This window comes from Paenibacillus sp. M-152 (genome assembly GCF_003856555.1).
GTDB classification, from domain to species: Bacteria; Bacillota; Bacilli; order Paenibacillales; family Paenibacillaceae; genus Paenibacillus; species Paenibacillus polymyxa_C.
On sequence record NZ_CP034141.1, the window covers coordinates 5280172 to 5337842 of the forward strand.

Consider the following 57671-nt stretch of genomic DNA (forward strand, 5'->3'; position numbering starts at 1 on the left):
CTCCTGCGTAAACACACCGGTCCCTGCCCCATATTCAATAATGCATGAGGCTTTATCAAAGTAAATCGGTGTGGCAATTTGCTTGGCCAGCTGTCTTGAACTGGGTATAACAGCGCCTACGCTGCGTGGGTGCCTGATGTACTCTCGAATAAAGTGAATCGCGTTCATCTTTTCCTCTCCCTGCTTGACACACATGATAGGCATTCGGTTCATCAAAGGTTTCCATTACATATTCATTGTATACCGATGAGAATATTGATTTCAAGCAGGCTACTGTCGCCATATACAAAAGAGGATAGCCTTATTCGATTCTAATCAAATAATGACTACCCTCTTGTTGTAATATCTATTGGTCCATGGTGTCCAAATGCGTACTCTCTGCCTTGGATGCTTGTTCCGCTTTACGTCGTCGTGCGCCTATGTGCATGGCCACAATTCGGTAGATGGAGGCCGGTTGTATGGATACGGCCCAGCCTGCATGTTCATCCGGTGCAAGCACGACCCCTAGCTGGTGATGATCGCCATCGTACATGCCTCGCTGTACAAACTTGCTCTCACCTTGCAGATTGCGTACCTCCAGCTTACAAAAAGCAGAGTTGATCCGCAAGGCCTGGTGCAGCTCGGCACGGCTGTTCACAACCATGCCATTCACACGATAAATGGCCTCGCCTGGTAGTATGCCCATGGCTGTCGCCGGGCTATCTGGCAGCACAGCGAGAACACGCATCCCTTGCTCTGGATGTACAAACATCGGGCTAAGACGGCTTTCCTCTATATTTCCGTACCAAATCAGCGTCTCATGGGCCAGGAAGGAAAATAACGCTGCCAGCAAGATTAGCGGACTCCACCAGGCCGCTAACAGGCTTAGCAGAAGCAAAGCCACACTGTACAGGAGCAATCGGTTCGAAGTGAGTACTGCCTTCTGTCGTGGTAGCTGGCCGAGCGTCACACTGCTAAAGCCCATCAGGACTGGCAGAGCTACTAGCATATACCCCGTTCCGGCATCGCCGCCGAACAAAGGTGTCCAGGGAAGCATGAATCCTCCCTGAGCGGGTACCAGCAACAGCAACGGAATGGGCCATAGATCTTCCATACGATAGCCACCGACCAATCTTCCCCGTTTGCCCTCAACAAACAGTGGCGTAGCTGCCTTTCCTCCTTGCCAGCGAACCAACAGCGCTTCAGCCACATGCAGCACAGCAACGAGCACTAAGAGTGCTGGAATATCCAATCCGCGGATAGCTGCTACCGATGTCCCGAGCGCTCCCCCAGGCTGCCAGCCACTGGCTACGTTTAGAAAAAATTGAACTACACCTAGCAGACCTACCGAATAAGCAAGACACAGGTAACGGACGCGTACCAGCATAAGCAATAATGTGGCTATCCACAGGCACACGATGGAAGTCGGGTTCAGATGCATGCTGACGAACATTCCTAGAGCGGATAGTGCCATCCCGGCAAGCAAGCCGCTCCATACGACACGCCAGGTCTCTGCAGCCCAGCTATGAATTCTAGTATGAAATAGCTTGCGCTCTAGTAGCATTTGCCGACGATAGCCAAGCGCGACAATGAGTATCGAGATATAATAAAACGGCTGCAAAAGCAGATACAAGCAAGCATTCAAGACGCTCCATCCCCATTGTAATGCCCATTCCAAGTCCATTCACACTCCTTATGCCCCTGGCCCGCTATATAGCGGATCACGTACATTTCATATCCATTTATTCTATATGAAATTGCCAACGTAGGGAAGACAAACCGACAGACTGCAAATAAATCCCAATAACAAAGGAGGCTGTTTCCAGCCCCCTTGTTGTAGCCTCACTATTATTTCGCTGCGCTTGTCTTCATTTCCTTCCGAATCTCTTCAATCCCCTGCTTGAGTTGATTATCATTTTTCGGATCGCGAATTTTTTCAATCAGCTTGGCTTCCATTGCTGCTGCTGTCTTGGCATCAATGATGCCGTTAGTCGTCAGCTTCGCCTCTTTTTGGAAAGCCATAACAGAACTTTCAGTCACTTTGTCAAAATAGCCGTCCTCACGACCTGGTTTGTAGCCCAAGCCTTGCAGAATGATTTGTGCATTTTTTACATCACTGCTATTCATATTGTATTTCAAGGATTTTTCCTTGTTCAGCGGCGCTGCCGTGAAGTATTCAGGCTGATCCACCGCGATATCCGGCTTAATCCCTTTTTTATGAATCCATGTTCCGTTTGGCGTTAGCCACTTGGCAATCGTGATTTTGAGCAGGCTACCGTCACCCATTTGCTTGTCATAGCTGGTTTGTACAGTACCTTTACCAAAGGAGTTTTCCCCGATCAACACTGCGCCAGCGGATTGCTGGAGAGCACCTGCCAGAATTTCGGACGCACTTGCGCTACCTTTGTTCATGAGCAAAGTCACCGGATAATTTTTGCGCGAACCTTTGGATTTTTCTTCCTCACGTTTCTGATTTTTATCTTCAACTTGTACAATCGTTTTGCCGGAAGGTACAAATTGCTCTGCAATATTAATAACGACAGAAAGCACTCCACCCGGGTTATTACGCACGTCAATGACGAGTCCTTTAAGCCCTTGTTTTTCCAGCTTGGCTAACTCTTCCTTGAAGCGTTCTGCCGTATTTAAGGAGAACTGGGTGATCGTAATGACACCTACACCGTCGTTTTCCATATGAGCCGTTACAGTTTCCATATCAATGTTGTCACGGGTAATCGTGTATTCAAGTGGATCCGGAGAACCGTTACGCTGAATTTTGACTTTTGCCTGACTGCCCTTTGGTCCACGAATTTTGGAAACGGCCTTGTTCAGATCCAATCCGTCCAGGGTTTCACCGTTAACAGACAATATAATATCCTTAGCGCGTAGACCCGCCTTTTCAGCCGGAGAGCCTTTAATTGGTGTGACTACGACTACTTTCCCATTTTCAGCTGCTACTTCGGCTCCAATCCCGGTAAAGGAGCCTTCTATGGATTGCTCGAACTGCTGTGCAGTTTCTTTACCCATATAAGAGGAATACGGGTCGCCAAGCGACTCCATCATCCCATTGATGGCGCCATCCACCAGCTTGGTGCGGTCCACATCCTGATAGTATTGTCCCTGAATTAAGTCCATCGCTGTCTCAATTTTGCGAATATCACTTCTGGAGGAGGAACTACTCCCTGTTACACTCGCCAGCAGTCCTTCGCCCAGAGCGCTGTTCCCAACTGTGGTTGTTCCAGTATAAGCAAAAGTGAGCAGACTGCCGCCAAGCAGCCCGATCACCATCAAGAGTACCGCTGTACTTTTTTTCAACATCTAATCGTCCACCGCCTTCTCTTTATCTTGTATCCTATTTCCTCACAACGCATCCATTCACGAAGTATACGTCTAGCTTGTACGGAATATGTTAATTGTATCCTACTCTGTGTTTCAATGCACATGTTCTTCATTGGATATGAACCATTAAAGCAAAACCCTATCTACAACCGGATTGGTTACAAATAGGGCTTACCTTATCTATTATAAATAGTTCATCGGATTTACAGGTTTGTTATTCTCGCGCACTTCAAAATGACAGTGAGGTCCAGTGGAATTCCCCGTCGAACCCACTTCCGCAATTTTTTGACCGCGTTTCACCGTTTGCCCCGTATGAACCACCGTACCACCGTTGCGAATATGTCCGTATAGAGTCCATAGTCCGTCTCCGTGATCAATGACAACCGTGTTCCCATACCCGCTCCACCATTCAGCAACAATGACAACACCGTCTTCGGCTGCATGAATATCGGTTCCCTGCGGAGCCGCCAGATCAATACCTGTGTGGCCTTTAAGCTTGCCGGTTATCGGATGTACCCGCATGCCAAAAGTAGATGAGAGTCGGTAATGGGCTACAGGCGTAGCCAAAGTACCTGATCCGCCTGTATACGTACTGGCTGCCGTATGACTGGAATTCGAGGCGGCGCCTGAGGATGAAGATGCATATCGCTTAGCTGCAGCTGCACGTGCAGCCGCTCTAGCGCGTGCTGCTTTGGCAGCCTGCTCCGCTCTGAGCTTGTTCTTCTCCTGCACCAGCGCCACACGTTTGTTCGCGAGGGCTACCAGCATATCGTTTTGCTCTTCACTGATTTCATCGGATTCAGCAATATCATGATCGTAGTTGGCAATCAGTCTTTGCTTCTCTTTTTCCTTCGAATTCAATTGAGCTTTGGCGTCCTGCTTGAGTGCATACAACTTCTTAGCATTTTTATATTCCGTGTCGAGCTGCTTCTTCTTGCTAACGACCAGAGCCTTGTCCTTTTTATGCTCGTCCAACAGAATTTGATCCTGCTCCACGATCGTTTTCAGAGAATCCACCCGGCTGAGAAAATCACTAAAGCTGGTTGAGGACATAAGCACGTCCATATAGGATACCGTTCCATCCGTATACATGAGACGCACACGAGTTTCCAGCATTTTTTCCCGCGAATTGATGCGATCAATCGCTTCGGCTAAATCTTTTTTAGTCGCACGCAGATTATCTTCCGTTTGATCGATCTGAACCGCTACACGAGTCAGCTGATCACTGACGCTATTAATTTGAGCAAGTACCGTTTTCAGGTTTTGCACGGTTTTATTTTTATAATGCTGAGCATACTGTTTATCTTGAGCAGCCTTTTGCTGCTGTTGCTTCGCAGATTTGGCTTGCTTTTCTAATTGGTTCAGTTGCGAATTGATTTCACTTACGCTTTTGGCATATCCGTCAGAAGGCTGGATTAGCAATGCAGCTACCAACGTAGCAGCCAACACAGATCCTATTTTTTTCAACTTGCACTCCCCATCCTTTATCGCAAAATAACACCGGGCTTCCCCGTTCTATTAAATCGACCACGACGTTCCACCAAATGCTTCTTAGACTTTCAAGAACTTGCGCATGGACAGGGTACTGCCAATAATTCCGACCAGCATCCCCAAAATAACCAGCAGTGCACTCAGCTGAATCCAAATGCCTTCAAGCGGCATAAGCTTCAACATATTGAGAGCGATATCTCCTTGAACGGCTGTCAGCAAACGCTGATAGCCTGTAAATAAAATTCCTACAGTAATAAGAGAACCAATAAGACCAATAAGCGCGCCTTCGATAAAAAACGGCCATCGTATGAAAAAGTTGGTCGCACCGACCAGCTTCATAATGCTGATTTCTCTGCGTCGTGCCAATATCGTTACTCGAATGGTATTCGAGATTAAGAACATAGACATGATCGCCAGTCCGGCGACAAATATAAAACCAACATTGCGGATCAGCTTGGTAATGGTAAAGAGCGTCTCTACAGTGCCTTTTCCGTAACGAACCTTTAAGATCGGTTTTTCAGGATGCAATGTATTCAGCTTCTCAATTTTCTCAGCCACAAATGGAACCGTCGTTGGTTCAATAACCTCTACCACGATTTTGTCCGGCAGTGGATTGCTGTCCTTGTCAAAGCCCTCTAGCAGATCCTTGCCACTGTCTCCCAAATCTTTGCGCAGCTCCTCCAAACCTTGAGCTTTCGTCACAAAGGTAGTTTTGCTGATTTCCGGCATTGCCGCGATTTCTTTTTGCAGCGTTTCACGCATGCTCTGATCGACATTGAGCTCCAGAAACACGTTAACTTCCACCTGACTATCTGCTTGATCAGCCAAGGAGTTGACGTTAAGCACCAGCATGATAAAAACGCCCAATATGAGCAGTGACACAATAATTGAGGTGACGGATGCTACGGACATCCAGCCATTGCGGAATATGTTTTTGAAACCTTCCCGCATATGACGCAAGAAGGTATTAAAAGTCATATCCGTACTCCCCTCTTACCTGGTCTCTTACGATATTGCCATTTTCGATCGCAATGACGCGTTTACGCATGGAGTTCACGATGTCCTTATTGTGTGTCGCCATCACAATGGTCGTGCCCCGAAAATTAATTTCATCCAGCAGTTGCATGATCTCCCACGATGTTTCGGGGTCCAGATTCCCCGTCGGTTCATCAGCAATGATGACCGAGGGATTGTTCACGATGGCCCGTGCAATCGCTACACGCTGTTGCTCCCCACCAGAAAGCTGGGCAGGCTCACGATTCATTTTTTCTTTCAAGCCAACCAATTCGAGCACTTCTGGAACCCGCTTGCGGATCAGCTTCTTGGGAGCCTCTATAACTTCCATAGCAAATGCCACATTCTCATAGGCTGTCAAACGCGGCAAAAGCCGGAAATCCTGAAAAATGACTCCGATGTTACGACGAACGTAGGGAATTTTGCGCTGCTTGAGCTTCCCGATATTAAAACCATTGACTGAAATTTGTCCCTTGGTCGGTACTTCTTCTCTATAAATAAGCTTCATAAAAGTCGATTTACCCGCTCCAGACGGGCCGACTACGTATACGAATTCATTACGGTCAATTCTGACCGATACTCCTTGAAGTGCGTGGGTCCCGTTCGTATAGGTCTTCCACACATCCTGCATTTCAATCACTCGATCACTTCCCGCTGCTTAATCATATTACGTATAACCTAGTATCCATTCGACATATTCCATGCATTTCCTTTAAAAACTTCTGTATTTCATCATACCGTTTATCATTGTAACAAATTTGTTACCTAAATAGTACCGAAAGTTTTCTGCTTTTGGCACATATATATGAATATTGTGGCACACGAAACGCTATCAAGCTTATCAGACAGGAGACATCTGCATTATGAAAAAAATTCATTTATCTGTCATTTGGATATGGTCCGGTGTTCTGGCGCTGGCCGTGCTGTGGGGAGGACTTCATCTGTACGCCGACAGACAAACGCTACCAGAGGGAGTGCGAGTCGGAGGAGTCAACGTAGGCGGTATGTATAAAGCGGATGCTCTTCGGCTGGTGGAGAAAAAACTGGATGCATTGAAGCAACGTCCTCTGCTCCTCACGGACAGTGACAGCAGTGCACAGGATATAAAGCTAACACTCGCGGAAGCAGGGATTAGTTATAAAGCGGACGCATTCCGAAATGCGGTGAAGGCACTAAGCGCGAAGCATCTATGGACTCGCGTACAGACACGTTTTAGCTTTGAGAAGGAGTGGTCTATCACACCTTTCCAGCAAGAGAAGATCTTGAAATCCAAATTTGGAGCTGATTGGGAGGAGCAACGATACGGCATGCCTGTCAATGCGGTGCGTCAGATCGATGCAAACGATCAGGTTCGTTATATTCCGGAGCGCTCTGCCCGGCGCCTGGATTGGCCCAAACTGGACGTCGTAATGAACCAGGCACTCCCCAAGGATTTTACGGCTTCTGAGGAGCCGATCCGGGTGGAATTACCGTTCTACCAGCTGGAGCCGAAAATTACAGTCGACAGTCTGCGCAGCGAAGGTATAGAGCGAAAAATCACCCAGTTTTCCACCAGTCTCGGCAGCAGTTCGGAAGGACGTGTGTATAACGTTAATTCAGCGGCAAGCACCGTCGATGGTTTAATTCTCAAACCGGGTGACATATTCGACTACGGCCAGGTGATTGCCAAGGCTGAACGCACCCATGGCTTTCGTGAGGCTCCCGTGATCGTAAATGGACGGCTGGAGTCCGGCATTGGCGGTGGGATTTGTCAGGTATCCAGCACGGTGTATAATGCAGCGCTACGAGTCGGCTTGGACATTGTCGAACGCCGCAACCATTCCTTGCCAGTCAGCTACTTACCCAAAGGTCAGGATGCGACTTTTGCTACAGGGTCCATTAATTTTCGTTTTAGAAATAATACCGGCAAACATTTACTCCTTCGCGCTGTGGTCCAAAATCGAACGCTTACTATCAAAATTTTTGGTACATTCCCATCCAATATTTCATATGAACTTGAATCTCACACCGTTCGCGTACTGCCTATACCGGTAAAAAGAATACGTAATGACTCCCTATCTCCCGGCTTCTATCAAGTCATTCGACAGGGCAAAGAAGGGTATGTGGTAGAAACATTTCGAATAAAAAAGGTAGATGGAAAACCCGTCGAGCGCACCCGAATCAGCCGCGATACGTACCGAGCCCAGCAGCGCATTATAGCTAGTTATGGCGGTAGCACATCGTCTGAGCCACAAACACGCGAACTGGAGAAACCTATTGTGGAAGATGGCATAAGCGAATAAACGAAAAAATCCCCCTTCACTACTGGCTGGATTGGTTCCAGACAGAGTGAAAGGGGTTTTTTTTATTTCTAAATTACTCGCTGCGTTTACTCAAAACCGAAATTTCTACAGGCTCACTTTCATGGCCGTCTGTATCTTTAGCTTTGATCACCAGTCTAACTGTCGCTTTTTGAGTAAGCACACTGATGCTAAATGTGCCGTCATCTTTGGCTACTGCACTGCCGATAGGCAGATCGTTGGAATAGGCAGTTACTGTGGAACCAGCTTTAGCTGTCCCTGTAATTGTACCTTCACCATCATGCACATCGTTGACTTTCAGTGTACTCGAAGCAGCATTCGAAGTAGCATCCGCGTCAGCGGAAGTGTCAGCATTGCTGTCTGTAGTCGTATCCGTAGTTGTGTTGGTATCAGTGCTTGTATCTGTTGTTGTAGAGTTGTCTGTAGTAGTCGCAGACGTGCTATCTGTGCTAGTACTTGTGCTGCTATCTTCTGTTTCAGTTCCAGAAGTAGTCGACGTATTACCGTAAGTGGAATCTGTCACGTTACCGTACGTGGAATTCGTTACCGTTCCACCAGGAGTCGTCGTCAGATTATCGACAGAGCTCAGGTTGTACCCGGATGCAGCATCCAGAATAGCAACCGCCTCTGCACGAGTCAGCGGCTTCAGCGGCTGGAATTTACCATCCGGATAACCGTTGATGATTTTTTGCTCCGCAGCTGCCGCTACACTTTTCTTCGCCCAAGATCCGATTTTGTCGGAGTCAATGAATTTAGTAACATCTGCTGCGTTACCCGCAGTCAGTCCAATAGCTTTGCCAATGATCGCAGCTGCTTCCTGACGAGTTACCTTACCATTTGGTTTGAGCTTGTTATCTGCATAGCCGCTTATGTAGCCTGCATTCACGGCACTTGTCAGTTCGTTGTATGCCCAGTGGGATGCCGGAACATCTGTGAACGTTCTGCTTCCATTACCGTTTACCTTCACACCGCCTGCATACGTTACGTCTGTCACTGCTGGAAGTTCCTGCGTGAACGTTCCCAAGCTGCGGTTCAGAAGAACGATAAATTCTGCGCGTGTGATCGCCGCATCCGGTTTTACCGCTCCATTCAATTGCCCTGTAGCTGACCAGCGTTGCACCTGATCTCCTGCCCAATGGCCACTTGTAGTTTGAGGAGCAGCTGCCGCTGCGCTGAATGCGCTAAGAATAAGACCTGTGCTCAGTACACCTGTAATTGTGTTCCTTAACTTTTTCCCCATGCTATAAATTCCTCCCTCAGATTGGATTCATCAATCTTTTTTAAACACTTTACCAGAAATCAAACCCAAATAACCCCTAAATTAAAAAAATCGTCCCATATAACCATACCCCCTCCTAATGTAGGATAAAAAAGAAACAGGACTTAATACCTAGCCATTCACTTGGATATGTATATTTGGACAGGTCACAATATACTGGATGAATAATCAGTTGTATGCTGGAAAAGGTCAATGAGGTCACATCCCCTTAGGAAAAGAGGTTTTCTTATGGCTCTTATTCAATGTCAGTTTTATTCGGAAGTTCTTGGTCTGAGCACATCCATGAATGTTATTCTTCCGCAGGCAACCCGATCACAGATTGGAATGGAGGGCAAGCAAGGAGTAGGGCCACATCCGACACTGTATTTATTGCATGGCCTGTCAGACGATGATTCAACCTGGCTGCGTCGAACCTCCATTGAGCGCTATGTCGCCTCCATGGGCCTAGCGGTCGTCATGCCTCAGGTACATCGGAGTTTCTATACGAATATGGAGCAAGGAGCAGCTTATTGGACTTTTATCAGTGAAGAATTGCCAGCTTTGGCACGTTCATTTTTCCCTCTGTCCGACAAGCGTGAAGACAATTTTGTAGCCGGGCTTTCTATGGGTGGTTACGGCGCCTTCAAACTGGCACTTCAGCATCCAGAGCGCTTTGCAGCCGCTGCCAGTCTTTCGGGGGTTATGGATTTACACGCATCACGCACCGATCCTAAGCAAAGTGCTATGAGTCCAGCGGAATGGCTTAACATTTTCGGGCCAGATGAAATACGCGGAACAGATCACGACTTGCTGGAGCTGCTACAACGTCATACCACCGCGGGGACCTCACTCCCCCGACTCTACCAATGCTGCGGTACGGAAGATTTCTTATATAAGGGAAATCAGACTTTTCGTGAAACATGCACCTCTCTTGGAGTTCCGCTGACCTACGAAGAAGGTCCTGGAGCTCATGAATGGGGATATTGGGACGCTAAAATCCAGGACGTACTGGCGTGGCTACCGCTTAAAGGACACTAAAACAGGCAAAAAAATCCCCGGAGCCTTCCTCCTCGCACCATACGAAGGGAATAGGCTCCGGGGATTGTTGTTATGCCCATCAGGGATTTGTCGTTGTCTCCGTCGTTGGAGATCCATTAGTTAGTGCCTTAGGCAGTACTTTATACAAGCGCCACTCGCCGTTAAACTCACGTTCAAGCTGAACCCATGGGGCACCATGCTCATATAAATTCGGATATACCATATTAATCTTACTCAGCGGCATGCCTGACATAATCTTAGGTACAAGGATATAGTCCACATGATTCTCCTGCGGATAACTTAATGCCTTATTGAACGCATAATCACTGGTGATCAGAAAACGTTTGGAATATTGGCTGTAGACGATCATTGTGTAGGCTGAAGCTGAATCAGTCATAATGGTAGACTTCGGCAGATGCTCATCCAGCCAAACGGCAATCTTACGATCTGATTCCTGTCTCACATAGTTCACATTCCCTGTACGTGTGAGAAAGCTATTCTCATCCGGTGCAATATCCGGGCGAGTCAACGCATAGGAGAGTAATCCAGCGGTAAGTAGCAGACTGACGGACACTAGACCAAAGGCCGCCCTCCGCCATCGTCCCTGAAGCTGGCTCAACTCATAAGGCAACCAGGCTACGGTAATTGGGAATACATACATAAAGTAACGAAACCACCCGTACGAGGATTGTCTCATCATAAGTAAAAATTGCAAGCCGGGCACAGACAGGAACAATAACAAAATAATCAGGGTTCCCCACCGGAATAAGCGTCCACTCAACAGACGGATGAACAGAATAGAAAACAATGGTACAGAGTACCAGATGGTTTTGGAAGCAATAAACTTCAAGGCTACCAGTGGATTGGAGAAAATTTCTACAAATTTATCATCATTCAGCAACTCTGCCGATTGGGCCGTGTTCGAATACTCTGAATTCAGGAAATAAAAGGCATTCCCCATAATGAGATAGTTAAAGAAAATCCACAACAGCCCGGAAAAGACCACAGGAAGCAAAAGAAGTAACCAGGTTGCCTCGACTTTATGCAGCTTTTCCCGCAGGGCCAGCTCGCGTCTACCCAAGTTGCGATGAAGAAATAAGATCGCCAAGACTACGCCAACAGCCATTGCCACGCCTAGAGGCACCGCTTCATAACGAGTCCAGAACGCCATGGCAAGCGCTAATCCAGAAACAATCAGACTTGCCGTCATGCGGTCCTTGAGCCACAGCGCAAATTCAATCACTGTCATCATAATAAAATATATGTATAACGAATCGCTCAGACCGTTGGCACCAAACAGTAAAATAAACGGATTCAGTGCATACAACAAAGCCAGCAGCAAGCTCATCCTAGAGCTAAGCCCTGTTCTGACACCTGCCCGATATAGCAGCATTGCGGTCAAAGCAGAAAAGGTAGCACTCAGAATAACAGCAGCCAATCCATAGGAGGCTAATGCCGGAAAGATTGGATACAGCAATAGAATTACCATTTCCAGAAGACTGGGTAGTGGATTCCAGATAAATCCGATGGCGCCCAAATGCGGGTCGCGGCTGTACAGCACATAAAATGCGTTAGCTACGCGACTGAGCGCGTCTGTGTGCATATATCCCAGAACATAGCTAAAATAGATGCCAGCAGACAGCTCCAATGCAAGTATAAACACAAACAGACCTATAGCCATCCATCTGCTTGCAGACATTTTTCGAAAGGACATTCCTCTCGTTCCCCCTCAAACTTCTTGCGGCGGTGCAGCTGTAGGGAAATTACGCCCGACAGCTGTATCCTTTCCTCCGCTACGATGCACTAACATACAATAAAATTATTGCAGTTCTTCATGCTCTATCTTGTACAATCGCCACTCCCCGTCAAAGTCATGCACCAACGAGGCCCATGGCGCCCCCTTTTCAAACAAATCAGGATAGTTCCGGTTCACCTGATCCAGCGGTACCCCTTCTACCAAGCGCGTAACCAAAACATAATCCACCTTGGAGGCGGGCAGATCCGTTAAAGATTTTCCAAAATCATAATCACTCGTGATCATAAACTTCTTCGGAATTTTACTGCTCAAAATGATCGGATAGGCCGTATAAGAATCAGTCAAAATGAGAGATGAGCCATAATGTTCATCCAGCCATGACCCTATTTTCCGTTCAACAATTTGCCGAGTATAGCTTTCATTACCACTATGCGTCAGATAGCTATGCTCATCCGCCGCAATTGCGGGGTTCGTCAGTGCGTAGGATAACAAGCCTACTGTTACCAACATTCCTGCCGTTACCAGTGAGATTCCGATCCCCCGCATTTTCCCCTTCAACAGACTAAGCTCATACGGCAGCCAAGCAACCGTAATTGGGAATACATACATAAAATATCGGAACCAGCCAAACGAAGAATGCTTAAGCATCAGTAAAAGCTGAAGCCCGGGTACCGATAAAAAGATAGCCAGCAGCGTTAACGTGCTCCAACTCCACAGACGTTTGTCCAATAGGCGTATAAGCAAAATGGCAATTAACGGAGCCGCATACCATAAGGTTCGTTGCCCGACAAACTTTAGCATCAGTACAGGATGAGCAAACATTTCCACAAAGCGTTGATCCTCCAGCAAAGCCGCTGATTGTGTGGAATTGGAATACTGCGAACGTAAAAAGTAAAGCGGGTCGCCCATGATAATCCAGTTAAAAAAGAGCCACAGTAAACCCGAAAAGACAAGCGGCAGCAACAATAGAAGCCATGTCGCTTCTACCTTGTACAGGCGCTCTTTTAAAGACAATTGCGTTCTAACGCTCTCTCTGTTTGTACGCCACCGATGCAGAGAAAAAATCGTCAGTAATACGCCCAAAGCCAGCGCAACCCCCAGGGGAACTGCTTCATAGCGAACCCAAAATGCCAATGCAAGCGCAAAACCGGATACGATCAAATTCGCCGCCTTGCGATCCTTAAGCCACATACAGAATCGACTCACTGTCAGCAGTATAAAAAAGATATATGGCGAGTCACTCAAGCCGTTGAAGCCAAACAGAAACATAAACGGATTCAGTGAAAATAACAGCGCAATCAGCAAACTGGTTGCACCGTGAAGCCCTAGTTCTTTTCCCGTCCCGTACAATAATGCTGCACTCGCCCCAGCAAACAGGCTGCTCACAATCACTGCTGCCAGCCCATGGGAAGCGAGTGCGGGAAACAAAGGATAGAACAACAGCACAATGAGTTCCATCAAACTCGGTAGCGGATTCCACACAAACCCAATAGCACCCAAATGTGGGTCACGACTATAGAGTACATAAAATGCATTAGCTACTCGACTGAGCGCATCGGTATGCATATAGCCAAGATGCCATGCAAAATAAACACCCACGGCTAATTCTAGAGCAGCAATACAAGCAAACAATGACAACAACTTTCCATGTTTCCTTACGATCATGAAACCTCTTTCTGACGCTGTTGCGGAACGGAGAAGATCCAATAGCGGTTCCAGATATAATTATGAACTGGCACGATGATGGTAGTTAAGACTTCACCGATCAGATATGACCAACCAATCCAGTGAATGGTTACGTACATCAGAGCGGCATTCAGGAGCAAGCCGCAGGTACAGACCAATAAATATTTAAGAAACTGAGTGCGGCTTCCTTCGCCGGTAGGCTCGAACGTCCAGTTACGATTCAGCACATACGAAACGAGCAGCGTAACGATAAAACCTATGGTAGTAGCCGTTACTGCAGGTATTGCAAACAACTCCACCAGCAGCACAAGCACACCGACGTGAATGCCTGTACCCAGCAGTCCGACAATACCGTATTTAATGATTGGATACTTTAGATACGAACGTCTGATCATGTTGATTAAACTCCCTATCCACCCACAATCGGTCAGCATTCGCCCGTTTGTCTGCAATTAGATAACGGGGTCTGGCTTTGACTTCGTGATATATGGCGGCAATATATTCTCCTACCACTCCAATCGACAGCATGAGTACACTACCGATAATCAAAAGCAGTAAAATGACAGTGGTAAACCCGGTCACAGCATCACCCGTTATTTTGTGCATTAAGGTTTGAATCCCCAACACGACCGAAATCAGCATGAAAATGAGACCCATTAAACTCACTACCCGCAAAGGTACCGTCGAGAACGAAACGATCGCTTCCGCGGCCAATCGAAGCAGCCCTAACGGACTCCAGCGGCTTGGACCCTCTTCTCGTGGAGCCACCCGGAATGTAATCTGGGTTTTACGAAAACCGAGCCAGGCGGTCATCCCGCGAAAAAACGGCATACGCTCTGGCATCGCCATCCAGGCATCCACCACTCGTCGATCCAGCAGCTTATAATCGGAGGCATCTTTGAGATTAAAGCCCGTCAAGCGATTCAAAGTCGCGTAGAACAAAGAAGCTCCGAGCTTTTTGCCTACAGACTCTTCTCCCCGAAATTCTTTCACACATTCAACTAAATCATAACCTTCGTTCTGCCACAAACGCACCATTTCCCCGATCATTTCAGGAGGATGCTGCAAATCACCGTCCATGACAATGATCGCATCGCCAGAAGCATTTTCCAAACCTGCGCACAACGCCAGCTCCTTACCAAAATTCCGACTCAGCCGGAGTGCGAGCAAAGAGGGCATACGACGGGACAATTCGGACAACTTGAGCCACGTATCATCTTTGGAACCATCATCTACAATAATGAGCTCATAACGTGAGGTGACAACAGACAGCACCCCATCAATCACCTTAAGAGAACGTTCGAGGTGTGAGCCTTCATTGTACATAGGAATGACGACGGATAAAAAAGGGTTTTTTGTCTCCATTCTTGCTCCTTCTTTCTTCATATTCAGGAGGACTGTGCCGGGGCATCATCCAAGTCATGCATATCGGTCAGACCATGCGTTGTTTTCTCCCAATAGAACGGCTTGGTTATAAGCTGCCAAGCTGCTTTTATCGCAGCTATACTCATAAGTACCCAATATAACGGTGAGAGTAGCCCATATTTGACCATCGCGTATGAAAATGTTCGTTCACCGCGCTCTTCCAGCTCACCGATGACCCAATACATGCCAGCCACATTACTGAATACGAACAGAAAGTTACCGATATAAAATTCCGCGCTGGCTAGGTAGTACACATAACCCGGGAACAGCTTGGGAATAAAGGACAACTCCCAGCCAAACCATAAAATAAGCAAGCCCCAAAAAATCGGGTTCAGCAACGGCAACATCGGAGTCGCCAGAATCATTACCTGAAAACCGAAAAAGCCCTTCCAGCCCACTTCGCGCACCAGCTTAACCGGATTACGCATATGAACCAGCCATGTCTGCATATATCCCTTGATCCAACGTGAACGCTGACGAATCCAGTTGCCCACGCGGCTGTTCGCTTCCTCCCATGTGCGGGAATCAACAATGGCCGTTTTGTAACCACCTTTATACAGACGAATGCCCAGATCGGCATCCTCGGTTACATTGTAGGGGTCCCACGCATTAATATCTTTTAATACAGATACCCGAAAATGATTGGACGTACCGCCCAACGGAATAGGGGTATCTAACTGCATAATTCCTGGCAGCAGCAATTCGAACCACATACTGTATTCTTGTGTGAACCAGCGGGTCAGCAAATTTTGTGTACTGTTAAAATAATTGAGCTTCGCTTGAATACACGCATAATTCTCAGGGAGTGAATCAAACGCTGCAATGACTTTTTTAAGTTGGTCAGCATCGGGACGATCCTCAGCATCGTAAATGACGACAAACTCGCCGCGGGCGCGAATAAGTCCATAATTACATGCCTTCGGCTTGGTTTTCGGCAAGCCATCAGGCACGACCAGTGTCGTGTAATAGGCAGGCAGCTTCATTTCACGCAGCAGCTCAATCGTCTCAATGTCGTCCTCTTCAATCAGCAGCCGTACATCCAGCTTGGACTTTGGATAATCCAGCTGCTCCAAATTCCGCAACAACATCGGAAGCACGCCCGCTTCCTTATACATCGGGACAAGAATCGTATAGATCGGCAGTCTTTTTTCATCCATGGCGTCTACCTCTTCCTTCGTGAAGCGAAGCTGCGCCCCACGCCGGGAACCGAGATAGATAATTCCAAATTTGAAAAGCGTCATCGCAAAATAAAAAAGCTGGATCATCATATTAATGATCAGCACTGTCTTCCAGCTGTTCCAGAAGAGGCCGAGCAATGTGATCATTCCCATGGCTGCAAACACCCAGAGCTGTCCCTTGGTAAAGGTGGTCCGCGCCGAATTGTGCGGTTCTTTTTCCAACAACCCGGTTGTGCTTTCCTGCATCATTTCCTCGCCGTAGATTTTACCCCAGAGCTGCTCCATCTCTTCCTTTGTTGCAAGCACTTGCTCTACCGGCATACCCAGAATTTCCTCCAGCTTCAAGCGTCGCTCTTCTGGTAATGGATCACTGACCGCTACAATATAGCGGTTCATATATTGATGGATGACGACCACGCCATAAGCCATTGCCACTTGCTCGGGTAGCTTGTACGCCGCATCCAGCGCCAGCTCCTCACCAATACGCCCGATTCGGTTCTGGGTAGCAATCGCGCGGTACAAATCCGCAGGCTCCAGCATTTGCAATGATAGCAAGATGTCGCCGAGCAGCCCGCCGCTCTTCGCCTGGAACTCGAGCGCTCGCTCTAGCTGCTCTGGTGTAATATAGCCGGAACGAACCAGCATGTCGCCCAGTCTCTCCTTGGATTCATCACCGTCAATTTGCTCTTGTAGCTGCTCAGCTGTAATGAAACCCATCTCTACAAGAATATCGCCCAGTCTACCACCGTAACGCTTCTGGTTGCGGATAGCATCTGTCAGCTGATCCCGGGTAATCATCCCGTTCTCCACCAGCTGATCTCCCAGACGGGCCTTGCCGTTTCGTCCGGTCTGCGTTCCTGCTGCCGCCTCTCCGCCTTCTGCACCAGGAATACTGGAAGCAAGACCCATGGCTGCTCCTGCCGCTGCCTGTTCCTGTCCAGATGCATACTGGACTTGCGCCTCCTGCATCTGTCCATCCTGTATTCCTTCATCCAGCAATTGTTCCACAGCTGCTGCTGTATCATTGGCATTCTGTATAGCCTGAATACGAAGTTCTGTATCCCGAAGTCGTCGTTCCAACTCTTCGATGTGAAAATCAAGCTTGTACAGTATCGGGGCCTGCTCTGCACGCTGAGCCTCTAGCTGTTGTTGCAGTTGTTCGATTCGCTGACGCTCTTCTTTTATTCTTCTCTTGGTTTGGCGAATTGAAACTCCTCCAACCTGCCACCTAAGCTTGTCACCCATGAATTCCCGCCCTTTCAATCCAGCGCCGCTCTTCCGCAAGCGCATCTGCAAGCAGCTGCTTTAACTCGGTATCCCGCTGCTTTTTCCGCTCCAGCGCCGCATGGAAAAGCTCCCGCTCCTCACGTAGCAACCTCTCTGCCTGGATTCGCTCCTCATGCAATGAGGATACCAATCCATCGGCGTCAGAAGCGCGATAACCGATCCAAGCGCTCTTTAGCTGACGCGTCGTTCGTTTAGTTCTCATAATACCTCCCTGGATCGTCCCGACTCTGCCTTTGCTATGTCGCTACTTCAATATTTTTACTGGCTTTCTTCCAAAACCAGGACACACCTGCTTTCTCATTCAAGCCCTTCATTTACACATTTATGCAATTTCTCTGGTCAAAAAAACCAATAAAAACTTGAAAATGGTTTATCGCATATGCTTCTTGTTCTATCGAATTGGTAATTCAATGAAAAACTTAGTGCTATTCTACCATAATCCTAGTAGGTGTAGTATACAAAAATGTAAATTCTAGAAACTTTCACACTAATGTATAGATAGGTATATAGAACTAGATATTAAACATCTTGGGCGATATTCTTCCAATAAATCTATGTAGTTTATGATTATTCTGATCATAAATCATTCAAATACCTCAGAAAACACAAAAGACACCGCGAACGGTGCCTTTGAAAACATAGATGGCAAATATTCTTAAAATCTGATTTTACACAGCATCCCGTTGCTGTGCAAGAGAATAATTCTTTCTGTATGGATTATTTTTTTGGCTTATGATTTTCATACCATGTTGACGTGTTCACTAGAAGCTGTTCACTGCGTCCAATGGCTGCCTGCACCTGACCGGTGGCGGTTCCGCCATACACATTCCGAGCATTGACTACCGCTTCTGGTTGAAGCACCTCATAAATGCGCTCGTCGAACAGATCCGAAAACTGCTGGAATTCATCCAGTTTCAAATCAAGCAGATATTTGCCCTGCTGGATGCAATACAGCACCGTTTTGCCGATAACCTCATGGGCCTGACGGAACGGAAGCCCCTTGCCGACCAGGAAGTCCGCAATATCCGTTGCGTTGGAGAAATCCTGATTGACCGCTTGACGCATCCGGTCCTTGTTCACCTTCATCGTGGCGATCATTGGAGCGAACAATTGCAAGGCTCCCTCCAGCGTAGCAACCGTATCGAACATCCCTTCCTTGTCCTCCTGCATGTCCTTGTTGTATGCCAGCGGCAAGGACTTCAGTACGGTCAGCAGACCGACGAGGTTTCCATAGACACGCCCGGTTTTGCCACGTACTAGCTCCGGTACATCCGGATTTTTCTTCTGTGGCATAATGCTGCTGCCTGTACAGAAAGCATCATCCAGTTCGACAAAACCAAATTCTGTGCTGCTCCATAGCACCAGTTCTTCGCTTAGACGGGACAAATGCGTCATAATCAGCGAGGCCCCGGCCAGAAACTCTACGATAAAGTCCCGATCACTGACAGCGTCCAGGCTATTTTCATAGACGCCATCAAACCCAAGCTGCTCAGCTACAAAATGACGATCGATCGGGAAAGTGGTTCCAGCCAGAGCGCCAGCGCCCAGCGGCAACACATTGATGCGTTTGTAGCTGTCCTTGAGTCGGTCAATATCACGCTCCAGCATAGACACATACGCCAGCAAATGATGCGCGAACAAAATAGGCTGCGCACGCTGCAAGTGTGTGTATCCAGGTACAATTGTGTCCAGATTGTCCTTGGCCTGCCCAATTAATGCAACTTGTACATCATGCAGCATACCCACCAGTGATACGACACGTCCGCGCAAATACAAGTGCATATCTGTTGCTACCTGATCGTTACGACTGCGTCCAGTGTGCAGCTTACCGCCGACCGGGCCAATGACTTCGATCAGTTTTTTTTCGATATTCATGTGAATATCCTCATCCGAAACGGAAAATTCAATTTCCCCACGGCGGATACGCTCCAGAACGGTGTGCAGTCCTCCCTTGATCGTGTTCGCATCCTCCTGCGGAATAATACCGCATTTGCCCAGCATGGCCACATGAGCCAAACTGCCTTGAATATCTTCTTCCGCCAACGCCTGATCAAACCCAATAGAAGCCGTATATTCCTCTACCAGCTTGTTCGTTTGCTTTGTAAACCGTCCGCCCCATAGCTTACTCATTGCATGATCCCCTCTCTGCAATAACAAGCCGCCCTCGTCGTTTGGACAAGAACGGCCCGCATTCCGTACATTTTTTTAGATTACATCTTATTTATGATTTTGTGTTACGCCCGCGTTGACCTTCAAACGCAAAGCATTCAAGCGGATAAAGCCTGTAGCATCGCCTTGATCGTAGGCTTGTGTCGGATCAGCTTCCATGGTCGCAATGTCTGGGTTGTACAAGCTAACCGGACTTTTAACGCCTGCACCAATAATATTGCCCTTATACAGCTTCACGCGCACCGTACCACTGACATTTTTCTGGCTCTCATGAACCAGAGCCTGTAAAGCGACACGTTCCGGCGCGAACCAGAATCCATTGTACACCAAGGTAGCATAACGGGTAATCAGGCTATCACGCAGATTCATAACCTCGCGATCCATGGTGATCGATTCCATTTTGCGATGAGCAGTGAACAGGATTGTACCGCCTGGCGTCTCATAGACTCCGCGGCTCTTCATACCCACAAAACGGTTCTCAACCATATCTACACGTCCGATCCCGTGCTTGCCGCCCAGTTCATTCAGTTTTTCCATCACTTGCAGCGGAGTTAACTGTTCACCGTTCAAAGCAACGCAGTTGCCTGCTTTAAATTCCAGCTCCAAGTATTCTGCTTCATCAGGCGCGTCCTCAGGCGCGTTGCTGAGCAAGAACATTTCTTTATTTTCAGGAGCGCTCGGATCAAACCAAGGGTCCTCCAGCACGCCGCTTTCATAACTGATATGCAGCAGGTTGCGGTCCATGGAGTACGGTTTGGCTGCAGAAGCGGTTACCGGAATACCGTGTTTTTCTGCATAGGCAATCATTTCTGCCCGACCCGGGAACTGATTGCGGAACTCTTCCAGCCGCCAAGGTGCAATGACTTGGATGTCCGGCGTTAACGCCGCCGCGTTCAGCTCGAAGCGCACCTGATCGTTACCTTTGCCTGTTGCCCCGTGAGCAATGGCTGTTGCTCCCTCGGCAATCGCAATATCGACCATCCGCTTAGCGATCAATGGACGTGCAATACTCGTACCGAGCAAATATTGCCCTTCATATAAAGCACCTGCCTGAAACATCGGATAAATAAAATCCTTGGCGAATTCATCACGCAGATCATCGATGTACACTTTGGAAGCTCCCGTAGCGAGTGCCTTTTCCTCCAAACCGTCCAGTTCTTCCTTTTGTCCGATATCTGCAGTGAATGCGATAATTTCAGCATCATATGTTTCCTTGAGCCATTTCAGAATGACCGACGTATCCAGACCGCCGGAATATGCGAGTACGATTTTTTCTTTTGCCATTATTGAAGTCCTCCCCGAATGCTTATACCTCTATCTTCTTTACGATCAACCTTATCCCATTAAAGCAACTAGCAACGCTTTTTGTGCATGCAGACGATTTTCCGCTTCATCAAAAATGACCGAATTGGGACCATCGATTACTCCCGCACTCACTTCTTCCCCACGATGTGCAGGTAGACAGTGCAAGAATAAATAATCTGGCTTAGCGAGCTTAACCAGCTCCTCATTCACCTGGAAGTCGGCAAAAGCAAGCTCACGCTCCTTTTGCTCTTCCTCAAAACCCATGCTTGCCCACACATCTGTGTAGATCGCATCAGCATCTTTTACTGCTTCCTGCGGACTTTGAGTGATCACAATTTCACTACCTGTCTGCTTGGCAATCTCCCGGGAAACTGCGATCACACTCGGGTCAGGCTCGTATCCAGCTGGACTTGCAATGGAGACATGCACTCCGAGCTTGGCTCCACCAATCAAGAGGGAATGCGCCATATTGTTGCCGTCTCCGATATAAGCCAGTTTGAGCCCTTTTAGCTTACCCTTTTGCTCATACAAGGTTTGATAATCAGCCAGTACCTGACACGGATGCGCCAAATCGCTCAAGCCATTGATTACCGGAACGGATGCATAACGGGCCAACTCTACGACATTATCGTGCCCGAAGGTACGAATCATAATGCCATCCAGATAACGTGACATGACTTGGGCCATGTCGCTAATCGGTTCACCGCGTCCCAGTTGAATATCATTTTTGCTGAGGAAAAGGGCATGCCCACCCAATTGATACATTCCGACTTCAAAGGATACCCGTGTGCGTGTGGAAGACTTTTCGAAAATCAGTCCAAGTGTTTTCCCCTTCAGCGGCTGATAAGCTTCTCCGTTTTTGTGTTTACGCTTAATTTCAATGGCGAGATCAATTAAATACTGGATTTCCTCTGGCGAGTAGTCGTCCAGTTCTAGAAAGTCCCGTCCTTTCAAATTCACCTGTTGCAATGCGCCGCCCTGACTCATGCGTTCCTCTCCTTTTACACTCTAATCTCGGATGCTTCTGGCTCTACACTAAGCTACGTGCTCCCGAATCAATTCAGCAATCCATGTTACAGCCTGATCTATTTCGTCTTGCGTTACATACAGGTTAGGCAACAGGCGAATCACGTTCGGTCCTGCTGTAATGAACAGAATGCCCTTCTTCTGTCCTGCCAAAACAAGCTCTGCTACCGGCTCCGCACACTCAATCCCGACCATCAGACCTTTTCCGCGGATATCCTGGACAAAAGGAATATCTTTAAGCTGTTTTTGCAGACTATGAAAGAGATAATCTCCCATTTCGGCAGCGCGTTCTGGCAGCTTGTCATCAATAATCGTTTCAATGGTTGCTTGAACTGCTGCCATGGCAAGCGGTGTACCCCCGAAGGTAGAACCATGACTGCCCGCTGTGAACGCTTCACGCAAATATTCTTTGCCTAGCATTGCACCGACCGAAAAGCCACTGCCCAATCCTTTCGCCAATGTAAAAATATCCGGTTCTATTCCATAATGCTCAAAGGCAAACAGCTTACCTGTCCGTCCCATACCTGTTTGCACCTCGTCAATGATCAGCAGCAATCCATGCTCGTGGCACAGCTTGGTAATCACGTCTACGAAAGCAGGGTCTACCGGATACATGCCACCTTCGGCCTGCACCATTTCCAGCATAATTGCCGCTGTATTCTCATTGATAGCTGCTTCGAGCGCAGCCTGATCATGAAGCGGAACGCTTTTGAATCCGGCGGGAAGCGGTAAAAAACCTTCTTTCACTTTGTCCTGACCCGTAGCAGTCAAGGTTGCCAGCGTCCGTCCGTGAAAGGATTGCGTGAACGTAATGATTTCATAGCGACCGGTCTGCTTCACCTTCTGGTGGTAACGACGCGCCAGCTTAATGGCAGCTTCGTTCGCTTCAGCTCCGCTGTTGCAGAAGAACACGGCATCTGCGCTGCTATTGGCTGTCAGCAAGGCCGCGGCCCGTTCCTGCCCGGGAATATGAAACAGATTGGATACATGCCACAGTTCATCGATCTGTTTTTTCAAACGCTCCGCTACAGCTTGAGGCGCATGGCCTAGATTGGTAACGGCAATACCTGACATGAAATCCAGATAACGTTTGCCCTGATCATCCCACAGCCAGCTTCCTTGTCCTTTCACCAGTGTAAGCGGGTATCTTGCGTAGTTTGGAAAAAGAGAGCTATCTGCCTGCACTTTTGCCGCCCCCTTTTCCGCTTGCGCTCCGCTTCCATTCGTACTTGGCATTTCCTCGCTCACCAGCGTATTCGGTTCCTTACTCATATCGTTCACGCCCCTTTATCGTTTGGTTATATAGGTTGAGCATATATCGCAATTACTGCATACGCACAATGCGTGTTCCAATCGATTCTCCACCCAGCACACGGCTGAGTACCTGCGGTTCGCTGCCGTCCACAATGACGACTTCCTTCACTTTACCGTGAATGCAGGCAATAGCCGCTCTCACTTTCGGAATCATACCACCGTAGATTTCACCTGTACTGATCATATCTTCAATTTCCTGTATGGTAATTGACTCCATAACCTTCTTTTCTACACCATTCTTTTTCAATATACCGGGTACATCCGTCACAACAATCATTCGACTGACGCCGAGATGAGAAGCCACCGCGCCCGCCGCTGTATCGGCATTAATGTTGTAACGCTGACCGGATCGATCAATGCCAATAGGCGCAATAACTGGCATATAGTCCATATCCAGCACACCGGTAATAATCGAAGCTTGAACATGTGTTACCTCTCCAACCCAGCCGACCTCTGCGGCATTCGTCACAGGCTTCGCTTCAATTAAATAGCCATCACTGCCTGACAAACCCAGCGCTCGCCCTCCGTGCATCCCTATTCTGCGAACAATCTGCTTGTTAATGCTGCCTGCCAGCACCATTTCCACGACATCCAGCACGGGTTCAGTCGTTTTACGCAATCCATGAATGAACTCCGTTTCGATTCCCAGCTTCGCCAAATTGTCAGAGATCGCAGGCCCACCGCCATGTACAATGACTGGTTGAAGGCCTTCCGACTGCAGACGGGCCAAGTCGTCAAAAAAGGAATCAGGCAACGCAGCCAGCGTACTTCCTCCGCATTTCATCACAAAATTACGACGTGCCACTCCCGCATGTTTCGCTTGATCCGCGTGTCCCACTGCCGATTGCATATCATCTCTCCTTTTCTCCTCTGCACAATTTTGTGCGATTTTCAAATGATGCCGAAGCTATATTCGCTCGCTTCTTCTATTAACTATTAAATATCCATCCGTAATTAAATCGGGTATCTATGTCCGATAAGCCGCATTAATCCGCACATAATCATAGGTTAGGTCACAGCCCCATGCTGTAGCGGTCCCATTCCCGTGATGCAAATCAACAATAATTTGCACCGTATCTCCACGTAAATAGGAAAGCGCCTCGGCTTCATCAAAAGCTACTGGACTTGATTGGCTTAGCACGATAATATCCCCCAGGCGAATGTCTACCGTATCCGGATTCACCGGTTCTCCGGCACGTCCGACGGCTGCAATAATCCGTCCCCAGTTGGCGTCTGCGCCAAAAACGGCTGACTTCACCAGACTGGACCCGATCACAGTCTTGGCTATCGCCTGGGCAGATGCATCGCTTATCGCTCCGCTTACAGACACCTCTACCAGCTTCGTAGCACCTTCTCCATCACGGGCAATCGCCTTCGCCAGCTCACGGCAGATATAAGTGAATGCCTCGGCAAAAGCCTCCCAATCGGGATGGTCTGTGTGCAACTCGCTGTTGCCTGCCAGCCCGCTCGCCATAGCGATCAGCATATCGTTCGTGCTTGTATCCCCATCGACTGTGATCATATTAAAGCTGGTATCCGTGGCCTGCTTTAATAGTTGATGAAGGGCCGTCTGTCCGATGACTGCATCACAAGTTATGAAAGCGAGCATGGTTGCCATATTCGGATGAATCATACCCGATCCCTTTGCTGCCCCGGCGATGTGCACAGTCACACCATCCACTTCAACTGACACGCACGCTTCCTTTTTAACCAAATCCGTTGTCAGAATGGCTTGGCTAAATTGCTCCGCCCCATCGCTTGCCTCGCTCATCCGCTCAGGTAGTGACGATATACCGCCAAGCACACGATCCATTTTCAGATGCTCGCCAATTACACCAGTCGAGGCAACGGCTACATCGCTCTCCGCCACACCCAGCTGATGAGCAGCGGCCGAACGCATAGCGTAAGCATCCTGCTCCCCTTGCTGTCCCGTACAGGCATTGGCGTTCCCGCTGTTCACTACTATCGCCTGCAATCGACCGTCTGTCAGGCTCTCGCGAGTCACCTTCAGCGGTGCAGCCTGAAACACATTGGTGGTATACACCGCAGCAGCTGTCGCCTCTACCTCACAGCGAATCGCGCCGATATCGTTGCGATTCGTATTTTTTAATCCACAGTGCAATCCCCCAGCTGTAAAGCCACGGGGAGTTACGATGTTGCCCTCATGTACTACTGTAAAGCCTACTTTGCCCATAATTATGTGCCCTCGTTCGCAACATATAGGAGGCATGACAGCTGGACGCTTGCGTTCTCCAACTCGCTGTCGTCCCCGTAGCCTGTTGCGTTTACGTGCTACTTACGGATATACCGGTATGAAGCCCAGTCCGAGGTTCTCCTCCCATCCCATCATCAAATTTAAATTCTGAATCGCCTGTCCGGCGGCACCCTTCACAACATTATCAATGACAGAAATAATGGTAAGACGCCCGGTACGAGCATCTGCTGCAAAACCGATGTCGCAGTAGTTTGAACCAAATACTTCTTTCGTTGCCGGCCATATACCTTCGCCACGTACACGGACAAAAGGATGACCTTTATAATAATCCCGGTATAACCCGATGAGATCCTGATCCGTATGATCACCTTTCAACGTGACATAGATTGTACTCATAATTCCTCGCGTCATAGGCACAAGCTGTGTCGTAAACGTAATCGTAACATCCTCGCCCGCAACATCACCCAGTACCTGCTCGATCTCTGGGATATGCTGGTGCTTATTGACCTTATAAGCCTTAAAGTTTTCATTCATCTCCGCATAATGCGAAACAAGACTTGTTCCCCGACCGGAGCCAGATACCCCGGATTTGGCATCCACAATCAGTGACCGATGGTCGATCCACCCCGCCTCCAAGGCAGGAATAATTCCTAATAGTGTTGCCGTTGGATAGCAGCCTGGATTCGAAATGAAAGAAACTCCAGCAAGCTTTTCTGCATACACCTCGCTGAGTCCGTATACTGCTTGCTTGAGATACTCAGGTGAAGCCGCAGGCTTTTTATACCAAGCTTCATACACTTCCCCGCTTCGGAGCCTAAAGTCCCCGGAAAGGTCAATCACCTTCAGTCCGGCATCCAGAAGCTGTGGCACTAACTGGGTACTAACGCCTGATGGCGTAGCTGTGAAAACCAGATCAGCCTTGGCAGCAATTTCATGGATATCGACACCGTCCAAATCCTGCATTACAATATCCGTCAGATGTGGAAACCCATCACTAATCGGGACACCCGCGCTGGACGAAGAAATAACAGATACAATCTCCACCTGCGGATGATGAACCAAAAATCGAATCAGCTCCACCCCACCATATCCAGTGGAACCGACAATTGCCACTTTTAGCTTACTGCTCACAGACCTTCCTCCATTCCGTCCCTATGAAATATGTATTATTATACGACTCTATTCATATAAATACAACACCTCATGTCATGTTATTCTTCCAAATTTAAAATATGCATTCTTGCCCATTCTTTTGACCGACAAGCTGTACAGGCTATTAACTGAGGAAACCAAAAAAGACAGCCCCCCTTGTGAATCCAGTCTGCTATTTTGCATAAAAAAAAACATCGTTCCTTTTATATATTATCTTGTATATTGGTATTCATCCGGATTATCCATTTGCTGCACTTATGTATTCGTTGAACATTGAATAGGGTAAAAAGAGTGAGTATGTACAAAAATAAACCTATACGTTAGGAGTGTTACACATCGAAACCTATACAGCGAATATAGTGATAGATGCTAAAGCCAAATTAGGCGAGGGTCCTAGTTGGGATCACCAGTCTCAACGTTTATTTTGGGTCGATATTGAAGGCTTTCAATTGCACATCTACGATCCATCTACAGGCACAGATCGTACCATAGATGTAGGCGAACATATTAGTGCAGTTGTACCTTATCTTAAAAATAAAGTAATCGTAGCCATGATCAGCGGTCTATACTGTTTGGATATAGAGACAGGGACCAAAGTATTGATCCACGATCCTGAGGAAGGTCGGCCAGGAAATCGATTTAATGATGGTAAATGCGATCCTGCAGGACGGTTTTTGGCTGGAACAATGAGTTTAAATGGCGAACGCGCGCAAGGAGCATTGTATAGTCTGAGCACAAAAGGAAATGTCTCCTTACTGATTGATAATGCTTCCACATCTAATGGCTTAGCCTGGAGCTCAGATTACCGTACCATGTATTATATTGATACTCCGACCTTAGAAGTGGTCTCCTTCGATTACGATGTGACACAAGGTACTATTAGGAATAAGCAATTGGTAGCTAGATTGGATGAAAGTGAAGGATATCCCGATGGCATGACCATCGATGCAGAGGGCATGTTGTGGATCGCGCGTTGGGGCGGTAAACGTGTATCTCGTATCCATCCTGTTCAGGGAGAAGTGATTGCTGAGGTGTTACTTCCAGTCAATCGTGTGACTTCGTGCGCTTTTGGTGGTGAACATCTGGATGAGTTGTATATCACAACTGCTCAAGATGACGATAATACCAGCCAACCACTAGCAGGTGGTTTATTTATGGTCAAAACCGGGGTAAAAGGAGTACCCACCTCATATTTTAATCAAGGACAACCGGCAAATTGGCTTGATCTATTACTAAAAAGGAATTGATAAAGCGGTTCTGAAAAGAGAAGAGCCCACTACATCAGTGAGCTCTTCTATATTGATTCAGTTAAGAGCAAGCGTTCAGAAGGTCACATTAAGTTAGCCTTCCCTTTTGAACCCTTCACCCAATACTTCACGTGTGTTACTAATAATCACAAAAGCTTCCGGGTCTACCAAGCGGACGAGCGTTTTGAGGCGGGTTACCTCATTTTGCCCGACTACAACCATAAGTACAGGACGTTCTTCGTTCGTGTAACCCCCCCGTCCTGCAAGCTCTGTCAAACCCCGATCCAAATCCTGTAAAATCGTTTGCGTAATTTTTTCCTTTTGATTAGATATGATATAAGCTACTTTGGAGTAGCCCAGCCCCATTTCTACAGCATCAATGACTTTGCCGGTTACAAACAAGCCAATCAATGCATACAGGGCCCGCTCCGGCGATAGGGCGAAACCAGCTAGCGTGATTACCGTGCCATCCATGAGCATGACACAAAGAGAAAGGCTAAAACCGGTATACTTTTGAATAATCTGCGCCAAAATAGCCAGTCCACCCGTCGAGCCTCTGCCCCGAAACACAGTGCCCAAACCCAATCCTACTCCGATTCCACCATACAGCGAAGCCAGCAACGGATTGGTTGTCGGTACTGCCCAATCCTTCGTCACATAAACGAATAGTGGCAGCATGATGCTTCCCAGCAGGGAACGCAAGCCATACTTTTTTCCTAACAGCAGTACTCCTGCTATAAATAACGGAATATTCATTCCCCACTGCGTATAGGCCGGTTCCAGGCCAAACAGGTCCTCACCCAAGATAGACAAGCCAGATACACCCCCGGATGCAATCCGGTTGGGCAGCAAGAACATGTTAAAGGTCAGCGCTGTAATAAAGGAGCCGAGTATAATCAGCAGGACATCGGTCACGTTACGCGCTGGTCCACTGGCGGCAATCAGAGGCTTACGCCTTCTTCGGCGGGCAGCGGGAGGATTCAATTGAGACATCATTCATGTTCTCCTTTAATAAAAAATACCGTCACACAAAAATTCCTACAGGCCGCAGGCACATGGACTGCGGTTCTGTAGGAAAACGTACAGGCAATTATTCTGCGTCCAGCTTAATTTGGCTGCGCAGGTAACCATCGATGAACGGATCGAGATCGCCATCCATAACAGCCCCTACATTGCCAGTTTCCACACTGGTACGATGATCCTTAACCATGCTGTATGGATGGAACACGTAGGAGCGAATTTGGCTACCCCATGCAATGTCGGACTGTTCACCACGGATTTCGTCCAATTGCTGCTGTTGTTCTTCAATCTTGCGCTCGTAGAGCTTGGAACGAAGCATAGTCATCGCACGTTCACGGTTTTTGATCTGGGAACGTTCATTTTGACAAGTCACGACAATACCAGTAGGCAAATGCGTAATCCGAACAGCTGAGTCGGTCGTATTAATATGCTGACCACCTGCACCGCTGGCCCGGTACGTATCAATTTTAAGATCTTCCGTGCGGATTTCAATATCCACATCATCCGCAATTTCCGGTACCACATCACAAGACACGAACGATGTATGTCGACGACCAGAGGAATCAAATGGAGAAATGCGAACAAGCCGATGTACGCCTTTCTCCGCCTTGAGATAACCGTAGGCATTGTAGCCTTTGATCAACAGGGTTACGCTCTTAATTCCCGCTTCATCACCTGCCAGATAATCCAGGGTCTCCACCTTGAAGCCTCGTTTTTCTCCCCAGCGTGTATACATACGCAGCAGCATTTGACCCCAGTCCTGGGACTCGGTACCGCCTGCCCCCGGGTGCAGCTCCAGAATAGCATTAAGTTTGTCATAGGGCTGATTTAAAAGCAATTGCAGCTCAAATTCCTCCAGCTTGCTCAGCAGGGATTTGATACTGTTTTCAACTTCTCCAACCAGCGCTTCATCGCCTTCCTCTTCAGCCAGTTCAACCATCATACCTGCGTCTTCATATTCCTGACGCAACTGTTCATAGCTGTCCACAGAAGACTTCACAGCATTCATTTCAGCAATTACGCCTTGGGCCTTTTCGTTATCGTCCCAAAAATCAGGCGCTGCCATCTTTTCCTCAAAGTTCGCGATCATTTCCTGTTTGAGATCTAAGTCAAAGAGACCCCCTAAGGTTTGTTAGTTTCTTGCCTATTTCTCGTAAATCATGTTTTACACTTGGATCAATCATGATGTCATTCTCCTTTTAATATAGGGTTAGGGGGAATAAAAGCGTTGTGAGTTACGGCTGGTGGGTAGGCGCTGCGCGAATGATTTGATCTTACGATCGCTGTTGCAGCGAGATGCCCTGATTAAAATAACACATTCAAAGGTTGGCATCTCACTGCAAAGGCGAACGCTGGCGCTTCTCCAGATTCAAATCCTCCGCTTCGCTCCCAACCGCCGTAAAGTCAAACCACTTTTAAATAACAGGCTCTGGTATGTGAGCCAGATCAACTGCGGAATTGACTGACAAGCAAGCAGGGAACTGCTTACTTGTCATAATTGTTTTAAAAGTACTAGGAGAGCACAGTCATCGCCATATTCAACCTGACCATAACCTGACCATCTCACAGAAGAGCTATATTGAATACATCAGCATCGTCCCCTGATGGCACAAAATGGCCGACGGTCAGTGGTTGAACTGCCGCCTGCCATTATATGCATTGCAGGGGATAGTGTATATCAAGATCTATCCCTTAATTTCAATCCGTTATTTTCTACGCGGACGCGAAGGAGCGGATTTCTTTTTAGGAGCCGCAGGTTCGCCACTCGTAGAGATTTTATCTTCATCAACGACAGCCTGACGCTCTTGGTTGGATTCGATTTGTGCTTTCATGATGTATGTCGCAACTTCCTCTTGGATGCTGGCGATCATAGCATGGAACATTTCGAAACCTTCAAATTGGTATTCACGCAATGGATCAGTACCACCATAAGCACGCAAGTGAATACCTTGACGCAATTGATCCATAGCATCAATATGATCCATCCATTTGCTGTCAACTGCACGCAGTACGATAACCTTCTCGAACTCACGTACCATTTCTTCGCCGATCATCTCTTCACGGCTGTGGTATCTGTTGGTAACTTTCTCGAAGATCATATCGACCATCTCTTCTTTTTCCTTACCCCACAGATCGTCGCGCGAAAGTGTGTTTTCCTCAAGCAGATTGTTGTTCACATACTCTGCTACTTCATCCAGTTCCCAGTTTTCAGGGATATCATCACCACAGTGAGCTTCCACTACACGCTCAATGACAGGCTTGATCATGTCGAACACAATTTCCTTGATGTTCTCTGATTCCAGCACCTCACGGCGTTGTTTGTAAATAATAGCACGTTGCTGATTCATCACGTCATCATATTGGAGAACGACTTTACGCTGATCAAAGTTATTCCCTTCGACACGTTTTTGAGCTGATTCGATAGCACGTGAAATCATACGGCTCTCGATAGGTTGATCTTCCTCAAAGCCCAAGCGCTCCATCATATTCAGTACGTTGTCTGCACCAAAACGCTTCATTAACTCATCGCCCAGCGATAAGTAAAATTGCGTGGAGCCTGGATCGCCCTGACGTCCTGCACGTCCGCGAAGCTGATTATCAATACGACGGGATTCATGACGTTCTGTACCGATGATGTGCAAACCACCGAGTTCTGCAACGCCTTCGCCCAGTACGATGTCAGTACCACGTCCAGCCATGTTAGTAGCGATGGTAACCGCGCCAGCTTCACCTGCACGAGAAATAATCTCAGCTTCTTCGGCATGATACTTGGCGTTAAGCACTTTATGACGAACGCCTTTGCGTTTCAACATTTCAGAAAGAAGCTCGGAGTTTTCAATAGAAACCGTACCTACCAATATCGGTTGGTTCTTTTTGTTACGCTCCAGGATTTCGTCTACCACAGCATGGAATTTACCTTTCACGCTCTTGTATACTACGTCAGGCATATCTACACGCTGGTTAGGCTTATTCGTCGGAATTTGGAGCACTTCCAGACCGTAGATTTTTTTGAATTCTTCTTCTTCTGTTTTCGCTGTACCCGTCATCCCCGCCAATTTGCGGTACATACGGAAATAGTTTTGGAATGTAATTGTCGCCAGTGTCATGCTTTCGTTTTGGACAATGATGTTTTCCTTCGCTTCAATAGCTTGGTGCAAACCATCACTGTAACGACGTCCAGCCATCAGACGACCTGTAAACTCATCGACAATCAGAACCTCACCATCAGCCACGACATAGTCCACATCCAAACGCATAATAGCGTTAGCTTTCAAGGCTTGTACGATGTGGTGATTGATTGTAACACTTTCCTGATCGTACAGGTTTTCAAGACCAAAGAAATTTTCAGCCTTGGATACGCCGTTTTCGGTCAAAGCAACTGACTTCACCTTAATATCCAGCGTGTAATCTTCTTCAACGTTCAGGCTCTTTACAAAACGATCAGCGGCAAAATACAGCTCGGTCGATTTTTGAGCTTGTCCTGAAATGATCAATGGTGTACGAGCTTCATCGACGAGAATGGAATCCACTTCATCAATGATACAGAAGTACAACGGACGCTGTACCATCTGTTCTTTGTAAAGCACCATATTATCGCGCAGATAATCGAAGCCGAACTCATTGTTTGTACCATACGTAATATCACAAGCATAAGCTTCCTGTTTGGCAGCATGATCCATATTGGCCAGGTTCAGACCTACGGTCATTCCCAAGAAATTGTAAATTTGACCCATTTCTCCGCTGTCACGTTGTGCCAAATAGTCATTGACTGTAACCACGTGCACACCTTTACCCAACAGAGCGTTCAAATAAACCGGCAGTGTTCCCACCAGTGTTTTACCTTCACCGGTTTTCATTTCGGCGATTTTTCCTTCGTGCAACGCAATACCGCCGAGCATCTGTACGTCATAGTGACGTTTGCCCAGCACCCGCTTGGACGCTTCACGAACCGTTGCAAAAGCTTCCGGCAGCACTTCTTCAGCCGTAGCACCTTGTTCAATCCGCTCTCTAAACTCCGCCGTCTTGGCTTTCAGTTCCTCATCCGAGAGCTTCTCAAAATCAGGCTCTATTTTATTGATCAGTTCAACCGTCTTCATTAAACGTTTGACGTCACGTTCATTTGTATCCCCAAAAATTTTTTTGACAATTCCTAGCATGGTTTACCCCTTTCGCGCAAAACAATTAATAGAATCAATTTCACAATAAGAAAGGGTCCATGATGAAATTGATTCCCGATATGTTTGACAGGCCCGGCTATACCAGCCCATCGTGCGATGTTCTTTGCATAAATTGTAACAGTTTGTAGGACATGCCGCAACACAAGCAGCCTGCAGATTTGCATCCGGTTAAAGATACCAAAACAATTGACGCACGAAATACACAATTGGTTACATCGATCTAAGTTTAAATTTCCATTCATGTTTACAATAAACATATAAAAGAGCCCTATCCCGCCAGGTTCGCAAGGATAAGGCTCGTGTTATTATCATTTTCCTGATATCCATGAAGCATGCTTCAATCAAAAAGTTCTATTCATTTTAAAATGCAATAAGTTCTTGCTTTACAGGCTATTCCCGTTCGATCAGACCGTATTTACCATCATTGCGTTTGTAAACTACGTTAACTTCTTCATTATCAATGTTAGCAAATACGAAGAAATTATGTCCAATCATGTTCATTTGCAGAATAGCTTCTTCCACATCCATAGGTTTCAATAAGAAACGCTTGGTGCGGACGACTTCCAGCTCATCCAATTCTGCATCCTCATCTTCAGCAACAGCCACACCACCAGCCGGATCTTCCACAAAAAGGGTTTTTAAACTGCCTTCCTGCCGGAATTTTCGGTTTAATTTGGTCTTGTGCTTGCGAATTTGCCGTTCTAGCTTGTCTACCACGGCATCAATGGATGCATACATGTCATCGCTTTCGTCTTCGGCACGGAGTACAAGCCCCGGCAAAGGAATGGTTACTTCTACAGTGTGCAAATCTCTGGTTGTGCTTAACGTTACACTTCCATCAGACGTCGGGGGTGCATCGAAATACTTTTCAAGTCTGCTGAATTTCTTTTCAACGTAGTCCTTCAAAGCGTCGGTAACCTCGATCTGTTGACCTCGTACTGTTAAGTTCATAGGGCACGCCTCCTTTGCCTCTTCAGTATAACACATATGTTAACGCCAAGTAAAAAAGGAGATCAACATTTCGAAGATTTTTTACAATTTTCCTCATGATTCGACAAAACACTTCCCATAACGCCATTCTATGAAAAGGGTCATGTTTAAATTCAGCTCGCATACATATGTGAATAATGAAGAGATATTTAAAAAGTTACTCTGCTGGTGTCATGACAAATCAACTATTTCGAGTTCATGCTATGTATTTTATCGACTGGGGAGGGAGTTATTTGTCAGACTGAATCCGGTATAGAACCTATGCTAAAAGCAAGACCTGACTATCATGCAGGCAATTTATACGAAAGGATCATTACACCCAGCCCAGCTGGCTCTTCCCCTGCAAAAATCCTAAGACAGCTAATTGGGGAGAGATGGAAAGTAGGAAGTTAATCCATGGCTTTTATTCAGCGTTATGCAACGAACCAGACCGGGGCTATTACCTTTATAGGAAATACACTCGGGCTGGCACGTTCTGCTTCGGCGGGGGTGCCAGGTACAGTGACCAGCATTGGCGCTTTCATCACAACCAATACAGCCTCTCGCTTCGGCACATATCCATTCGGCACGACTTCTGCTTTTGCCAGTAACTCATCGACGGCATTCCTTGTGCTCCCTGCGGGCAGTACCGTGCTATATGCTGAACTTATTTGGGGAGGAAGCTATGCCAACGGCAATACCAATGTATTGTCCAGCGCCAGCAATCCGATCACATTTCAGACGCCTGCTTTATCTACTACAGTCAGTCCCGAATCTGCAACATCGATCAACGTCACCAGTCTCAGTACCTATGTGTGAACCGCAAATGTAACAAATTTGGTCATTCAAGGCGGCGCAGGGGCATATACGGTCGGAAATGTGACGGGCACCATCACGGTTCCCGATTCTACCAACACCAATCACGCTGGATGGACGCTGGCAGTGGTGTACAATAACCCGTCTCTCTCCTTCCGTAACCTATCGCTGCGTGTAGGTGGTGAAGGAGTCAGCAGCGCTACTGGCTCGGTCAACGTGGTAATAAGCGGGTTTGCCACGCCTGTACAGGGGACTTTGCGCGGCAGGGCGTTAATTAGCGCCCAAGAGGGTGACGTAGATATCACCGGGGATCGTGCGTTGTTTGGACCTACCACATCCAACTTAACTGCGCTGTCTGGGCCCAACAATTTTTCGACTAATTTTTTTGCGTCCCAAATTAACGGGGATGACGGCACATTGGTCACGACGGGGACCTTCGGTACCACTAATACAGTTAATGTCGCTGTGTCTGCACCTAATATTCAGGTGACTAAAACATCCAGTCTGGCAGCTGCTGTAGTTGGAGATACGATCAGATATACACTAAGCATTACGAATAACGGTGTGGATTCCGTCACAGATACCGTTGTGACCGATACAATCCCAGCAGGTACTTCCTTCGTTCCGGGTAGTGTCCTTATCGACGGTGTACCTTTCCCTAACGCCTCGCCAACTGCTGGAATTGCCATTGGAAATGTCGCACCTGGAAATACATTTATCGTGAGTTTCCAAACTTCTGTCCAAAGCTTGCCGCAAACATCTCCACAGACCATAAGGAGGCCCAAGCAGGGGAAAACCTGACCTACACGGTACTCCATAATAACTTTGGCAACATTGCTTCAGAAGTTATTTTTCAAAATTTTGTCCCTGCCGGAACCCTTTACATTCCTGACAGCCTCCAGTTGAACGCTCAAACGTTTGCAGAAGCCAACCCTGCTGTCGGAGTTAGTCTTGGATCTGTGGAACCTGGTCAGTCATTGACCCTGAATTATCAAGTAACCGTATCCGAGACGCCTCCATCTGGCTACATCGAAAATCAAGCTGCCTTTACCTACTCATTTACATTGCCTGGAGGAAGAATCGTACCGGGCACATTGACTACAAATACCGTGACGATCCCAGTGGTATTCCCACTGCTCGAATTGGTGAAACAGGTGAACACCTATGACGCCTCTGTAGGAGACACACTTACCTTCACCATTCAGATTACAAATAAAGGAGGAATCTCAGCGCAGTATCCATTGTTCACCGACCCATTGCCGCATGGACTTGTTTATGTACCCAACAGCCTGACTATCCAAGATAAAACGCAGCCAGGCGCTAATCCTGGCACTGGTATCACACTCCCGGATATTGCACCAGGGGAGACGCTTACGCTTACTCTCCAGGCACAAATTCGTGAAGCACCTACAGATGGAACATTCAGCAACCAGGCCACCATCGAATATAGCTCACGTCGTAGTGGTGGAGAGACCCTGAAGGAAACCATCCAAACTAATACCATAGATTTGACTGTCATCGCAGCTATTCCTAAACTTACACTTAGCTCCAGCGCTTTGCGTGTCGCGCAAGAAGATACCCTGTCCTTTACACTCCAGGTGGAAAACATCGGAAATACTCCATTGGAAGAGCTATTGCTCACAGCACCATTCTCAGCCGAAGATTTCCTTGTACTGAGAACCGTCACCGTGAACTCAGTGCCGCTTCCGCATCCTAATTTGCTCCAAGGTATCCCATTAGGCCAGCTTGATCCTGACCACAAAGCCGTTATCGTCTTCTCATTCGATATCGAATCTGCACTCCGCGCGTATCTGATCGCCCAGGCCATTCTGCGCTATCAATTCCGTTATCCAGACGGAGGCGTAGAGAAACAATCTGCCTCCTCCAATACCATTTTTGTAGAGATGGCTGGCTTTGACGGTTCTCTAGAGTAAAGCATTTTGTTATACTGAGCTCCTTACCCGGTGGTAAGGGGCTTTTTATGTATTTAGAAAACATAAAAAAGCCCTGAAATATATTCCAGGGCAGTTGCTAGCGCGTTATCCATTGCTAACCATCTTACCAATTATGTAGGTCGGCTATGCCGGGGATGATTATAATTTGGTTACGTTAGCGGCTTGTGGTCCACGTGCGCCTTCGACGATGTCGAACTCCACGTCTTGTCCTTCTTCAAGTGTTTTGAAGCCTTCTGTTTGAATTGCGGAAAAATGTACAAATACGTCGCCGCCGTCAGCCGTTTCGATGAAACCATAACCTTTTTCTGCGTTAAACCATTTTACTTTACCTTGCATGCACTAACATTCCCTTCGTCATCAAATGAAGTGAAGCTCTCGCCCACATTTTTGACTATACCACCCAAAGTTATCCATTGTCAATTGGAATTGATAATGTTTTCATACATTTATTTGCCATCAATATTCTCCTGCTAATACAGTTGAATATCGTTACAATGAATTCTTAATGATTGTATAGAGGTTATAATATAGTAATAACCCGCTTCCCTGTATGCTGAAACAGGTGAAACGGGTTAGGGAAAATATTTTTATTTTCGGCGATCCATCAAAATGGCATCAGAAGAATAGGCGGTTTCGTAGGCATTGCGCTGAACTTTGGCCACGTTACGCTGTTGGAGCCAGTCGGCTGCTTCTCCTTTTAAGAAATTCATTCTGCTTATGATGGCAGTATCATTACTTAAAAGATTCTTTATACGATCGGTCTGTCCTACGTCTGCAGCACTTAGCTTAAGAAGTTCCTCTAGTTCATTCACTAGCAACTGACGACTTTCAACAAATCTCACCATCTCTTCATAAGATGTTACATTCAGTCGATTCATTAAATCAGCAGTAAGGTTCTCCAGTTGACCGATAAGCTCATCCATGGTTGGATCCTATCGCTGTATCCGCAGCGCCAGCCGTCAACTTACTTGCCTGTACCCAGGTTTCGCGTAATTCGGTGAGATATCCTAGAGCTTCATTGGCTGGATCTGCACTTTTTTTTATGTTGGCTTGAATTAAAAGATAATTCATGTATTCGTAGAGAGCAAATAAGCTTTTAGAAATATCGTAGGAGTGATCCAATGTCGACATAAGCTCACTAATGATGGTCTGTGCTTTACCAAGGTTTAGGTTAACCTTTTGATAGTCCTTAGAGTCTAAAGCAACCAGCCCCGCCTTAACAAAGCGAATGGCTCCATCATATAACATAACTACAAGTTGAGAAGGAGTAGAGGTTTGAACCGAAGACTGCCGATATTTTTCATAAGGAGATGTAATCAATCCACTCACCCTTTACTTTCTATTGTAAAAAACTTGTCAGACTGGACGACTGGGATTGGTATTTATTCATAGCTTCTTCCATGGCTGAGAATTGTTTGTAATAGCGTGTTTCCATATCACTAAGTCGGCTTTTCATGTCAGAAATTCGTTTATTGTAATCCGCAAGCTGCTTGCCCATAATACTTTCTGTTTTAAATATACTATTTACATCAGAACTATACTTGGATGTACCTGCCTTCTTAGCTAGTAAGTCCAATGTTCCGTTCATTTCGTCACTGATTTTACTGTATATCCCTGGAGTAGCGCCGTCTGCACTACCCTGAAAAATATTCATGACTTTTTGAGGGTCGCTCTGTAAAGCAACCTTGAGCTTCTCCTCATTGATATATATTTTCCCATTTTCATAGTATTGTCCAGTTGTAATGCCTATTGCGCTTAGATCACCGAGACTTCCTGTAATCACTGAACGCATCGAGGAGACTGCAGAGGATAGGATATTATCGTTTTTGAGAAGGCCACTTTTAGCCTTTTGTTCCCAAAGTGTAATATCATTCTCTTTCATGTCTTTCTTTTGTTCATCTGTAAGTGGCTGATAATCACGGTATTTTTCCTCTTTGACTTTCTTACTAAAGGTGTTGAGTAAGTCATTGTAATTTTGAACGAAATTTTTGATCGTATCTAGCGCTTTAGCTGGATCTGTTTGAGTTTGAATTCTCGCAAGATCTGTAGATGTGTTCGTTGATAAAAGGGTGAGCGTGATACCATTGACAGTAAGAGAATTGTTATTAGTGGTAAATTCCTTAAAACTTGAACCACCGTCCGTACTAATTTTTACTGTTCCTGCTGTAGCGTTTTGTATTGTACCCATGCCCAATAATGTTTTCAAAGTACCTGAACCATCTGTAAGATTCGTTCCATAATCTTTTGATGTGATGGAAAATTTACCCGATACTTCATCAAAACTCGCATTAACCTTCATATCGGCATCCGTACTAATTGTATTAATAACGTTAGCTATAGTTTTATCGCTAGAAAAGGTTAAAGATTTCCCATTAATGGTGACTGTATAATCTGCAGCACCTGTACTGGTGGATAGATCTCCAATTTTTGTTGTTAGCGTAGCATCTGTACTAGAGCTAGTCAATTTACTCTCACTTGTCATATTCGATTTCTGCGCAAGGCTTGTAACTTGTACAGCCATCGCCGCACCGCTCGCATTAGCATTTGCGTCTGCTTTGATTGCGGTCGTATTTCCCGATACAACCGCCTGTTGTGTATTCATCGCTGGTGATAACTTAAACTCCGAAAGCTTAGTTCTGAAATCAACAATTTTGCTGTTTAACTCTCTATAGCTGTCCCGTGTCCATTCCAAGATTTGTTTCTGTTGATTCAACTTGTTTAATGGTGCTTTTTTGGCAGTCATTAAATTTGTGACCATACTGTCAATATCCATCCCCGAAAATCCGTTAATACGCATTATATAATTACCTCCTTACACTTTTTGGTCTACTAGGATTCCTGCTATTTCCATCATCTTAGCTACTAGGTCCAATGTTTTTTCTGGGGGAATTTCACGTATCAATTCACCTGTATCTTTATTAAGGACCTTCACCATAATTTGGTGTGTCTTTTCATGTACGCTAACTTCTAATGTTGTAGAAGGGCCTTGTAGAGCCTTAACTGCTCGATCTATTGCCTTAATTAGCTGTTCCTCACCAAGTGACACTGACAGCCCTTGTTTTTCATGCTTTGTTAATTCAAAATCGGTCTTAATAGTTTGTATTACCGCACCACTATTAGTATTGTGAGAACCAGTGTACTCACTCTTTAAATTACCACCTTTCACTCCATCCACTGTGGTACTTGTCGAAACAGAGAACTGCAGATTCATCTGACAACCTCCGATACATGTTTTTATAATATATATCGGCTAAACGACCAATGAACTGAATAGAGTATAAATCTGTAGATTATAAATTTCGATCCCAAGGATGGTAAGCAGTTATCTGCATAACTCTTTATCAATCATTCTGGACAACTTATCCCTGCCATTAATGTTTAGGTGAGAAGCATCATAAAAATCCTTCTCTTCAAAATTACGACTCCTAAAGTAGTCTAATAGCTTAAAGTCATATTCTTCCTTCATCTCTCTAATAATCGAATGAAACTCTCTTTCTAGCTTAGGGGAAAACGCGTCACTATAACACTTTGCTACAGGACATACAACAAATACAGGCGTGATATTATTCTTTTGCAGCATATTAAGATACTGTTTAAGTATTGCTTTATTCTCTTCTACAGTTTTCGGATAATTTTTGTTGCTATCTTTTTCTGCTAAAACGGTAGCATTGAGTTTATCATCATTAGACATTTTTCGACTTCTAAGAATAGTATTTTCTTTTTCTTTGCTTTCTTTAAAAGCCTCGAAAACTTTTGTTGTTATATCATCTAGCAATAACTTCTTACTAAGAGTTTCAAACTGATCATAGTCTTGTTTAGCTTTCTTCTCTTCATGATAGTTATGCATTGTTTGAAAGATCGGATAATACATGCGTGAACGATCTTTATAGATACTTAAAGATAGGTCAAAATGAAAACTATAATAACTAAGCCCAATAATAAAATTGCTTATTGTTTTATTAGGGTTAAAGTAATTAAGTATCCACTCCGCAATCTTATAGTCATAAAAAAGATCTTGACTAGATAAAGCCATATTTTTATAGTTCTCGCCCAATAACTCTGTATTAATTCCTACCTCATGGTATGAAATACCTGTAACTATACCAGTTATGTCATTCTGGTTCTCAGTTATGCTGTTAATATTTTTATGATACTCATATAGATAATAATTATTTAAGGCACCCACCAAATCAATAATTTTGCTGGCGTCGAGCGAACTAAGTAAGCTGTTTGCTTCAAGCTTAACAATATAATCATATTCAAGAAACTTGATCTCATTAAGACCTATGATCTTAGTATTTCTTATAAATGTCCCAGCATATTGTCCACTAGAATCGACGATTGCCTCAACTGTGCATTTGTTTGGATCAGTAAGAAGATAAGCAAACTCTGTTAAAGTGTTAACTCCAAAAATTATCACTTTATACTTCCTGCTCAACCCACCCTGACCTTTATTATCTGTTTGTAACAAAGAGGCTTCCAGAGGAGACTCTTTATTCTCTATATTTAACTTGGAACAGAGTTCACTAACCAATTCATTTAGATTTCCTATATAATCTGGATAGAAATATGAATTATCTATTGTAAGAAAATATTCGCAAATAGCAGCCGCTCTATCTCTAGCTCCTAGTCCATAAAGCACTCTAGAAAGCAAGTACCAAAGTTCCATGTTCATCTTGTGAATTTCCAAAGTAGATGTTAGAAGTTCAAATGCATTTGAGTACATTTCCAACTCAATGTAACATAAAGTAATCCAACGTATGCACACTGGATACTCTATCGATTCTTTACTAGTGACAGACAAAACATCTTTTAAAAACCTCAATACTTCCACATACTTTTTATGCTCAAATAAGGCCGCCACTGTTTTGTACTTAGTATTTGTTAAATTAGGATTTTTACTTTCAATTAATATTTTTTCAGGAAACCCCTTCTCTAGATAGTTCCTTCTTTTATAGAACAGCTCCCAAGAAATATTACTTATTCCTTGAACGGTTGAATATTCTACAGGCCTCCAAATCTCGCTTGCTTTCGTAGTGCCTAGAAGGTGGTTAATACAAAGTAATTCCTCATTAGAAAGTTGATCCTTATCTTCACAAATTATATCCCATTCATTGTTTACTTGGATTTGCACCCCATGAGCAGCTACACTTTTATAAAAATATAATAATTCGGATAATATTGTATCCCAGCTAAATGAATTTGCAGTATCGATACCATTTTTTTTCAACTTTCTATATAATTCCTCATCATTTAACAAACGTATAACCTGATCGGTAATCCCCTGTATATCACGAACATTAGTCACCAAGCTATTATGCTCATTAACCGCGTATTCCATAACACCGTTACTATCAGTTACTACTACTGGTGTACCACAAGCCATGGCCTCTAACGGTGGAAGGGAAAAAGACTCATAGTGCGATCCTGACACATAAACATAAGCATCTCGATAGAGTTCCGCAATTTTGGTTTGCGGAGGATTAATATATACTTGTCCATAAGGCTGTAATGGCTCATTCGGAGTTATCCAAACAAAATCAAGATCGTAACCTCTATCAACGATATTTTTATGCACCTGCTTTAATTCATCAATACCTTTAAACTCTACCCTATCACTACCAACGACAATCATTTTTCTAGCTTCCAAAGAGTTAGAGGACTTCTCATAAAATACATTTCTATTGAGAGCATTGTGAAATACCTTTGGTCTACGTTTGTACTTGCTCTCTATAATCCTTGATACACGCTCTGATACTGTCGTTATATATGCAGGCAGCGCAAAGAGATGATTTAAGGTGATTGACAATTCTTCGCTCACATCCGTGAATAAGTGAAAATCTCCCTGCTCAAAATAAACAACTGGTGCAATACATGCATCGACACAGACATTAATTTGATCCCAATAAGTTGCGACTATAACGTCACAATCAGGTATAAACTGAGCTATATTAACTTGAAAGGGTATCTTAATATAATTGACATCAATAGGAAACCAATCAGGTTTAGGGAAATGAGAAATAATGGAGATCTGGGTTCCCAGCCTTTTCAGTCCATTTGCGTGTTCAAGTATTATCTTATTCCCCCCGCAAACATTAACGTGCCCTATCACATAAACAATATGAATGTTTTGTTTAGGCTCTTTAGGGACAAGTCTTTGAGTCTCAGCATATGCGAGGCGCTTCATTCTGGTTCTATATTCTTCAGATCTAGCTTCACTAATAATTTGACTTAACATAGCTGAACTCCTCTCAAGTGTAAAACTAAAATTTCAGCAAAACCTTAAGGATTCACCCAATCTGAGAATCTAAATTTCTTTTTAATTTCTGCTTTAATCACTCCCATGCCTTCAGAGTCATTCAGTGCCTCGTACAAGTTAAAACATCTTTCATAAGACGAATATTCGGGTTTCAATTCCAATAGCCTAGAATAGAATAATTGCGCATCCTGTAAGTAGCCAGATTTAAGACAAACATCGCCCAGTAAACGCACTAACAATGAGTTTCTAGGTTGTCTTTCAAAGCATTTAGAAAGCACATCTATCGCTACTTCATTGAAGCCATAATTCACTAAAACTTCGCCCAATCTAATATTTATGTCAATATCTGACTTGAGGATCATTGTCGAGACTCTCTCAAAAACGTCAAATTCCTGTAAGCTTATTAAATGGGTTATTACTTTCATAATAATATCTTCTATTCTAGTAGTTATCACAGGTTTCTTACCATTCTCGCCATCCATTAAGAAAGTGCATAAGGTTTTTTGCTCTTTACTACTAAGATTAAGAAGCGGTTGAATTAATTGAAATAGTTTCTGATCATTTTGTATGGTCGCAAGCACAAGGACGTCCAATGCGTTTTCTTCACCAACTGATATTTGCTCCCAACAGTGCTTAGACTCTTCATATTTTTTATCAAACAGCAGAGCAACTGCTCTGATCTTATCTTCAACTGTCAAATTGTAACTATTCAAATATTCATTAAGAAGCGGATGACGCAAAGAATACATAGACTCCATGAGCCAGCGTAATTCTTCTACATTTGATATATTGTAAATATTGTTTATATTTTGCTTTACGTCCTCGAAAGGAATATTGCCTTTCAAAATGATCTCAAAGTAATGATTCAGACCAGGTACAAACAGCTTTTTTTCTTGAATAACTTTAATGATCTCGTCATAACTTTTTGCCAGCTCACCTTTTTTATAATAAAGCAGGGATAGATAATAGTGAGCTCCGTAACCCCCAGCTCCCTCAGTTACAGTTATCCCCTTATCACCCATCACTATGCATTTTCGAAATGTAAGTTCAGCATCTTTAAAATAACCAGCTTCAAAATAAATTTTACCTTGTGCATAACGCAAATCCACTGTATTTGGAAATATCTCAACTGCATCTTCTAAAACTCTCAAACCTTCCTCATGTTTGTCCAAATAGCTCAGGCATGTTGCTATTCTAGTTAAAAGTTCTGGAGTATAAGATTTATCCTTACTGAGTGGGTATGATCTTTGATAGTACTCTATCGCCTTTTTATAGTTGCCCAAGGAGTAGTATACATTCCCTGTGTTAAACAAATTGTAGCCATTTGGATTTTCAGCGACTTCTTTTAACATAATAGGCAGGTTTCTGGATAGCTTATCTTTTTCCGCTAAGGTTTCATTCATATAACCGGTATGGAGAATAACAAAGTCCGCCATTTCATTTGAATACTCATAATTCTCGTTCATAGTATCTAAATGCTCGTGCAGACGATTTTTATATTTCAACTGTGGTTTATTTACAAACAATCGAATTGCAGTATGTGTATGCGCCCAACCAAAAGATAGCAAATTTCTAATTCTTATTAGGTAATAATCCTTACCTGACCCGACAACTGTTTTTAAGTCCGCATTCGACTCCAAATACTCATCTGCATCCAGTACTAGAATGTAATCAGATTCGGCATATTCTAATGAACGATTACGGGCTGCTGCGAAATCATCGGCCCAATGGTAAGAATATACTTTCTCTGTATATTTCCTTGCAATTTCCATCGTTGAATCTGTTGAGCCAGTATCTATTATGATAATTTCGTCAACTTTGTTTTCAACACTGCTTAAACATCTATCTAACACTTTCTCTTCATTTTTCACGATCATGCACAAAGAAATAGTTTTGTTCATGGTAAAACTCCTTTTTTAGTAAGTGCGTTATACAACTTTTATCGGCTGTTTCTTAAGTCTTCATTAGCTTTGAAAAAGGAGTTCTCACTAACAAAAAAAGGAATCCCATAAGAGGGATTCCTTTTTGACGCCAGTAAAAATTAACGAAGCAATTGCAGAACACCTTGAGGCTGTTGGTTAGCTTGAGCCAACATAGCTTGAGCAGCTTGTGCAAGAATGTTGTTCTTCGTTTGGTTCATCATTTCTTTCGCCATATCTACATCGCGAATACGGGATTCAGCTGCAGACAGGTTTTCGGAAGAAGTGTTCAGGTTGTTGATTGTGTGTTCCAGACGGTTTTGGTTCGCACCCAGTTTCGCACGCTCACCAGAAACTGTTTCGATTGCGGCGTTGATTGTGGAGATAGCTGCGTCGGCTGCAGTTTGAGTAGAGATATCGATACCGCTTGTAGCAGATTGTGCAACACCCAGAGTACTAGCATCCATAGAACCAATGGACAAGCTAATGTTTTGACTTGTGTTAGCACCGATATGGAATACTACACCAGAAGCAGAACCATCCAACAATTTCTTAGTGTTGAATTCAGTAGTGCTGGAGATTCTTGTGATCTCTTTGGAGAGTTCATCAACCTCTTTTTGAAGAGCGCCGCGGTCTACAGTAGTGTTAGTATCGTTAGCGGATTGAACAGACAATTCACGCATACGTTGAAGGATACTGTGTGTTTCGTTCAATGCACCCTCAGCTGTTTGGATCAAGGAGATACCATCTTGAGCGTTCTTAGAAGCCATATCCAAACCACGGATTTGACCGCGCATTTTTTCGGAAATTGCCAAACCAGCAGCATCGTCACCAGCACGGTTGATACGCAAACCGGAAGACAGTTTCTCGATAGCTTTGTTAGTGTTGCCTGTGTTGACAGCCAGCTGACGGTGAGTGTTCATTGCAGCGATATTGTGATTGATAATCATTTTAAATTTCCTCCCTGAAGGTAAATGTCCCACATCCATGTGGTTTATTGCTGTTACAGCTATCCGTTGAAGTCGGCCGCCCCTCCGCAATAGCTTGTACTATATATATCGACATTCTCGTCGAACTTTTAATAGCATTTTAGGATTTTTTTTATTTTCCGTTGTTTTTATTTATCATCTTGCGCAAAGCATCCAAATTTGGCTGCGTATGGGCAGCAGATTCACGGTTGGACTCTTGAATGGATAAATAGATTTCTTTGCGAAAGATGTCCATCTGTTTGGGTGCTGAAATCCCTATACGGACGATGTCCCCCTCTACTCCGAGTACCATGACCTCAATGTGATCCTGAATGATAATAGACTCGCCTTTTTTACGCGAAAGCACCAGCATACTTATTCACCTTCCTTTGAACGGATGGTTTCGTCTTCCTTAATAGGTTGCAGTGAATGCTTGGTTAGATACGAAGACTGGTACAAAACAACCTGCTTGGCTTGCCTATTATCGGGATTGAATACCAAAGGTGCCAATAGATTGATCGTTGAGTTCTCTACCTGCTCATGTAATGTTAGTATGCTGCGAACAACTAAATTAGATTCAATCCCCAGTTCTTCCGCTTCACTATCCGGGAGTTCGAACTCGTATTCAGGATAAAATATAAAAGGGTCAACTAGGACAAAAGATAGTTCTTTCTGCTGAAGGGACTGGAGATAGTAAAAGGGTGCCTCATCTTGATCGAGCAACACAAATTCAGTCGTCTCCTCAAATCCTGGAACTCCTTTTTCAAAACGATATATTTCTTTATCATTAACTTCAATGTCACCCCAAATAGATGTGGATATAATCACTATTATTCCTCCAATATTCAATTAGATCTATACGTTTTATTAAAAAAAGGCTATAGACGGCTTGAACAACCTCTATAACCTTAACTTATTTTACATCATGACATCAATTCCAGGCGGAATATAGGCCACAGATGGATATTGCTGCATATAAATCTCCAGTTTCCCCCGAGTATACTCAATCTCTGGACGATTAACGGTCACATGCATTTCCGATACAGCAGGTGTATATGTAATATCAGGTGCACGTGTTTCAACATGAATATCGACATTATCCATAGATGCCGGACCCCTAAATTCAGGAAGCACATGCGTTTCTGTATCCTCTCCATAAACATTGGCTACAGTATTACCAGGAATGTGAATCGCCGCCATTCGGTTGCCTTGCTCCACTTTATGCGCAATAGCTTGTAAAAATATCTGCGGCAATCCGGAATAAATTCGATTATTCATCTCAAGGTAATTGCCACCATTATAGGCAGAGAAGGCCGCACTTTGATCTATGGTTAGCTGTGGCTGATACTGGTGAATTTCCAGTTGAGCACGTCGTGTTTTTAATTCCATATCAGCCGAGGGCTGTCGAATCGAATACTGCCCAGGGTCTGCGTCAATATGCAGGATAGCCGGAGTTTGCCGGATCTGAAGCATCGGAATAATGGGCATCTCTCCCCCTCCTTAGACTACCTTAAGAAATCAACTAATGATGCGGATATGATCTTCGCTCCTGCTGACAAAGAAGCATTGTAAATATTCTCTTGGATCTTGGAATTCATTAAAAGCTCAGCGTAATCTGCATCTTCCGTTTTAGATTGCAAATCCGTTAAGTTTACCTCGAGATCACTCAAACGGCTCTGCATTAGCTCAACACGATTAGATTTAGCACCCATTTCCGACCGAACTTTTAGCATTTTTTCCACACGTGAATCAATATTAGCTAGTTGATCCCCACTTGTTTTAATATCACCACTTGCCAGAGCTGAAGAAAGCTGATTAAAAATAGTAAACAAATTGTCGGCATCCGCACTTGTTCCTACAACTTCATTACCAGTAACATTAATGGGTAAAGCTACATTTTCCCCTACTATAAAATTAACATTCCCAGTGTCCGTCACAATAGACGCTGCTCCAGAGATATCATGCGTATTATCTGCATTTAGAGGAAGGTCGTAAGGCTTCTTGTCATAGGTCTGACCATTGAATATATATTTTCCGTTCAACTGGCTGTTCACAACATCAATCATTTGTTCCTTAAGCTGACCGATTTCTTTGTTAATGCTGTCCAACGCTGATTGTGGATTAGTTCCCGTAGAGGCCTGCACTGTAAGTTCACGTACTCTTTGCATAATTTGGCCAGCCTGATCCATGACCGTATCATTAAAATCAAGCCAAGACACTGCGCTGTCCACATTCCGCTGGTATTGTTCATTTGAAGACAGTTCAGATCGGTACCTTAAGGAATACGTAATGCCTACAGGATCATCAGAGGGTTTGTTCAACTTACGTCCAGTCGACATCTGGTTCTGCGTATTATTCATACGCTCAGAATTTCGATTTAAATTAAGCAAAAGCTGTGAGCTTAGCATATTGTTAGTAACGCGCATAGTTATATCCCTCCGTAATTAAATATCCAGCTGTATATAAACATCAGATATTTAATCCCAATTCTTATCTTCCCACTACACCTGTGGAGTTAATTAATTTATCTAATAATTGATCGAATGTGGTCATAAACCGAGCAGCGGCACTGTAGGCATGCTGAAACTTAATCATATTGGACATTTCTTCATCCAGTGAAACACCGCTCACAGATTGGCGCATAGTTTCTACTTGAGATACGAGAGCTGTCGAGTTTTGTGTCTGTCTTGTAGCCTCTTGAGCCTCTATCCCCAACTGACCAACCATAGAACTGAAGAAGCTATCAATAGTAGCTGTATTCCCCGTAGAAACTGAAGTGAAATTGCTTAATTTCAAATTGGACATCAAGGATGCCAATGTATTATTACCCTTAACCAATTCCTCAGAAGGAGCAGTGCCTGTTACCCGAAGGGATGCTGCAATAGCGTTAGGATTATCTACTATAGCAGTGTTTAACGTGATATTGCCTGCTGTTATTGTCCCACCATTATTTGAAGTTACAAAAAAAGGTTTACCTGCAACCATATTACCGTTAGCATCTTTATCTTCTTGGGTATAACCCAGTTGATGCAAACCATTAAGACCTTTAACTGTAACTGTTAAATCCGATTGAAGTGTTCGGCTGGTCCCTGTGTAAGTCACTCCATTCAGTACAGTACCTTCTGGCAAAACTGAGCCTTTAGGTAGCGTTACAGTAATATTACCTGTCGCCAATGTGTTGGCGAGGTTATCCATTTGGGCTGTGTAATCAGCTACAAATCGATCCCTTGAGAAAATCATTCCATGCACTTCGCCACCTTGTAAATCATTAGAGGCAAAAGCTGCTTGTAAAAAAGCGCCGTTAATTCCAGTAGTCGGTTCAAATCCAGTTACTAATGCTTGACCACCCATATTAACATTGTAGCCTTGATCGGTATCAGTCACCGTTACATTAACGATTTTTGAGATTTTATCGACAATCAAATCACGTTGGTCACGTAGATCGTTAGCGTTATCGCCCAAACCTTCAATTTTAGTAATCGATTGGTTCAAATCAGCTATGGAGTTTACATAACTTTGTAGCTCACTAGACTTAGCCTCCACATTAGAAGTTAAGTCCGCAGATAAATTATTCAACTGTTTACTCATATGATTCATTGCATCAGTCAAAGCAAGTGCATTTTCTTTAACAATAGTTCGTGCAGTCACACTTTCTGGGTCTTTACTTAAGTCAGACCAAGATTTATAAAAGTTATCTAGAACTTTCCGAATCCCTGTATCGGACGGCTCATTTATAATCTGTTGTAGTTTATCAAGCGTATTACTACGGATTGTCCAACTACCCAGTTCGGTATTTTCTCCGCGATACTGGCTATCCAAGAACTTTTCGCGAATACGTTCAATAGCGTCAAATTCAACACCTGTTCCCAATTGACCAGGTACATTAGAACGGTTAATACCGTAAGCCTCCATGGGGATGGAAGCCTTCATTTTGACCGTCTGCCGTGTGTAGCCTTCCGTGTTAGCGTTAGCTATGTTGTGTCCTGTTGTATTTAAAGCTGCTGTTTGTGTAAAAAGACTTCTTTTAGCTGTTTCTATGGAATGAAATGTGGATGGCACTCTATTTTCCTCCTCGGCTCAAGCCTTAGTGTCGAACAATCCAGGTCGTGCGTGTTGATTACTCTTCTGATCAGGATGCATATAAGTCATTTCCTGATTAGGACGTCCTACAAGTAGATCCAAAGAGTAATCAATAAACACCAACGATTGCTCGATGAGTTTTTGATTGATTTCATTAATTTCCTTTAATTCCGAAAGAGTGTGGGATAAGCGGCTCTGGACACTGAGGAGTTTGTTCTTATCTTCTGGATCAAAGACAAGGCGCGCCAGCTCGGTTATAGTCAAATTAAGCTGAGACTTAATACCACGTTCACGAAGAAGCTCATACGAAACCTCCATACGAGCTTCTTCCAACTGTTCTACTTGTTTAAGGAGTCTGGATTCCTGGTTCAAATGCTGTACCAGACTATCCATATTATTTTCCATGACAATCTTTTTTTTGCTTTTCGCCAGTTCTAATAAAATAAGATGCTTTTGATCTAGCTGTTCCAGCACACCAATCAAACGCTCTAAAGGCATATCCTTCACCTAGCTTTCGGAAGACTGCTTAAAGAAAGGTAACAGCTTCTCTGCAATTTTATCAGCATCCACACGATAGGTTCCAGAAGCTACTTGCTGCTTAAGCTCCTGAATTTTCTTTACGCGGTCTGCATCACTGCTGCGGTTCAGCATTTCCATTGCTTCTGGAGAAATGGAAACCTCGTCCTTGCGGCGGGATTTCTTTTGCTCCTCCTGGCGTCCTGTTTCAATATTTCGCTGATATGGATTAATAGCTCCGATGCGGTTGGTCTCGTTAATTTTCATAACTTCCACCTTCCTTAGTTATTTGATATGGTCAGAATGTATCAGACGACATAGCGTCGAACATGGTTCGTATTATGCCTTACTTCTTTATTTTGTGCATGGTTGCTAAAATAAAAAAACCGATAAGCTCTATAAAGATTATCGGCGGTATTTGAAACTTTTTGAATAGCTGAATGCGTATTTAATTCCCCTGTACTAGTTTCCGCGAAGTTTATCCATCGCGCTGTAGGTACCTGAGCCCATATTATTACTTTGATCCTGATTACTACTTTCGCGTATGGCCTGATTCAGGTCTTTAGTAAGACGTGTTCGACAAGAATCGCACATATGCCCATCACGAATCGGTATCCCGCATACCTCGCAAGGATACGTCATATTGGGCGCATTAGCAATGGAAATACGTCCCTCACGTATAAATGTCGTGATTTGTTTAACAGAGACACCTGTAGCTTCCGAAAGCTCATGCATATGAATACCTTTATTTTCACGTATATGTTTGACACAGTGCTCGTATTCAACCTCAATTTCTTTAATACAGTTCTGGCAAATCCCTCTGACATTCTTAACAAACAACTTTCCACAGCGAGGACAGTTATCCAAATTCATCCTCTGTAGCGCCCCTTTCCAAGTTCCGGTCTTTAATTACTATTATCCTTACATTAACTTATAGTGAAGAGCCTCGTCTAGCAAATATTCCAAATTTTTTTTTTAGTTTTAACACAATTCTACATTTCGTTCGTTATCATAGTAAAAGTTATAAGAGAGGAAGATTAAACGGGTAAAATCTTTCCCATCTCTATGCACATTAATATGCAACAACATAAAGTGTAGAGGCAAATAAGTCCTTCTAATCCAGCCTATTACATGTGAGTATTTATCGTCAAACATCCCTCCGTACTTTAGATAAAAAAATAAAATAAGCACCATTCCTGTTATTCTCGGGAATAGCGCTTCATTATCATTAAATAGCTATATATGAATATGGTTAAAATGTAGAAATAAAATGAGGGAAAAACCGGGCGAAACAATCCTCAGAAGAATTCATGTTCACCTGTGCCCCGATGCATCAAGAAAATGCTATAAATCCGGGGGATCGGCGTCCATACGAATGCTCCGCACATGGAGTGTGGGTATTCATAAATCTCATACACCTAACATCATTTCAACTTATAACCTATCTGAAATTAAGCAAGATGTACCATTGGAAATTTGCAGCCCAAAAAAACAAGCGATTTTACAAATAATTATTCAAAAAAGCATTGTTTTAATAGAGGCCTTCCCGTATACTATAGTCAAACGCTTGGTTTAATAAATACATTTTATAAAACAGTTTATAATGTTAATTATTTATTTGTATTTGTTTGTGGTACTTGCAGTTCTTGACCAACTTTTACCAAGTTATTGATTTTAACCAGTTCTTCAACAGTTACACCGTATTTTTCAGCAATAGAAGCCAGTGTGTCGCCTTCTTGAACATTTACAGTGATAGTTTTTACAGTTGTTGCTGGTGTTTCAGTTGTAGTTGTTGCTGGTTTTGTAGTTTTTGTTTGGTTGTTGTTCTCAGTTGTCGATTGAGCAGGTGTTGTAGTTGCTTCGTTCTCAGTAGTTTCAGTTTTAAAGAACTTAGCTTCAAATGCTTTTTGTGCCGCTTCTTGTTGTTCTCTCATGATTTGGTCTTCCAATTGTTGTTTTTCGTAATCTGAACCGGATTTTGCCATTACTTGACCTGTTGCAAGTGGACTCAACAAAGATACTGCACCTAAGCTAACAGCCAGCATGCTAGAAAATGCTACTTTTTTCATTACGTTTTTCATGATTTTATTCTCTCCTCTTTTTAACTTTAAATTTTAATTAACTGCTTTACTACTGAGCGAGACACTCCCAATGTCCGCTCTTTTGTCGTTAGCTAAAAATCACTTATTACCAATCATGTTAGCTATCAACAGAAAGAAATTGTACTCCTCTTTTCCAAAAAAATCAACCTCTAAATTGAAATATTCTGATTTCATCCCTCACTTCCTAACTTTTTGTTCGTCTCTATATTTTTATTATATACCTCTCTCTAGCTTGTTGTCAAATTCTGCTGATTGTACGGATTAAAAGGCTTATGCTCTATCATTTAATCCTTCTTTCAAAAGAATTATAACCTTTTTTTCATAGTTTCAAGCACAAAATTATGGAATATAATAGGAATTCAGACTCATGATCTCGCTAAGGTCAGGCAAAAGATAGCCAAATGCACTCCTTGTTCTAATGCCTTTTCTCTCAAAACACGTGCACACGCCTGCAATGTACTCCCCGTTGTATAAATATCATCTACAAGCAAAATTGTAACGGAATGCATATGCTCCATAGCACGTTGAGATCCAGCTTTTAAAATAAAAGAATCCATCAAACTCACCATATTGGGGATAACGGAAAATGCATTATTCATTGTATTCATGCGTTCATTTTTCGATTTAAAGCTTTGTTTGCCTGTATCTTGCGGGCGAACAAGCAAAGGTAGGAAGGGGAGCTTATTTCGCTTTGCAATCTCTTCTGCCAAAATTTCAGCCTGATTGAAGCCTCGCTCCGTCAGCCTCTCTTCACTTACCGGGACACAGGTCACTATATCTACATCCCACAAAGATCGCTTGAAACGATCACAATCATGACCTGCAAACTCATGTCTCATCGCCTGATAGGCTCGGTTCATGATCTCGCCCAGCAGGGGACCAAACTTTTCATTGCCACGATATTTGAACTGCCCAATCCATTCTCTCACCATCGGCGTATAGCTGGTCGCACTCCGATTGCATATATAGTAACGCGCTAATCGGTCGGGCCTGACGCAATCCGGACAAAACGTCGGACGTCCACAATGTACACAACGAATGTTGTAAATCCAAGGAATTTGAATCGAACAATGAGTACAAAGCCCAGTAAATTCGGAAAAATGACCTGCGAGCTTGCCACAAGCAACACATGTTTGCGACTGACGATGGAATAACCAATTCAAAAACAGACGGGTTCTTGGAATCATCCCCATACCAAAATGCACCTTTCCTGGTAGTTTACGTACCAACATTGTTTCAGGTTTCACATTTCCAAAAAAACTTTTTTTATTTAATGCATTTAGTGCTTCGTCAATTTCAGATATCCTTTTTTCCGAGCCAGTGCATTCATGCGTTTAATCTGCTTAATCGCTCTCTTTTGACCGCTAGTCCATTGAGGGGATATAAAAATAACATTACCACATGGATCATCCTTAGATCTTCCCGCGCGACCAGCCATTTGGACAAGGGATGCTTCATCAAAAAGACTGCTGTCCGCGTCTAGTATATACACATCACTTCGTGGAACAGTCACACCCCGTTCCAAAATAGTGGTTGTGACCAGCACACGTATTTCAGTAGCTCGAAACAAACGCACCTTAGCGGTTCGTTCTTCATCCTGCGATGAAGTGCCGGCAATAGGGATATCAGGCAATTGTCTAATCAGCAGTTTCACAAGACCTTGAATATGTGAGATTCGTGTCACAAACAGAAAGACCTGCGCCCCTCGTTGAATGGATATGTATAGGTGCTGAATAAATGAAGCAGGAAGCTGGTCTTTTTGCAGCCAATGATGTACTGAAGCAGTCCCCAAACGAATGGGGACAGGTAGGGGATGACGATGAAAACGAACGGGAACCTTGGCATGTGGCAGTTGACCACGTGCAGCCTCTTTCTGCAAAGGACGCGGCGGCGTCGCAGACAAAAAAATAAATTTCCCTTCCTGCTTGCATACTGCTTGGGTAGCAAAGGCAAGCATTGGATCATTGTGATAAGGAAATGCATCAATCTCGTCAATTACAACCAAATCAAAGGCCTGGCGATAACGCAACAGCTGATGTGTTGTTGCCAGTGTCAGTTGTCCCCTTTGCCACCGTTCTGCACTCCCTCCATAAAGTGTCACCATACTAACTTGAGGAAAGGCAACTGCCAATCGAGGTGCCAACTCCAATACCACATCTCGGCGTGGTGTTGCTACAAGCGCTGTCCCTCCGCGCTCCAACACATGCTGTAAAAGCGGAAACATCATTTCCGTCTTGCCTGCGCCAGTCACGGCCCAGAGCAGAAAACGTTCGAACGCAGAATCAGGTAATTGCCGGCCAGCAACCCCCCAAGCACACTCGCCAGATCTGGGCGAGGACTGCTTGTAGCCGGCAAGAGTGCTGCCATGCGCAGCGGCAGCACCTAATTCCTGGCGCACACGCATGCTGCGCCGGAATAATTCGCGTGCTCGTTGCCATTGGCCTTCCGGGCGGGAGCATTTTCGCACCCTGCGGGGTGGTGCGGCCAAAAAACTCAGCGCTACTTCGGCGGCAGCACGTTGTGCAGGACTCAGCCCCCAGCGGTCGAGGTTCTCCGCCAGCGCTGCCTCTGCCGTGCGCGGCATGGCAGGTTTCGCTGTACCGCGCAGCAGCAGTGAGCACTCACGGCTGCGCCCAAGCGTGAGACATGTCTCGCAGTAGGCGCAGGCCTTACGGCCGCACGATGCGCAGCTTGTGCGGTGTACCTTTCCACTGCCACAACGGTTGCAGCGGAGTTCATGTCTACGCGCGGCAGACCAGCGCGCGCGTGGTGCTGGAGCCAGACCAGCAGCAAAGCTGAGTCGGCCTTGCAGATATGCAAGTTGCGCAGCTGAACGCCAAGTATGCTCCAAATCCGGGGCTGCCTCTGCTAGCAGTGCTTCAGCTTCAGGTACGAGCAACTGGCGTCCTGCCAACAAATGAGTCAGCTCGTTCGCTTGTCCTGTTAAACCTTCCATATCCAATCCATCTACTCCCGTAGCGAGCTTCCTGTTTTGAATAGAACGTACAGTTCCTATTGTTTCCCGTCCCTCATTCCCATGTTTAGTGCGAGAAATCCACCCTTGTTGACGGTCCCAAATGCATATATTTTCTACTCCTCCAGATAAGATTCGTTCTCCATTAGAAGACTCAAGAACCAGTTCATTCTTTAGCTGTGAAAGAATATAAGCCCACCATTGCCGATCCCCCCACCGCTCCATTTCTGCTAATCCCCTAAATCTTCCACACAGGCTTACTCCCCAAGACAAGGGAAGCTCGTCTCCTAATAACACCCACCTTTCGACAGCATTCCCCTGGTCCTTACCTTGGCGCAACCACCATGTCATATCTACTCGAATATCCACAGATAATCGGAGATTCCATTTCCCTTTATACCTGACTGCATATACTGCAATTTTCATGTTCAATCTCTCCTTTCATTCATTTTTTCTAGTGCTTATCACCCCAGAAAACAGCAAAAAAGCACACTTCCATGGCTGTTAGCCTGAAGTGTGCTTCACATCAAACAGATTTCAACGAAATCCCTATTGTCTTGCATATGCAACTGTCTATAAATATTTATATCTGATTTTAACCACGATGTCCACAGATCCCTGTCACTAAGGAACAAGTGGGGCGCCCGCCAACGGGTTTGCTGTTCTAAGATCAATAACAACCTGTTTTTCACCGCCTGACTTCGGCAAAACCGGGTTCCCCGGTGAAAAACGACATGAGATGACTGAAACATCCATATGACTATAGCGCACCAGCCGGGTCAGAATCGGTAGCGTATCGTCTATAGATTCATCATCCAGTACCGTTACATGTAGCGGCCTCCGGTGTAGCCAGGCAAGGATACTCAATGAACGCATCACCCATTCCACACGATCTCCATCATTGGATGTAATCACAATGTAGCGAGTCGCACGATGATCCAGCGATGTCGTGTGTGCATCTTCGCCATTGTGATAAGCCTGAACCGCCTGTCGTATATACATGAGATGCACGACTGCAGCTCCCACACCGTATATAAGCAATATCCAAACCAAGTGAGCCGTCACGAGGGTTCCACCTCCTCCTATAGCGACAATATATGCCGTATAACAGGAAGAGGTGTCACGGTTATGTACTGGACTTCCATACGAGCGGATATCTCGCTCTAAAAGAAAGGCGGTACAGCATTCATATCTAGGCAGCTGCATCGTCTAATGCATGAAAAGACTACACTTTACAGCGTAACCCACCCATATTTGATGGAGTTAATAACTGCTTGTGTACGGTCATCAACTTCCATTTTTTGTAAAATGCTACTAACATGGTTTTTGACTGTTTTCTCACTAATGAATAAATATTCACCAATCATCTTATTGCTCTTGCCCTCAGCCATCAGACGCAACACTTCTGCTTCACGGCGGGTCAGCGGATTATTTTCACCTGCGACAAACTTCACGCCTGCTTCCTTAGTATGACCTTCCGCCATAGCCCCTGTTTCATTCAGGTAAGTCATCCGACGGAGCTGCTGAATAAGCTTACCCGTTACCTTCGGATGAATGAATGCATATCCTTCATGTACTGAACGAATAGCATTAATGAGGGATTCGGCCTCCATATCTTTTAACAGATAGCCATTGGCCCCCTTGCGCAACGTCTCGAATACATAGCTTTCATCATCATGAATAGATAAAATGATCACTTTGACGTCCGGAAACATCTCACGTAGTTTTTCAGTTGCCTC

48 protein-coding genes and 1 pseudogene (2 of these 49 only partly in view) are annotated in these 57671 nt (G+C 44.9%); 4 read left to right on the forward strand and 45 right to left on the reverse strand.

Features of this window, described 5'->3' with window-relative positions:
* The 6 genes from EGM68_RS23140 to ftsE all read right to left on the reverse strand — a co-directional run.
* Positions 1 to 168, reverse strand: the 5' portion of a protein-coding gene (locus tag EGM68_RS23140; protein WP_016324784.1) for a class I SAM-dependent methyltransferase. It extends 390 nt beyond the left edge of the window; the window shows 168 of its 558 coding nt (coding positions 1-168); it begins with the start codon at positions 166 to 168; its stop codon lies off the left edge, out of view.
* Between the two features lie 178 nt (positions 169 to 346).
* Positions 347 to 1663 carry a PDZ domain-containing protein gene (locus EGM68_RS23145; RefSeq protein ID WP_129550088.1) on the reverse strand — a complete coding sequence of 439 codons (1317 nt, stop codon included), beginning with the start codon at positions 1661 to 1663 and terminating at the stop codon, positions 347 to 349.
* A gap of 164 nt (positions 1664 to 1827) precedes the next feature.
* A complete protein-coding gene (locus EGM68_RS23150) occupies positions 1828 to 3294 on the reverse strand; it encodes a S41 family peptidase (RefSeq protein WP_129550089.1) in 1467 nt (488 codons plus the stop codon).
* Between the two features lie 204 nt (positions 3295 to 3498).
* Positions 3499 to 4782 (reverse strand): murein hydrolase activator EnvC family protein, encoded by a 1284-nt coding sequence (locus EGM68_RS23155; protein ID WP_013373345.1) that lies wholly within the window; start codon positions 4780 to 4782, stop codon positions 3499 to 3501.
* Between the two features lie 84 nt (positions 4783 to 4866).
* A complete protein-coding gene (gene ftsX / locus EGM68_RS23160; protein WP_016822951.1) occupies positions 4867 to 5784 on the reverse strand; it encodes a permease-like cell division protein FtsX in 918 nt (305 codons plus the stop codon).
* Positions 5774 to 6460, reverse strand: coding sequence for a cell division ATP-binding protein FtsE (ftsE, locus tag EGM68_RS23165; RefSeq protein ID WP_007432660.1), 687 nt, complete (start codon positions 6458 to 6460; stop codon positions 5774 to 5776). Before ftsE ends, ftsX begins: the two co-directional genes overlap by 11 nt.
* A 223-nt stretch (positions 6461 to 6683) precedes the next feature.
* Here ftsE and EGM68_RS23170 point away from each other — a divergent pair, with 223 nt between their 5' ends.
* Positions 6684 to 8102: a VanW family protein gene (locus tag EGM68_RS23170; RefSeq protein ID WP_129550090.1), complete on the forward strand. Its 1419-nt coding sequence runs from the start codon at positions 6684 to 6686 to the stop codon at positions 8100 to 8102.
* 73 nt (positions 8103 to 8175) lie between these two features.
* Here the strand turns inward: EGM68_RS23170 and EGM68_RS23175 are convergent, their stop codons facing one another.
* Complete coding sequence (locus EGM68_RS23175; protein ID WP_090738005.1) at positions 8176 to 9360, reverse strand: S-layer homology domain-containing protein; 1185 nt, start codon at positions 9358 to 9360, stop codon at positions 8176 to 8178.
* 267 nt (positions 9361 to 9627) lie between these two features.
* Here EGM68_RS23175 and EGM68_RS23180 point away from each other — a divergent pair, with 267 nt between their 5' ends.
* A complete protein-coding gene (locus EGM68_RS23180; RefSeq protein ID WP_129550091.1) occupies positions 9628 to 10416 on the forward strand; it encodes an alpha/beta hydrolase in 789 nt (262 codons plus the stop codon).
* A 79-nt stretch (positions 10417 to 10495) separates the two neighbouring features.
* Here EGM68_RS23180 and EGM68_RS23185 read toward each other — a convergent pair whose 3' ends face one another.
* The 13 genes from EGM68_RS23185 to argC all read right to left on the reverse strand — a co-directional run bounded on the left by EGM68_RS23185 (position 10496) and on the right by argC (position 26908).
* Positions 10496 to 12130, reverse strand: coding sequence for a glycosyltransferase family 39 protein (locus tag EGM68_RS23185; protein WP_129550092.1), 1635 nt, complete (start codon positions 12128 to 12130; stop codon positions 10496 to 10498).
* Positions 12131 to 12235: 105 nt separating this feature from the next.
* On the reverse strand, positions 12236 to 13837 hold the full coding sequence (locus EGM68_RS23190) for an ArnT family glycosyltransferase (RefSeq protein WP_058830182.1): 1602 nt from the start codon (positions 13835 to 13837) through the stop codon (positions 12236 to 12238).
* Positions 13834 to 14253 (reverse strand): GtrA family protein, encoded by a 420-nt coding sequence (locus EGM68_RS23195; RefSeq protein ID WP_013373353.1) that lies wholly within the window; start codon positions 14251 to 14253, stop codon positions 13834 to 13836. The genes EGM68_RS23190 and EGM68_RS23195 overlap by 4 nt, the downstream gene beginning before the upstream one ends.
* On the reverse strand, positions 14216 to 15223 hold the full coding sequence (locus tag EGM68_RS23200; RefSeq protein WP_013373354.1) for a glycosyltransferase family 2 protein: 1008 nt from the start codon (positions 15221 to 15223) through the stop codon (positions 14216 to 14218). Before EGM68_RS23200 ends, EGM68_RS23195 begins: the two co-directional genes overlap by 38 nt.
* A gap of 23 nt (positions 15224 to 15246) precedes the next feature.
* The gene (locus EGM68_RS23205; protein ID WP_016324792.1) at positions 15247 to 17706 is read right to left on the reverse strand and encodes a cyclic di-GMP-binding domain-containing protein, MshE-related; all 2460 of its coding nucleotides are present in this window, start codon (positions 17704 to 17706) and stop codon (positions 15247 to 15249) included.
* Entirely contained in the window at positions 17699 to 17950 is a 252-nt protein-coding gene (locus EGM68_RS23210; RefSeq protein WP_013373356.1) for a hypothetical protein, read from the reverse strand. The genes EGM68_RS23205 and EGM68_RS23210 overlap by 8 nt, the downstream gene beginning before the upstream one ends.
* Positions 17951 to 18465: 515 nt before the next feature.
* Positions 18466 to 19878, reverse strand: a complete 1413-nt coding sequence (argH, locus tag EGM68_RS23215) for an argininosuccinate lyase (protein WP_129550093.1) — start codon at positions 19876 to 19878, stop codon at positions 18466 to 18468.
* Positions 19879 to 19965: 87 nt separating this feature from the next.
* On the reverse strand, positions 19966 to 21201 hold the full coding sequence (locus tag EGM68_RS23220; RefSeq protein ID WP_013373358.1) for an argininosuccinate synthase: 1236 nt from the start codon (positions 21199 to 21201) through the stop codon (positions 19966 to 19968).
* A 51-nt stretch (positions 21202 to 21252) separates the two neighbouring features.
* A complete protein-coding gene (gene argF, locus EGM68_RS23225) occupies positions 21253 to 22209 on the reverse strand; it encodes an ornithine carbamoyltransferase (RefSeq protein WP_013373359.1) in 957 nt (318 codons plus the stop codon).
* 48 nt (positions 22210 to 22257) lie between these two features.
* Positions 22258 to 23520, reverse strand: coding sequence for an acetylornithine transaminase (locus EGM68_RS23230; RefSeq protein WP_016324794.1), 1263 nt, complete (start codon positions 23518 to 23520; stop codon positions 22258 to 22260).
* A gap of 52 nt (positions 23521 to 23572) precedes the next feature.
* Positions 23573 to 24412, reverse strand: a complete 840-nt coding sequence (gene argB / locus EGM68_RS23235) for an acetylglutamate kinase (RefSeq protein ID WP_016324795.1) — start codon at positions 24410 to 24412, stop codon at positions 23573 to 23575.
* 117 nt (positions 24413 to 24529) lie between these two features.
* The gene (gene argJ, locus EGM68_RS23240) at positions 24530 to 25756 is read right to left on the reverse strand and encodes a bifunctional glutamate N-acetyltransferase/amino-acid acetyltransferase ArgJ (protein ID WP_013373362.1); all 1227 of its coding nucleotides are present in this window, start codon (positions 25754 to 25756) and stop codon (positions 24530 to 24532) included.
* A 102-nt stretch (positions 25757 to 25858) separates the two neighbouring features.
* Positions 25859 to 26908 (reverse strand): N-acetyl-gamma-glutamyl-phosphate reductase, encoded by a 1050-nt coding sequence (gene argC, locus EGM68_RS23245; RefSeq protein WP_016324796.1) that lies wholly within the window; start codon positions 26906 to 26908, stop codon positions 25859 to 25861.
* Between the two features lie 380 nt (positions 26909 to 27288).
* Here argC and EGM68_RS23250 point away from each other — a divergent pair, with 380 nt between their 5' ends.
* Positions 27289 to 28176, forward strand: a complete 888-nt coding sequence (locus tag EGM68_RS23250; RefSeq protein ID WP_043921430.1) for an SMP-30/gluconolactonase/LRE family protein — start codon at positions 27289 to 27291, stop codon at positions 28174 to 28176.
* Positions 28177 to 28269: 93 nt separating this feature from the next.
* Here the strand turns inward: EGM68_RS23250 and EGM68_RS23255 are convergent, their stop codons facing one another.
* The 4 genes from EGM68_RS23255 to hpf all read right to left on the reverse strand — a co-directional run bounded on the left by EGM68_RS23255 (position 28270) and on the right by hpf (position 34325).
* Positions 28270 to 29169, reverse strand: coding sequence for a YitT family protein (locus tag EGM68_RS23255; RefSeq protein ID WP_040102741.1), 900 nt, complete (start codon positions 29167 to 29169; stop codon positions 28270 to 28272).
* A 97-nt stretch (positions 29170 to 29266) separates the two neighbouring features.
* Positions 29267 to 30380 (reverse strand): peptide chain release factor 2 gene (gene prfB / locus EGM68_RS23260; RefSeq protein ID WP_129550094.1). Its coding sequence is split into 2 segments (ribosomal slippage): positions 29267 to 30307 and positions 30309 to 30380, totalling 1113 coding nucleotides; the frame shifts between segments, so codons are not numbered across the junction.
* Positions 30381 to 30902: 522 nt separating this feature from the next.
* Complete coding sequence (secA, locus tag EGM68_RS23265; RefSeq protein ID WP_013373368.1) at positions 30903 to 33353, reverse strand: preprotein translocase subunit SecA; 2451 nt, start codon at positions 33351 to 33353, stop codon at positions 30903 to 30905.
* A 411-nt stretch (positions 33354 to 33764) separates the two neighbouring features.
* A complete protein-coding gene (hpf, locus tag EGM68_RS23270) occupies positions 33765 to 34325 on the reverse strand; it encodes a ribosome hibernation-promoting factor, HPF/YfiA family (protein WP_016324800.1) in 561 nt (186 codons plus the stop codon).
* Between the two features lie 435 nt (positions 34326 to 34760).
* Between hpf and EGM68_RS26600 the strand changes: the two are divergent.
* Positions 34761 to 37090: pseudogene (locus EGM68_RS26600) on the forward strand (hypothetical protein); the annotation flags it as partial.
* Between the two features lie 162 nt (positions 37091 to 37252).
* Here EGM68_RS26600 and EGM68_RS23280 read toward each other — a convergent pair.
* From EGM68_RS23280 to EGM68_RS23385, 21 genes are all read right to left on the reverse strand, one after another.
* Positions 37253 to 37450, reverse strand: a complete 198-nt coding sequence (locus tag EGM68_RS23280) for a cold shock domain-containing protein (protein ID WP_013373372.1) — start codon at positions 37448 to 37450, stop codon at positions 37253 to 37255.
* A 251-nt stretch (positions 37451 to 37701) separates the two neighbouring features.
* Complete coding sequence (locus EGM68_RS23285) at positions 37702 to 38037, reverse strand: hypothetical protein (RefSeq protein ID WP_090737988.1); 336 nt, start codon at positions 38035 to 38037, stop codon at positions 37702 to 37704.
* The gene (fliS, locus tag EGM68_RS23290; protein ID WP_013373374.1) at positions 38030 to 38434 is read right to left on the reverse strand and encodes a flagellar export chaperone FliS; all 405 of its coding nucleotides are present in this window, start codon (positions 38432 to 38434) and stop codon (positions 38030 to 38032) included. Before fliS ends, EGM68_RS23285 begins: the two co-directional genes overlap by 8 nt.
* A gap of 19 nt (positions 38435 to 38453) precedes the next feature.
* Complete coding sequence (gene fliD / locus EGM68_RS23295; protein WP_090737986.1) at positions 38454 to 39911, reverse strand: flagellar filament capping protein FliD; 1458 nt, start codon at positions 39909 to 39911, stop codon at positions 38454 to 38456.
* A gap of 15 nt (positions 39912 to 39926) precedes the next feature.
* Positions 39927 to 40325 (reverse strand): flagellar protein FlaG, encoded by a 399-nt coding sequence (locus tag EGM68_RS23300; RefSeq protein ID WP_064961696.1) that lies wholly within the window; start codon positions 40323 to 40325, stop codon positions 39927 to 39929.
* Between the two features lie 111 nt (positions 40326 to 40436).
* Complete coding sequence (locus EGM68_RS23305; protein ID WP_090737984.1) at positions 40437 to 43352, reverse strand: glycosyltransferase family 4 protein; 2916 nt, start codon at positions 43350 to 43352, stop codon at positions 40437 to 40439.
* A gap of 44 nt (positions 43353 to 43396) precedes the next feature.
* Positions 43397 to 45274 carry a glycosyltransferase gene (locus EGM68_RS23310; protein WP_090737982.1) on the reverse strand — a complete coding sequence of 626 codons (1878 nt, stop codon included), beginning with the start codon at positions 45272 to 45274 and terminating at the stop codon, positions 43397 to 43399.
* 140 nt (positions 45275 to 45414) lie between these two features.
* Positions 45415 to 46242 (reverse strand): flagellin Hag, encoded by an 828-nt coding sequence (gene hag, locus EGM68_RS23315; RefSeq protein WP_064961693.1) that lies wholly within the window; start codon positions 46240 to 46242, stop codon positions 45415 to 45417.
* Between the two features lie 151 nt (positions 46243 to 46393).
* Positions 46394 to 46633: a carbon storage regulator CsrA gene (csrA, locus tag EGM68_RS23320; RefSeq protein ID WP_063212276.1), complete on the reverse strand. Its 240-nt coding sequence runs from the start codon at positions 46631 to 46633 to the stop codon at positions 46394 to 46396.
* A gap of 2 nt (positions 46634 to 46635) precedes the next feature.
* Entirely contained in the window at positions 46636 to 47088 is a 453-nt protein-coding gene (gene fliW, locus EGM68_RS23325; protein WP_064961692.1) for a flagellar assembly protein FliW, read from the reverse strand.
* Positions 47089 to 47178: 90 nt separating this feature from the next.
* The gene (locus EGM68_RS23330) at positions 47179 to 47748 is read right to left on the reverse strand and encodes a DUF6470 family protein (RefSeq protein WP_090737980.1); all 570 of its coding nucleotides are present in this window, start codon (positions 47746 to 47748) and stop codon (positions 47179 to 47181) included.
* A gap of 17 nt (positions 47749 to 47765) precedes the next feature.
* On the reverse strand, positions 47766 to 48686 hold the full coding sequence (gene flgL, locus EGM68_RS23335; protein WP_090737978.1) for a flagellar hook-associated protein FlgL: 921 nt from the start codon (positions 48684 to 48686) through the stop codon (positions 47766 to 47768).
* 64 nt (positions 48687 to 48750) lie between these two features.
* Positions 48751 to 50319, reverse strand: a complete 1569-nt coding sequence (gene flgK, locus EGM68_RS23340; protein WP_090737976.1) for a flagellar hook-associated protein FlgK — start codon at positions 50317 to 50319, stop codon at positions 48751 to 48753.
* Between the two features lie 18 nt (positions 50320 to 50337).
* Positions 50338 to 50838 (reverse strand): flagellar protein FlgN, encoded by a 501-nt coding sequence (locus tag EGM68_RS23345; protein WP_129550095.1) that lies wholly within the window; start codon positions 50836 to 50838, stop codon positions 50338 to 50340.
* Between the two features lie 9 nt (positions 50839 to 50847).
* Positions 50848 to 51123 carry a flagellar biosynthesis anti-sigma factor FlgM gene (flgM, locus tag EGM68_RS23350; RefSeq protein WP_013373392.1) on the reverse strand — a complete coding sequence of 92 codons (276 nt, stop codon included), beginning with the start codon at positions 51121 to 51123 and terminating at the stop codon, positions 50848 to 50850.
* 195 nt (positions 51124 to 51318) lie between these two features.
* Positions 51319 to 51729, reverse strand: coding sequence for a TIGR03826 family flagellar region protein (locus EGM68_RS23355; RefSeq protein WP_040102724.1), 411 nt, complete (start codon positions 51727 to 51729; stop codon positions 51319 to 51321).
* Between the two features lie 737 nt (positions 51730 to 52466).
* Entirely contained in the window at positions 52467 to 52937 is a 471-nt protein-coding gene (locus EGM68_RS23365) for a LysM peptidoglycan-binding domain-containing protein (protein WP_129550096.1), read from the reverse strand.
* Between the two features lie 386 nt (positions 52938 to 53323).
* The gene (locus tag EGM68_RS23370; RefSeq protein ID WP_240664101.1) at positions 53324 to 54151 is read right to left on the reverse strand and encodes a ComFC family protein; all 828 of its coding nucleotides are present in this window, start codon (positions 54149 to 54151) and stop codon (positions 53324 to 53326) included.
* Positions 54152 to 54237: 86 nt separating this feature from the next.
* Positions 54238 to 56358 (reverse strand): ATP-dependent helicase ComFA, encoded by a 2121-nt coding sequence (locus EGM68_RS23375; RefSeq protein WP_129550097.1) that lies wholly within the window; start codon positions 56356 to 56358, stop codon positions 54238 to 54240.
* Between the two features lie 198 nt (positions 56359 to 56556).
* Positions 56557 to 56997, reverse strand: coding sequence for a hypothetical protein (locus EGM68_RS23380; RefSeq protein WP_013373400.1), 441 nt, complete (start codon positions 56995 to 56997; stop codon positions 56557 to 56559).
* A gap of 167 nt (positions 56998 to 57164) precedes the next feature.
* On the reverse strand, positions 57165 to 57671 hold the 3' portion of the coding sequence (locus EGM68_RS23385) for a response regulator (RefSeq protein WP_013373401.1). The gene runs 216 nt beyond the window's last position; the window shows 507 of its 723 coding nt (coding positions 217-723); its start codon lies beyond the right edge, outside the window — the gene reads right to left on this strand; its stop codon occupies positions 57165 to 57167.

Bases quoted from the DNA above. Each gene is read 5' to 3' on its own strand.
- EGM68_RS23230 (WP_016324794.1), bottom strand. From the start codon at position 23,520: ATGAGTAAGGAACCGAATACGCTGGTGAGCGAGGAAATGCCAAGTACG.
- EGM68_RS23150 (WP_129550089.1), bottom strand. From the start codon at position 3,294: ATGTTGAAAAAAAGTACAGCGGTACTCTTGATGGTGATCGGGCTGCTT.
- EGM68_RS23355 (WP_040102724.1), bottom strand. From the start codon at position 51,729: ATGAATTTGGATAACTGTCCTCGCTGTGGAAAGTTGTTTGTTAAGAAT.
- EGM68_RS23170 (WP_129550090.1), top strand. From the start codon at position 6,684: ATGAAAAAAATTCATTTATCTGTCATTTGGATATGGTCCGGTGTTCTG.
- EGM68_RS23345 (WP_129550095.1), bottom strand. From the start codon at position 50,838: ATGCCTTTAGAGCGTTTGATTGGTGTGCTGGAACAGCTAGATCAAAAG.
- EGM68_RS23370 (WP_240664101.1), bottom strand. From the start codon at position 54,151: ATGGGGATGATTCCAAGAACCCGTCTGTTTTTGAATTGGTTATTCCAT.
- hag (WP_064961693.1), bottom strand. From the start codon at position 46,242: ATGATTATCAATCACAATATCGCTGCAATGAACACTCACCGTCAGCTG.
- EGM68_RS23195 (WP_013373353.1), bottom strand. From the start codon at position 14,253: ATGATCAGACGTTCGTATCTAAAGTATCCAATCATTAAATACGGTATT.
- EGM68_RS23300 (WP_064961696.1), bottom strand. From the start codon at position 40,325: ATGAATCTGCAGTTCTCTGTTTCGACAAGTACCACAGTGGATGGAGTG.
- EGM68_RS23310 (WP_090737982.1), bottom strand. From the start codon at position 45,274: ATGAACAAAACTATTTCTTTGTGCATGATCGTGAAAAATGAAGAGAAA.
- ftsX (WP_016822951.1), bottom strand. From the start codon at position 5,784: ATGACTTTTAATACCTTCTTGCGTCATATGCGGGAAGGTTTCAAAAAC.
- EGM68_RS23205 (WP_016324792.1), bottom strand. From the start codon at position 17,706: ATGGGTGACAAGCTTAGGTGGCAGGTTGGAGGAGTTTCAATTCGCCAA.
- EGM68_RS23365 (WP_129550096.1), bottom strand. From the start codon at position 52,937: ATGAAAAACGTAATGAAAAAAGTAGCATTTTCTAGCATGCTGGCTGTT.
- EGM68_RS23200 (WP_013373354.1), bottom strand. From the start codon at position 15,223: ATGGAGACAAAAAACCCTTTTTTATCCGTCGTCATTCCTATGTACAAT.
- EGM68_RS23330 (WP_090737980.1), bottom strand. From the start codon at position 47,748: ATGCCCATTATTCCGATGCTTCAGATCCGGCAAACTCCGGCTATCCTG.
- argJ (WP_013373362.1), bottom strand. From the start codon at position 25,756: ATGGGCAAAGTAGGCTTTACAGTAGTACATGAGGGCAACATCGTAACT.
- secA (WP_013373368.1), bottom strand. From the start codon at position 33,353: ATGCTAGGAATTGTCAAAAAAATTTTTGGGGATACAAATGAACGTGAC.
- EGM68_RS23375 (WP_129550097.1), bottom strand. From the start codon at position 56,358: ATGAAAATTGCAGTATATGCAGTCAGGTATAAAGGGAAATGGAATCTC.
- flgM (WP_013373392.1), bottom strand. From the start codon at position 51,123: ATGAAAATTAACGAGACCAACCGCATCGGAGCTATTAATCCATATCAG.
- EGM68_RS23280 (WP_013373372.1), bottom strand. From the start codon at position 37,450: ATGCAAGGTAAAGTAAAATGGTTTAACGCAGAAAAAGGTTATGGTTTC.
- EGM68_RS23180 (WP_129550091.1), top strand. From the start codon at position 9,628: ATGGCTCTTATTCAATGTCAGTTTTATTCGGAAGTTCTTGGTCTGAGC.
- argH (WP_129550093.1), bottom strand. From the start codon at position 19,878: ATGAGTAAGCTATGGGGCGGACGGTTTACAAAGCAAACGAACAAGCTG.
- EGM68_RS23305 (WP_090737984.1), bottom strand. From the start codon at position 43,352: ATGTTAAGTCAAATTATTAGTGAAGCTAGATCTGAAGAATATAGAACC.
- EGM68_RS23190 (WP_058830182.1), bottom strand. From the start codon at position 13,837: ATGATCGTAAGGAAACATGGAAAGTTGTTGTCATTGTTTGCTTGTATT.
- EGM68_RS23210 (WP_013373356.1), bottom strand. From the start codon at position 17,950: ATGAGAACTAAACGAACGACGCGTCAGCTAAAGAGCGCTTGGATCGGT.
- EGM68_RS23255 (WP_040102741.1), bottom strand. From the start codon at position 29,169: ATGTCTCAATTGAATCCTCCCGCTGCCCGCCGAAGAAGGCGTAAGCCT.
- EGM68_RS23220 (WP_013373358.1), bottom strand. From the start codon at position 21,201: ATGGCAAAAGAAAAAATCGTACTCGCATATTCCGGCGGTCTGGATACG.
- flgL (WP_090737978.1), bottom strand. From the start codon at position 48,686: ATGCGCGTTACTAACAATATGCTAAGCTCACAGCTTTTGCTTAATTTA.
- csrA (WP_063212276.1), bottom strand. From the start codon at position 46,633: ATGCTGGTGCTTTCGCGTAAAAAAGGCGAGTCTATTATCATTCAGGAT.
- EGM68_RS23145 (WP_129550088.1), bottom strand. From the start codon at position 1,663: ATGGACTTGGAATGGGCATTACAATGGGGATGGAGCGTCTTGAATGCT.
- argF (WP_013373359.1), bottom strand. From the start codon at position 22,209: ATGAGTCAGGGCGGCGCATTGCAACAGGTGAATTTGAAAGGACGGGAC.
- fliD (WP_090737986.1), bottom strand. From the start codon at position 39,911: ATGCGTATTAACGGATTTTCGGGGATGGATATTGACAGTATGGTCACA.
- EGM68_RS23285 (WP_090737988.1), bottom strand. From the start codon at position 38,037: ATGGATGAGCTTATCGGTCAACTGGAGAACCTTACTGCTGATTTAATG.
- EGM68_RS23185 (WP_129550092.1), bottom strand. From the start codon at position 12,130: ATGTCCTTTCGAAAAATGTCTGCAAGCAGATGGATGGCTATAGGTCTG.
- argB (WP_016324795.1), bottom strand. From the start codon at position 24,412: ATGCAATCGGCAGTGGGACACGCGGATCAAGCGAAACATGCGGGAGTG.
- EGM68_RS23175 (WP_090738005.1), bottom strand. From the start codon at position 9,360: ATGGGGAAAAAGTTAAGGAACACAATTACAGGTGTACTGAGCACAGGT.
- hpf (WP_016324800.1), bottom strand. From the start codon at position 34,325: ATGAACTTAACAGTACGAGGTCAACAGATCGAGGTTACCGACGCTTTG.